At 44.7% G+C, this 57,671-nt stretch carries 52 protein-coding genes (2 of these 52 only partly in view); 25 read left to right on the top strand and 27 right to left on the bottom strand.

The annotated features are described in order from the left end of the window. Positions 1-430: the 5' end (the start) of an arginine--tRNA ligase gene (gene argS / locus MUCPA_RS31910; RefSeq protein ID WP_008512283.1), read on the bottom strand. 1,340 nt of this gene lie to the left of the window's left edge; the window shows 430 of its 1,770 coding nt (coding positions 1-430); it begins with the start codon at positions 428-430; its stop codon lies beyond the left edge, outside the window. 83 nt (positions 431-513) lie between these two features. On the opposite strand from argS, the gene MUCPA_RS31905 reads away from it, so the two are divergent. Next, positions 514-1,962, top strand: a complete 1,449-nt coding sequence (locus MUCPA_RS31905) for an arginine deiminase family protein (RefSeq protein WP_008512281.1) — start codon at positions 514-516, stop codon at positions 1,960-1,962. A 107-nt stretch (positions 1,963-2,069) separates the two neighbouring features. Then, on the top strand, positions 2,070-3,362 hold the full coding sequence (locus tag MUCPA_RS31900) for a DEAD/DEAH box helicase (RefSeq protein WP_008512279.1): 1,293 nt from the start codon (positions 2,070-2,072) through the stop codon (positions 3,360-3,362). A 73-nt stretch (positions 3,363-3,435) separates the two neighbouring features. On the opposite strand, the gene MUCPA_RS31895 is transcribed toward MUCPA_RS31900, so the two are convergent. The 4 genes from MUCPA_RS31895 to MUCPA_RS31880 form a co-directional block, all read right to left on the bottom strand. Then, entirely contained in the window at positions 3,436-4,362 is a 927-nt protein-coding gene (locus MUCPA_RS31895; protein WP_008512277.1) for a bestrophin family protein, read from the bottom strand. 17 nt (positions 4,363-4,379) lie between these two features. After that, positions 4,380-4,889, bottom strand: coding sequence for a hypothetical protein (locus tag MUCPA_RS31890; protein WP_008512275.1), 510 nt, complete (start codon positions 4,887-4,889; stop codon positions 4,380-4,382). Between the two features lie 107 nt (positions 4,890-4,996). Beyond that, positions 4,997-6,346 carry a HAMP domain-containing sensor histidine kinase gene (locus MUCPA_RS31885; protein WP_008512273.1) on the bottom strand — a complete coding sequence of 450 codons (1,350 nt, stop codon included), beginning with the start codon at positions 6,344-6,346 and terminating at the stop codon, positions 4,997-4,999. Further along, complete coding sequence (locus MUCPA_RS31880; protein WP_008512271.1) at positions 6,347-7,033, bottom strand: response regulator transcription factor; 687 nt, start codon at positions 7,031-7,033, stop codon at positions 6,347-6,349. 206 nt (positions 7,034-7,239) lie between these two features. Here MUCPA_RS31880 and MUCPA_RS31875 point away from each other — a divergent pair, with 206 nt between their 5' ends. Beyond that, complete coding sequence (locus MUCPA_RS31875; protein WP_008512269.1) at positions 7,240-7,503, top strand: hypothetical protein; 264 nt, start codon at positions 7,240-7,242, stop codon at positions 7,501-7,503. 48 nt (positions 7,504-7,551) lie between these two features. Here MUCPA_RS31875 and rlmF read toward each other — a convergent pair whose 3' ends face one another. From rlmF to MUCPA_RS31850, 5 genes are all read right to left on the bottom strand, one after another. Continuing rightward, positions 7,552-8,523: a 23S rRNA (adenine(1618)-N(6))-methyltransferase RlmF gene (rlmF, locus tag MUCPA_RS31870; RefSeq protein ID WP_008512267.1), complete on the bottom strand. Its 972-nt coding sequence runs from the start codon at positions 8,521-8,523 to the stop codon at positions 7,552-7,554. A 104-nt stretch (positions 8,524-8,627) separates the two neighbouring features. Next, complete coding sequence (locus MUCPA_RS31865) at positions 8,628-8,906, bottom strand: HepT-like ribonuclease domain-containing protein (protein ID WP_157544022.1); 279 nt, start codon at positions 8,904-8,906, stop codon at positions 8,628-8,630. Positions 8,907-8,955: 49 nt separating this feature from the next. Continuing rightward, entirely contained in the window at positions 8,956-9,267 is a 312-nt protein-coding gene (locus tag MUCPA_RS31860; protein ID WP_008512264.1) for a nucleotidyltransferase family protein, read from the bottom strand. 64 nt (positions 9,268-9,331) lie between these two features. Continuing rightward, on the bottom strand, positions 9,332-10,024 hold the full coding sequence (locus MUCPA_RS31855; protein ID WP_008512262.1) for a basic secretory protein-like protein: 693 nt from the start codon (positions 10,022-10,024) through the stop codon (positions 9,332-9,334). Positions 10,025-10,159: 135 nt separating this feature from the next. After that, a complete protein-coding gene (locus MUCPA_RS31850) occupies positions 10,160-11,206 on the bottom strand; it encodes a sensor histidine kinase (protein ID WP_040628534.1) in 1,047 nt (348 codons plus the stop codon). Between the two features lie 207 nt (positions 11,207-11,413). Between MUCPA_RS31850 and MUCPA_RS31845 the strand changes: the two genes are divergently transcribed. The 3 genes from MUCPA_RS31845 (at position 11,414) to MUCPA_RS31835 (ending at position 15,832) form a co-directional block, all read left to right on the top strand. Next, complete coding sequence (locus MUCPA_RS31845) at positions 11,414-12,127, top strand: LytR/AlgR family response regulator transcription factor (RefSeq protein WP_233276813.1); 714 nt, start codon at positions 11,414-11,416, stop codon at positions 12,125-12,127. 106 nt (positions 12,128-12,233) lie between these two features. Continuing rightward, positions 12,234-15,032 carry a TonB-dependent receptor gene (locus tag MUCPA_RS31840; protein ID WP_008512256.1) on the top strand — a complete coding sequence of 933 codons (2,799 nt, stop codon included), beginning with the start codon at positions 12,234-12,236 and terminating at the stop codon, positions 15,030-15,032. After that, positions 15,023-15,832 (top strand): DUF4249 family protein, encoded by an 810-nt coding sequence (locus tag MUCPA_RS31835; protein WP_008512254.1) that lies wholly within the window; start codon positions 15,023-15,025, stop codon positions 15,830-15,832. Before MUCPA_RS31840 ends, MUCPA_RS31835 begins: the two co-directional genes overlap by 10 nt. Positions 15,833-15,837: 5 nt before the next feature. Here the strand turns inward: MUCPA_RS31835 and MUCPA_RS31830 are convergent, their stop codons facing one another. The 6 genes from MUCPA_RS31830 to MUCPA_RS31805 form a co-directional block, all read right to left on the bottom strand. After that, the gene (locus MUCPA_RS31830) at positions 15,838-16,611 is read right to left on the bottom strand and encodes an Fpg/Nei family DNA glycosylase (RefSeq protein WP_008512251.1); all 774 of its coding nucleotides are present in this window, start codon (positions 16,609-16,611) and stop codon (positions 15,838-15,840) included. A gap of 79 nt (positions 16,612-16,690) precedes the next feature. Next, entirely contained in the window at positions 16,691-19,255 is a 2,565-nt protein-coding gene (locus tag MUCPA_RS31825; RefSeq protein ID WP_008512249.1) for a family 20 glycosylhydrolase, read from the bottom strand. Between the two features lie 111 nt (positions 19,256-19,366). Next, positions 19,367-20,974: a SusD/RagB family nutrient-binding outer membrane lipoprotein gene (locus tag MUCPA_RS31820; RefSeq protein WP_008512248.1), complete on the bottom strand. Its 1,608-nt coding sequence runs from the start codon at positions 20,972-20,974 to the stop codon at positions 19,367-19,369. Between the two features lie 29 nt (positions 20,975-21,003). After that, positions 21,004-24,348, bottom strand: a complete 3,345-nt coding sequence (locus tag MUCPA_RS31815; protein WP_008512247.1) for a SusC/RagA family TonB-linked outer membrane protein — start codon at positions 24,346-24,348, stop codon at positions 21,004-21,006. Positions 24,349-24,487: 139 nt separating this feature from the next. Then, positions 24,488-25,480: a FecR family protein gene (locus MUCPA_RS31810; RefSeq protein WP_008512245.1), complete on the bottom strand. Its 993-nt coding sequence runs from the start codon at positions 25,478-25,480 to the stop codon at positions 24,488-24,490. A gap of 120 nt (positions 25,481-25,600) precedes the next feature. Continuing rightward, a complete protein-coding gene (locus MUCPA_RS31805; protein ID WP_008512242.1) occupies positions 25,601-26,188 on the bottom strand; it encodes a sigma-70 family RNA polymerase sigma factor in 588 nt (195 codons plus the stop codon). A 310-nt stretch (positions 26,189-26,498) separates the two neighbouring features. On the opposite strand from MUCPA_RS31805, the gene MUCPA_RS31800 reads away from it, so the two are divergent. The 12 genes from MUCPA_RS31800 to MUCPA_RS31745 all read left to right on the top strand — a co-directional run bounded on the left by MUCPA_RS31800 (position 26,499) and on the right by MUCPA_RS31745 (position 38,815). Further along, positions 26,499-27,905, top strand: a complete 1,407-nt coding sequence (locus MUCPA_RS31800; RefSeq protein WP_008512240.1) for an FAD binding domain-containing protein — start codon at positions 26,499-26,501, stop codon at positions 27,903-27,905. A gap of 310 nt (positions 27,906-28,215) precedes the next feature. Beyond that, on the top strand, positions 28,216-30,528 hold the full coding sequence (locus MUCPA_RS31795) for a xanthine dehydrogenase molybdopterin binding subunit (RefSeq protein WP_008512238.1): 2,313 nt from the start codon (positions 28,216-28,218) through the stop codon (positions 30,526-30,528). Next, positions 30,488-31,462 (top strand): XdhC family protein, encoded by a 975-nt coding sequence (locus MUCPA_RS31790; protein WP_008512237.1) that lies wholly within the window; start codon positions 30,488-30,490, stop codon positions 31,460-31,462. The genes MUCPA_RS31795 and MUCPA_RS31790 overlap by 41 nt, the downstream gene beginning before the upstream one ends. Positions 31,463-31,492: 30 nt before the next feature. Then, positions 31,493-31,795, top strand: a complete 303-nt coding sequence (gene ureA / locus MUCPA_RS31785) for an urease subunit gamma (RefSeq protein WP_008512235.1) — start codon at positions 31,493-31,495, stop codon at positions 31,793-31,795. Between the two features lie 916 nt (positions 31,796-32,711). Further along, positions 32,712-33,176 (top strand): IS200/IS605 family transposase, encoded by a 465-nt coding sequence (gene tnpA / locus MUCPA_RS31780; RefSeq protein ID WP_008512231.1) that lies wholly within the window; start codon positions 32,712-32,714, stop codon positions 33,174-33,176. A 9-nt stretch (positions 33,177-33,185) separates the two neighbouring features. Continuing rightward, positions 33,186-33,560, top strand: a complete 375-nt coding sequence (gene ureB / locus MUCPA_RS31775) for an urease subunit beta (protein ID WP_008512230.1) — start codon at positions 33,186-33,188, stop codon at positions 33,558-33,560. After that, complete coding sequence (gene ureC, locus MUCPA_RS31770) at positions 33,557-35,278, top strand: urease subunit alpha (RefSeq protein WP_008512227.1); 1,722 nt, start codon at positions 33,557-33,559, stop codon at positions 35,276-35,278. The genes ureB and ureC overlap by 4 nt, the downstream gene beginning before the upstream one ends. Positions 35,279-35,287: 9 nt before the next feature. Beyond that, complete coding sequence (gene ureE / locus MUCPA_RS31765; RefSeq protein WP_008512226.1) at positions 35,288-35,797, top strand: urease accessory protein UreE; 510 nt, start codon at positions 35,288-35,290, stop codon at positions 35,795-35,797. Then, a complete protein-coding gene (locus MUCPA_RS31760) occupies positions 35,794-36,480 on the top strand; it encodes an urease accessory protein UreF (RefSeq protein WP_008512225.1) in 687 nt (228 codons plus the stop codon). The genes ureE and MUCPA_RS31760 overlap by 4 nt, the downstream gene beginning before the upstream one ends. A gap of 151 nt (positions 36,481-36,631) precedes the next feature. Further along, entirely contained in the window at positions 36,632-37,324 is a 693-nt protein-coding gene (ureG, locus tag MUCPA_RS31755; protein ID WP_008512223.1) for an urease accessory protein UreG, read from the top strand. Next, a complete protein-coding gene (locus MUCPA_RS31750) occupies positions 37,321-38,124 on the top strand; it encodes an urease accessory protein UreD (protein ID WP_008512222.1) in 804 nt (267 codons plus the stop codon). Before ureG ends, MUCPA_RS31750 begins: the two co-directional genes overlap by 4 nt. Next, the gene (locus MUCPA_RS31745; RefSeq protein ID WP_008512219.1) at positions 38,114-38,815 is read left to right on the top strand and encodes a hypothetical protein; all 702 of its coding nucleotides are present in this window, start codon (positions 38,114-38,116) and stop codon (positions 38,813-38,815) included. The genes MUCPA_RS31750 and MUCPA_RS31745 overlap by 11 nt, the downstream gene beginning before the upstream one ends. A gap of 3 nt (positions 38,816-38,818) precedes the next feature. Here MUCPA_RS31745 and MUCPA_RS31740 read toward each other — a convergent pair whose 3' ends face one another. Together MUCPA_RS31740 and pucL are read right to left on the bottom strand one after the other, a co-directional pair. Beyond that, on the bottom strand, positions 38,819-39,100 hold the full coding sequence (locus MUCPA_RS31740; protein ID WP_008512217.1) for a DUF6881 domain-containing protein: 282 nt from the start codon (positions 39,098-39,100) through the stop codon (positions 38,819-38,821). A gap of 31 nt (positions 39,101-39,131) precedes the next feature. Next, positions 39,132-39,989, bottom strand: a complete 858-nt coding sequence (gene pucL / locus MUCPA_RS31735) for a factor-independent urate hydroxylase (RefSeq protein WP_008512215.1) — start codon at positions 39,987-39,989, stop codon at positions 39,132-39,134. A gap of 98 nt (positions 39,990-40,087) precedes the next feature. Between pucL and allB the strand changes: the two genes are divergently transcribed. From allB to ade, 7 genes are all read left to right on the top strand, one after another. Beyond that, positions 40,088-41,425, top strand: coding sequence for an allantoinase AllB (gene allB, locus MUCPA_RS31730; RefSeq protein ID WP_008512213.1), 1,338 nt, complete (start codon positions 40,088-40,090; stop codon positions 41,423-41,425). After that, positions 41,418-42,662: an allantoate amidohydrolase gene (locus tag MUCPA_RS31725; protein ID WP_008512211.1), complete on the top strand. Its 1,245-nt coding sequence runs from the start codon at positions 41,418-41,420 to the stop codon at positions 42,660-42,662. Before allB ends, MUCPA_RS31725 begins: the two co-directional genes overlap by 8 nt. 93 nt (positions 42,663-42,755) lie before the next feature. Continuing rightward, positions 42,756-43,502 carry a (S)-ureidoglycine aminohydrolase gene (allE, locus tag MUCPA_RS31720; RefSeq protein WP_008512209.1) on the top strand — a complete coding sequence of 249 codons (747 nt, stop codon included), beginning with the start codon at positions 42,756-42,758 and terminating at the stop codon, positions 43,500-43,502. A 7-nt stretch (positions 43,503-43,509) separates the two neighbouring features. Beyond that, complete coding sequence (gene uraD, locus MUCPA_RS31715; RefSeq protein WP_008512207.1) at positions 43,510-44,013, top strand: 2-oxo-4-hydroxy-4-carboxy-5-ureidoimidazoline decarboxylase; 504 nt, start codon at positions 43,510-43,512, stop codon at positions 44,011-44,013. Continuing rightward, positions 44,010-44,348, top strand: a complete 339-nt coding sequence (gene uraH, locus MUCPA_RS31710; RefSeq protein WP_008512206.1) for a hydroxyisourate hydrolase — start codon at positions 44,010-44,012, stop codon at positions 44,346-44,348. Before uraD ends, uraH begins: the two co-directional genes overlap by 4 nt. Positions 44,349-44,375: 27 nt before the next feature. After that, the gene (locus tag MUCPA_RS31705; RefSeq protein WP_008512205.1) at positions 44,376-45,803 is read left to right on the top strand and encodes a DUF6986 family protein; all 1,428 of its coding nucleotides are present in this window, start codon (positions 44,376-44,378) and stop codon (positions 45,801-45,803) included. 79 nt (positions 45,804-45,882) lie between these two features. Continuing rightward, positions 45,883-47,508, top strand: a complete 1,626-nt coding sequence (gene ade / locus MUCPA_RS31700; RefSeq protein WP_008512204.1) for an adenine deaminase — start codon at positions 45,883-45,885, stop codon at positions 47,506-47,508. A gap of 101 nt (positions 47,509-47,609) precedes the next feature. Here ade and MUCPA_RS31695 read toward each other — a convergent pair whose 3' ends face one another. The 9 genes from MUCPA_RS31695 to MUCPA_RS31655 all read right to left on the bottom strand — a co-directional run. Continuing rightward, the gene (locus MUCPA_RS31695) at positions 47,610-48,473 is read right to left on the bottom strand and encodes an AMP nucleosidase (protein WP_008512203.1); all 864 of its coding nucleotides are present in this window, start codon (positions 48,471-48,473) and stop codon (positions 47,610-47,612) included. 76 nt (positions 48,474-48,549) lie between these two features. Next, complete coding sequence (locus MUCPA_RS31690; RefSeq protein ID WP_008512202.1) at positions 48,550-49,251, bottom strand: LOG family protein; 702 nt, start codon at positions 49,249-49,251, stop codon at positions 48,550-48,552. A 417-nt stretch (positions 49,252-49,668) separates the two neighbouring features. Next, the gene (locus MUCPA_RS31685) at positions 49,669-50,001 is read right to left on the bottom strand and encodes a hypothetical protein (RefSeq protein WP_008512201.1); all 333 of its coding nucleotides are present in this window, start codon (positions 49,999-50,001) and stop codon (positions 49,669-49,671) included. A gap of 276 nt (positions 50,002-50,277) precedes the next feature. Continuing rightward, positions 50,278-51,546, bottom strand: a complete 1,269-nt coding sequence (preA, locus tag MUCPA_RS31680; protein ID WP_008512200.1) for an NAD-dependent dihydropyrimidine dehydrogenase subunit PreA — start codon at positions 51,544-51,546, stop codon at positions 50,278-50,280. Between the two features lie 270 nt (positions 51,547-51,816). Next, the gene (locus MUCPA_RS31675; RefSeq protein ID WP_008512199.1) at positions 51,817-53,160 is read right to left on the bottom strand and encodes an NAD(P)-dependent oxidoreductase; all 1,344 of its coding nucleotides are present in this window, start codon (positions 53,158-53,160) and stop codon (positions 51,817-51,819) included. Positions 53,161-53,178: 18 nt separating this feature from the next. Next, the gene (locus tag MUCPA_RS31670) at positions 53,179-54,045 is read right to left on the bottom strand and encodes a nitrilase-related carbon-nitrogen hydrolase (RefSeq protein ID WP_008512197.1); all 867 of its coding nucleotides are present in this window, start codon (positions 54,043-54,045) and stop codon (positions 53,179-53,181) included. 489 nt (positions 54,046-54,534) lie between these two features. Next, positions 54,535-55,938 carry a dihydropyrimidinase gene (gene hydA, locus MUCPA_RS31665; protein WP_217220354.1) on the bottom strand — a complete coding sequence of 468 codons (1,404 nt, stop codon included), beginning with the start codon at positions 55,936-55,938 and terminating at the stop codon, positions 54,535-54,537. Next, on the bottom strand, positions 55,901-57,424 hold the full coding sequence (locus MUCPA_RS31660; RefSeq protein ID WP_008512194.1) for an NCS1 family nucleobase:cation symporter-1: 1,524 nt from the start codon (positions 57,422-57,424) through the stop codon (positions 55,901-55,903). Before MUCPA_RS31660 ends, hydA begins: the two co-directional genes overlap by 38 nt. Positions 57,425-57,445: 21 nt before the next feature. After that, a protein-coding gene (locus MUCPA_RS31655; RefSeq protein WP_008512192.1) for an aminotransferase class III-fold pyridoxal phosphate-dependent enzyme crosses the window boundary here: on the bottom strand, positions 57,446-57,671 show its 3' end. The gene runs 1,127 nt beyond the window's last position; only the last 226 of its 1,353 coding nucleotides appear in the window; the start codon falls outside the window, past its right edge; it ends in the stop codon at positions 57,446-57,448.

Genomic DNA, 57,671 nt, shown 5'->3' with positions numbered 1-57,671 from the left:
ATATCTCGGCTACCGAGTATCCTAATAAATTATTACGAATGTGCCCCAGGTGTAAAGGTTTATTGGTATTGGGCGAAGAATATTCAACCATTACTTTTTCTCCCTTAGCGGGGAAAGTGCCAAAGCCATCGCCTGCTATTTCGGTATACAGTTGCTTTATCCAATACGCATCGGTAATACTGATATTCAAAAAACCTTTAATCACGTTAAAGCCCGAAACATCGGCTACCTCATTCTCAATAAACTCGCCTATCTCCTTCCCGGTTTGCTCCGGCGATTTACGCGAGAATTTTACAAACGGAAAGGTAACAATGGTAACCTGCCCTTCAAATTCCTTACGGGTTTGTTGTAAGTTTACATCGGCGGCAGCAATATCAGTTTGGTATAATGCCTTTACAGCTTTAAGGGTTGCATCAACTATGAAATCCATTCGTCAAAATTAATCAAATTGACCTAACCTACCAGAATTAATGTGGTTAAATTCTGATAGCTTTGCGTCCACCTATAAATTCTATGATACTGAAATCGGAAAATTTTAAAATCAACAACCGTTCTGAAATCGGCGACCTGCGCTGCTTATTAATCCACAGCCCCGATGGGGGCCTCGGCAAGGTTGTGCCCAACAAGGCGCAAGACTGGCTTTTTGAAGATATTGTGCACCTGGACACCATCCGCGGAAAAGAATACGACTACTACGTTAAAGTGCTGCTTTATTTTCTGGATCCAGATAAAATTAAGGGCAAACTTGATGCCATTAGCAGCGCTGCCGCTCAACGGTCTTTCTTTAAACCTGACAACGCCGGGTTCCATAATTCTAATAAAGTAATTGAATTTCAAACCCTCTTAGCCGACATCTTAACCGATCAACAAACTAAAGAGAAGCTGGTAGCGGCAGTTTGCGCTATGGAAAACGGAACTTATGGCCTGCAGAAAAACCTGGTTGATACCGATCCGGTTGAATTAGCCAAAGTGTTTCTTTCCGGCTTTATTGGCAATCAGCTCATATTTGCCCCGGTGCCTAATTTTATTTTTTCGAGAGATGTGGGCGTGGCTATCAATAATTATATACTGATTAGCAAACCGGCTAAGCGTGCCCGCCTGCGCGAAACACTACTGGTAAGATACATCTTTTTTAATCACCCCTTGTTTTCCGCTTATCGCGATAAGCTGATCGAGATTCCCGAAAGCATGGAGCAGTTTCTGCAAACGGCTGACGAAAGCTGCGAGAAAACCACATTGGAGTGTGGCGACGTGATGGTGGTGAGTGATAACCATGTTTTGATAGGTTGCAGCGAGCGCACATCAACCCTGGGCGCAAACGCGGCTATCAAATTGCTGTTTCAAAACAATGTGGTGGAAAAGGTAACCATCATCAAAATACCGCAGAAACGAAACTTCATGCACCTGGACACCGTTTTTACCCAGGTAAAACGTAATGTATGGGTATTGTTGAAATCGTTATTTGATGAGGAAGCCGTTAACCCGGAAAACCCGATAAGCCACTTTGGCGACCTTAAGCCGAAAGATAAACCCGAGATTATCCAGTTTACTAAAGGCAAAACAGATATACCACGCCGGTTTGATAATTTAGAGCAGTTGCTGGATGACATCAGCCGCAATGATCTGCATAGTACGGAAGCAACACAATTTATTTACTCGGGCCATAACCAGTTCCCCTACGATTCGCGTGAGCAATGGACCGACTCCTGCAACCTGCTGGCCTTAAAAGAAGGTGTAGTTTTAGCCTACGACCGGAACGATAAAACCGTTGAAGCATTTGAACAACATGGCTTTGAAATAATTAAGGTGGCAGACCTGCTCAAAAAACTGGAAAGCGGCGAATTATCAACTGAAACGATAAAAGATACTTTAATATTGATGCCGTCGGCAGAGCTATCAAGAGCCCGGGGCGGTTTCCATTGCATGAGTATGCCCATCTATCGTGATGCAATCACGGGTTAATGGATAGGCATTAATGGTTCTCTTATTGGCTTAGCTTAACTACCTGATTTACGGCCCCGATAAATAACCAATAACTCAATAGCTAACTTTCTGTACCTTTGCAAATAATGTGGTCAGATAAATTAAAGTTAAATAAACAATTGGTACGCTCCGTAACGGATGCAGGATACTTAACACCTAAAGAGATACAAGCCAAATCATTGTCGCGTATTATTGGCGGACAAGACATGATAGGCATAGGCCCCGAAGGTTGCGGCAAAACAACTACTTATATTTTAGGGGTGTTAATGCGTTTAAAATATGGTGTTGAAGAAGCGCCGAGGGCTTTGATATTGGTGCCTGATAAGGAACGTGTTTTGGCTGTAACCGAGCAGTTTGAGCTTTTAAATAAAAATGATACCATCCGGGTGGTTAGCTTATACGCCGCCCCCGGTATTGAGGCGCAGATGAATGCACTGGCAGATGGTGCCGATATTGTAGTGGCTACTCCCGACAGGGCGCGTGCCATTTACCTGAAGCTGGGCCTCAACCTTAACAAGATCATCATTTTTATTGTTGACGATGCCGATGCCATTGTTAAGCAAGGCTTACAACTACCGGTTAACGAGCTGGCCAATAGCATTACCAAATGCCAGCACCTGGTATTTACAGAAGTGCTGCATGGCAAACTGGAACACATGATTGATCCTTTTATGAATGCACCTGCCATTATTGAGATTGACGACCTGGGAGAGGCGAAGGCCGAAATATTGGATCAGGTGTTATACCATGTGCCTAACTTCCGCACAAAAATCAACCTGCTTAATTTGTTAATGCAGGACGAAGAAGTATTTACACAGACCCTGGTATTTGTAAATACGAGGCTGACGGCTGAGAAAATACTGAATAGCTTTACGCACAGCTTAAAAAAACAAGCTGCTATATTAAACCCTTTGTTTTTTGAGTCGCCCGGATTTGAGAACATCACAGACTTTAAGGAGCAAACCGATAAACGGATATTGATTATAGCTAACGAATTGCAGGGCTTTTTGGATGTAAGCGATGTTCCGTTTATGATTCACCTGGAACTGCCTGATGAAAAAGAAACTTTTATTGAGCGCATTATTAAAAGGCAGGATGAGCAGGAAACCATAGCCATTACCTTTGCCACAGATATTGAACTTGGAACCGTTAAAAAGATAGAACATTCCATAGGGCATAAAATACCAGTAGACGAATTACCCGAAAACCTGGTTGTTGCCAATGAGGAAAAGGAAACGGCAAAGAAAAAAGTTACGCCAAAGCCCGATACGGAAATGCGAGGAGAGGCTTTCCACGAGAAAAAGGAAAGCAATAAAAAGGATTATAATTTTAGCGCAGGCACCAAGGCTAAAATGAATAAGAAAAAGAAACACGGCTAAGGCCCAGCCAGTACAGCCAATAAAAAAAGCCCTGCGTTTTTGCGCAGGGCCCAGGTTTAAAACGGGGTATCAATTATAAAATATAGTATATGGTGCTTTTATCTACGGGTCTGTTTGGTTCGCTTTCTTTTGGCGACTCATCACGAAGCAACTGTTTTAAATCCTGCTCTATTTTATAGCTTATAGCCGTGGTTGGGGTATCGGTAGGCTTGTTTTCAAATGGATCTTGCAGGTGGATGGCCATTTTTTCGATCAAAAAGAACGAAGATGAGATGGCAACTACCAGCGGAACTTGAAATACGCCGAATAACTCAATTAAGCTAAAAGGCAGCATCAGCACAAACAGCAATACTAAAATATGAACGTAAAAGCTATAGGTTACCGGGAAAACCGTATTCTTGATGCGTTCGCAACCACCCATGGCGTTTGAAAAACGGGTTAACGTTTCGTCCATAGCTACTTGCTGGTATTCGTTAATCCAGCCCATGCGCATTAACAACCTCAAATCATTCCCGTGCTGGTCCATCAGCGCCAGCGGTACATGGTTCATGTTATCTATACTTTGCTTTTCCTCCTCGGTAATATATTTACTAACGCAGTAGTGCGCGTTTTGGCCACGCAAATGGCAGCTTAAACTATAGCACCAGGCCATTTGCCTTTTTATCATCCTTTCTTTTAATACACGCTTGTCTTCGTCGTCGTAGGAGTTATCAACGAAGGTTAATACCTGCCTTGCAAACGATCTCGAATCGTTTACGATGGCTCCCCACAGCGTGCGGGCCTCCCACCACCTATCGTAAGCCTGGTTTGACCTAAAAGCCAGCAGCAACGATATAATGGTACCCAAAATACTTGGTATGGCTATAGGGATAGATACTCCCGGAAAGTTGAGGTAGGTGTGGGCAACATAAACCGCCACGGAATAAATAGCCAACAAAGCAATCTCTAACTTAATTTTGCCGAAAACATAACTGATCGGGATATTCTTTTTTAGTAACATAAGCCTTTTTTTTACAATTAATAACTATTACTCTCAATCAGAACAGGGGCCGGTGTTGTAACGGCTTGCTTTAATTTAGGCAATGTATATTTAATAACCGGGTTCCAATCCAGGTGAATTACATGCGCCTTGCTCCGGTTAACCAGCAATAGCGGATCGATACCATCCTCGGTAAGCATATCGTAATGGTAATCGTTTAGTAACACCACAGAATCTACCTGGTTAGCTTCTAAAAAGTTTTTAAATACCGCTACTGTGCTGCCAAAGAAAAACTCTATGTTAACACGGTCCAGCCTATCGGCATAATTGGCTTTAATTTGGGCTAAAGCTTTATAAAACTCAGGCGAAATATGTTTATATTCTGTTGAGCGCCTGGATAGCATCAGCAACTCCTGTATAGAATCGGTAATATCCAGCATGTGTACAAGGATGATGTTCAACTTTTCTGGGTAAACTCTTTTAAACAAGTCGGAAATACAGTTAAGCGACTCTACTTTAAAATCTGTTGGAATGAGGATCGTTTTCATAGCTAATTAATTATTTGAGTGTGTGATCTATTATTGTTTGATACAATAGTAGTCGCCAATAATTAATAAGCTCTAAGAGACTTATTAGAATTTGATTAGAATGTTAATTATACCATTGAAGGCAAAAATAGCTGGATCTCGGTACCAACGTTCACTTCAGACCGTATGCCTATCGAACCTTTATGCAAACGGATAATATTAAGCGCAAGCGGCAAGCCTACGCCATGCCCATTATAGTCGTGCGTGTTTGAGGCCCTAAAAAACGGCTCAAAAATATGTTGTAATTCGGTGGCCGGTATGCCAATACCTTTATCGGTAACCGCTATGATAATTTTTTTACTTTGCACGCTTAGTTTAATAACTACCAGCTTGTTTTGCGAATATTTACACGAATTATTGATGATATTGGTAATGGCCAGGTTTAATAAATTGCCGTTGCCAAGGGTATTTAAAGCTTCCTCGTTATCTGGCAGTGCCGAAAAATCAACCTGGATATTACTTTCAGGATGAATTTTTTTTACCGATTCAACCGCCTGCCATATCAATTCATCAATGCGTATTTTTTGCCAGCTTTGCTTTTTACCATCGTAACCGGATTGCGCCAGCAATAAAAGGCTGTTTAATATCTGCGTAAGCTTATCGCTTTCGGCATGTATGGTGTTTAACAACGCGAGCTGGCTTGGGCTGTTATCGCCACGCCTTAAGGCAATTTCAAGCTCGCTGTTGATAATGGTTAGCGGGGTACGCAATTCGTGCGATGCATTGCTCACAAAATTATTCTGCGTTTCAAAAGCGGTTTCCAGCCGGTTAAGCATATCATTAAATGTATTGGCCAATTCGGCGAGTTCATCCGTGCCCGCCGGCTCCAAACGCAAGTGCAGGTTGTTTGATGTAATGCTTTGCATTTTATCGTTCAGCTGGCGCACCGGGATAAAGGTATAATACGAGAACAGCTTCCCTGCAAAAAAAATAACGATAAGCGAGCCAAAAAAACCAATCAGCAATATCCTCTTCAGCTCCTGTATCTCCTGCAAACCGTATGGGTTTGAAGCCGAAACCACAACCATGTACTTCTCGGCTCCCCGCGTAAAAACCCTTCCGGCAAAAAACTGATTGTCATCTTTATAGATATCGCTGCCAACAGCTATCAGGTTGTCAAAAAAATCAGCAGGCAAGCCGGCGTTCACAAATTTGCCCGATGTATCTGCCTTTAATATCTGCTCCTTTTCGGCATCCAGCTTTTCAAGATATTTATTACGTATTTCCTGGTAGGTTTTGCTCTTTTCGCTGTCAAGCAACCGGATTTGGGCCGTTAGGTTAACACGGGCTTCTAAGCGCTTATAAAAGTCTTTATAATTAAACTGGTATTCAAAATACAAAATAAATGCGTTAAGCAATAACAATATCGCTACCGAAAAGGCTAAAAAAAGCAGGGTTATTTTAGTTTGTATCTTCATTTAATCGCTCTCTTTCATCATATAGCCCATCCCAAAAACGGTTTGAATATACTTGGCCGGATTTTTACTATCCAGTTTTTTACGCAGATAGTTAATATATACATCAACCACGTTGGTACCCAAATTAAAATCGATATCCCAAACACTCTCCAATAATTGTATCCGCGATAAAACTTTGCGCTGGTTTTTTATAAAATGTTCCAGCAAACGGTACTCAGTAGCAGTAAGGTTTAAGGGTACTTGCTTCACCGAGGCAATTTTGGCATCGGCATCTAATTCAAGGTCGGCTATACGGTAAATATTTTTCGGCTGTTGTATGCTATTCCCGCCGGCCCGCCTCAGCAGCGTTTTTAAGCGCGTGGCTAATTCAATCATTTTAAAGGGTTTAACCATATAATCATCGGCCCCGCTGTTTAAGCCCGTCACAATATTCTCGGTCGAGTCGAGCGCGGTAAGCATCAGTATGGGTATATTTTCGTCGCGTTCGCGGATGTGTTTACATAGCTGTATACCATCCATCGATGGCAACATCACGTCCAGTATCACCAGGTCAAACTGATGGTCTATAGTCATCTGCAAAGCCGTTAACCCATCGGTGGCAACGCTTATCTCAAAACCAAAATCGGCAAGGCCCCGTTTTATAACAGATACAATATTGGGTTCATCTTCAACTAATAGTACAGCCATCAAATAATTTATAAAACAAAGTGCATATAACACGCAGCTTTTCAAATATGCATGTTACGAAACACTTAAAAAGCATATGCAGGTAAAAATGTTTTAAGCACCAACGGCTTTATAATTACTTCGATAGGTTTTTGCCGTAATTTGCCGGGCTTTTGTTTACTTTGCGGCTTACAAAAACAGCTAAGGTTATTAAAACAAATTAAACGATGATAGAACCTTTTGATATTGAGATAGGCGAAATTACGTATGCCGTATTTCCGGAAGAGGATAATATATATACCATTTTTAAGGATGGACTTGAATTTGCCAAAATTCAGAAAGACACCGACGACGTGTGGCTAAAACTGGATACCGAAACCGAAATGCCCTTGTTTAACAACGATGAGGAAATTAACAACATAGGCAAAGGTATTGTGCTTTACCAGGAAAATGGTGGCGCCGATGAGGAAGATGAGGACGAGGAAGAGTAATTGATGAAAGGCTATACCGGCTCATTAAAATATTGAACCGGTGTAGCTTTAGGATAACTTCCAACGTTTTAATGCCCAGTCGTGCTGTTGCTGTTCGTTAAAAAAAGTCCAGCTTACAATGCGGCTTACCTTTTGCCCCTGGGCCATATTGATGGTGCGCACATCAAATGCTCCAACTCTTTTTAATACCCGGTATATAGCCGGCAAATTATCTTTTTTTGAAATTAACGTGGTATACCACAAGCATTGCCGCGGCATTTGAGCGCTTTGTTCAACCATCCGCCTAACAAAAGCCTCCTCGCCACCCGGATACCACAACTCGGCATTCTGGCCTCCAAAATTGAGTACCGGTTTTTGAGATGCAGGCTTGCCCAGGTTATTTAATTTGCGCCGGGTACCCTGCGCCGCTTCCTGCAACGAGGTATGGAACGGAGGATTACAAATGGTAACGTCAAAAATTTCGCCGGGTTTAATGATGCCGGTGTATATATCGGCGGCGTTTGTTTGTAGCCTGAGTTCAATCTTTTCGGCCAGGTGGGCATTGGCTGTTAATATTTTTTTCGCCGAGCGGATAGCTACCGGATCAACATCGGCGCCAACAAAGCTCCAACCATACTCGCGATGGCCGATAAGCGGATATACACAATTGGCGCCAACACCGATATCAAGCGCTTTAATTTTATTACCTATAGGAATAACATTATTGTTGCATGATGCCAATAAGTCGGCCAGGTAATGGATGTAATCTGCCCGGCCGGGTATGGGCGGGCAAAGGTAACCTGCAGGAATATCCCAGTTAACAATATGATAGTAATGAGTAAGCAGAGCCCTGTTGAGCATTTTAACAGCATCCGGATCACTAAAATCAATGGATAGATCCTGATATTGGTTGGGCGAAACGTAACGCGCCAGGCCAACGCAACTTTGAATCAGTTGTTCAAAATCATAACGGAACCGGTGTTTGTTGCGAGGATGTAAGCCACTTTTTTCGTCGGGCCGGGCTTTGTATTGATCAGGCAATAGAGGAAACTTTTTAATGAGTTAAAAAATTAGTCTGTGCAAAAATAGCCTATTCCTGTATAACATAGGTAAAATTGACAGGATAGAATTTTATTGAAAAGTATTTAGCTATGCTCAGAAATTATTCCATCTATATAGACTTTCAGAATTGGCAATTTATCAGTGATGATATTCCATACGATATCATAATCAACACCAAAATAATCATGAATTAGCCGGTGGCGGGTATTGGTAATTTTGCGCCATTCCACGTGAGGATACATGGCTTTAAATTCAGGGTTCAATTTACTACTGGCTTCCCCAATGATTTCCAAACTTCTGATAACGGCTCTGGATAATATAGGATCAGTTACGATTTCATTCTGTTCTTTTCCGGTTGTCACCCCAAGCACGAAAACCAATTCGTCATGGATATGCCTGATTAACTATACGTTAGATGGTAACATGCTCTGCCTGATTTAAAATATGCGGACCGATATATCTATTTAAGGATTGAGGGGTTACCAATTCTACCCTTCTGCCAAATAATTCCTCCAAAAAAAAAGACAATTCCATAAAATTATCGTAGGTCTTCTTTCCTGCCTCAAATTCTATCAGCAAATCCACATCGCTGTCAGGTCTAAAATTACCAGTTGAAAAAGATCCAAAAAGGCTTAATTTTGCTACTCCATAATTCTTTATCTTCTGGCTATTCTCCTGAAGCAACCTGATTAAACCTTGTTTATTTTGAACTGTAGTATGCATAACTAAAATTAATCAATATTTATCAATCGAAACCTTTCTTGTTATGAAAATATAGACCGGGCAATCACGCCCCCATCTTATCATCATACTCTTTCCAAAGCTCATCTACATTTTTTCCGGTAAGTTTTTGCCATAGGGCCGGAGTATACGTACCTGACCGCATCGCTTCATTCAACTCATTTACGATGGTTGGTCTTTTATTTTTCTCGAGCCAAACTAAAAAGCGGGCCGTTATTTGGTAGGCATCTGTATATTTTTGCCCCTGCTGATAATCGGGTAATTTCCAACCCGATCTTTTATTGTTAACGCCAAATTTATAACGGCCATAGTCGGCAATGCCTTCTGTTAGCCAACCCGGCACCTTATTATCGCCATAATTTTGTACAATGTGCATTACCTCGTGTGTAACAACGTCAATATCTTCGGGGTGCTGGCGAAACCAGGCAGGATTAAACCGTACCGTAGCATTTGATGTTTCCGCTACGCCTTTGTAAGCTGTATCAATTTGGAATACAACCTTCATGGGCGCACTAACATTAAAGCGCTTCATTTCGCGCGGGTAAACCTCAAAAAAGGCGTCCTGTAGTTTTTTCTTGATCAACGGACTAAAATCCGTATCGTTGCTGAAAAAAATGAGACTCAAACCGTCTTCATTTTTCCTCGTCTCCTCGGGCACCATCGGGGAAGTATGATTGGCCTGAGCCAGGCTTTTTAAGGCTGGTGATAACAATAACAACAGCAGTATTATTTTTTTCATTTTTTTTTGACGATAAGCGGTGCAGTAAAAGTAAGCGATTTATGACTTAAATCTGTTTTCTCTGTGGTTTTTATTGAACATAAAAGCCCCTGCCCACTCTATCAAATAAAAAAGTCATAAAAAAACTGCGTATAATCAGGATAGCTGTATCGTCAATTCGATAATAAAAGAACTATCTCTTTTAAATATCCTCAACTCGTGTTTTTCAGGATATAAAATAGCTAACCTGCGTTGAACGTTAGCCAGGCCAATGCCCGATCCTTTATCTTTCGATCCATCCAATAGGTTTACCGAATTAAGGGCCCTAAATTGTATCGCAGTATCGCTTATGTCTAAAGAAATCAAAATAACGGGTTCTTCCAGGAGCCCGGTACCATGCTTAAACGCGTTTTCTACAAAGGGGATCAGCAGCATCGGCTCAATAGTGATTAAACCCGGATCACCATTAATATTCATGGTCACCTTAACCGAATCGCTAAAGCGGAGCCGCTGTAATTCGATATAGTTTTTAAGGTATTCAATCTCGCGGGTAAGTGGCACCAGGTTATCATCACTTTCGTATAACATATAGCGCATTAACTGCGAGAGGTTCATAATGGCAGGTTCCAGGGCATCGGATTTTTTACGGGCCAGCGCTACCAGGTTATTCAACACATTGAACATAAAATGTGGGCTGATCTGCGATCTCAAAAAATTAAGCTCCGTACGTAGATGGATGGTTTCGCGTTCCCTGATCATTTCCTCGCGCGATGCGTTGTCGATAATTACCCTATAACAAAAACTGCAAAGTATAGCGATGAGCGGAGACAGCACGGCCATAAAGCTATGCGGCCCGCCACCTGGGCCTCTGTTACCGCCTTTATCAAAATGATGGCCGCGGAAGGCCTCGTGAGGCGGCGGAGCGGGTGAAAAAAATGCCCAGTACAGCCAGTAAACAGCCAACAGCGCAACCAATACCAGAAAGTACCGAACCAATCCCTTGTTTTTGAATAGCGGATACGCCCAATAGGTGTGTATATAAAAGATACACAGCAATAAGATATTTGAGATAAAAATGTTGATCAGAAAAATCTGGTGCACATCATGAGGGATATTGGAAGGACTGGATAAAAAAGGCAATACCAAAAGCAGCAGCCATATTATAGCAGGAATAGTTTTATATAACCAGGGCTTTATAATCATTTTTATCGTTGTAAAATACAAAGTAACGTACAAATTACCCGAGTTTACAGCGCTTGAGATGAAAGCCTCTAATAAAGCGACCATCGCTACAAATACGACTTTATAACGGGCTTTTTAACTTAATTTTAACAATCGCAATGTAATAAACCAACTTGTTTAGGGTTAAAGTATCATGCCTCAACACTACAACAATATCACCGTTAAACTATGATGCGCTGCCTGATTATTGACGACGAGCCTTTAGCGCTCGAATTACTGGAAGATAACATCAATAAAGTTGGTAATATGCGGCTGGTTGGCCGCTGCCGCACCGTTACGCAAGCCATGCAGGTTTTGCACGATCAAACGGTCGACTTGATATTTTGTGATATCCAGATGCCAGGTATCAATGGATTGCAATTTGTAAGGAGCCTTACAAAAAAACCGTTGATCATATTTGTTACGGCATACCAGGAATTTGCAGTTGACGGATTTGACCTGGATGTTGTTGACTACCTGCTTAAACCGGTAGCATTCGATCGTTTTTTAAAAGCCTGCAACAAAGCCTCGGGTTTATTTGAGTTACTTAAAATGCGAACAGAAACCGCACCCGAACGGTCAAAAAAATATCTCTTCCTTCATTCCGATTATAACCTGATTAAGATCAGTAATCAGGAAATAACTTATATAGAAGGATTGAAAGATTACGTTAAGGTCCATTTGGCAGGGTCGGCCAAGCCCGTTATTTCGCGCATCACCATCAAGGCGCTCGAGGAACAATTGCCCGTTAATGACTTTTTCAGGATACATAAATCATACATGGTTAACCTGGAGCATGTACATTCCATCCGTAAGGGACGGATTAAGGTTGCGGATTCTGAAATCCCGTTCAGCGATAATTTTAAAGATGTAATTACCCTGATGACTGGAAAGCTGCATTGACATTTCGGCACAACAGTACCTTTGGTCTACGAGTTAACGCAGTTCATCTCATTTATTTTTTAAGTTAAGCACCATAGTGCAACTTTGGTTTACCCAAAGTTGATTGATGAAAAAAAATATACGTTTCCTGCTGTTATTCGTTTTTGTTTCGTGCTCGTCCGCTTATGCGCAACGCTCTAAACAGATTTTAAAAAAAACCGTTATCGATCATTTTTTCACGTGCCCGCTTGATGAGATGTTTGATACGCTTGCGGTTAAATACAAACTGCCCATTTATTTTGAAAGAGAACCTTTACACAAAATGGACGTGGCCAATCATTTTTTTAACGAAACGTTACAAGAAGTGCTCGAATACGTGTGCAGGGCTAACAACCTGCAATACTGGATGGAAAAAGACGGCACCATTTACATTTTGCAACAACCCGATGACTTGCCCCACCTGCGCCAGCTAAACAAGATGAGGAAGGATCTTTCTTTATTTAAGCCCGTGCCATTGGAAGAGCCGAAGGCACCGCCTCAACACTTTAAATTTTCTGTCACCGGCAGAATTACAGACCATAATACCGGCGAATCCCTGCCCGGCGCCAGTGTAAAAATCAGGCATACATCAATAAGCACCCTAACCAACATCAATGGTAACTTCACACTGCTGAATGTGCCGTCAGACACGGTAGCTATCGATGTATCTTTTGTTGGCTACCAAACAGACAGTTTCCGGTTAACCAGCAAAATGGTTGACAGCACCTTATCGCTATCCCTTTTCCCTACCATGAATGCACTTAACGAAGTGGATATTGAAGGTAAAAAGATGGGGGTACTCAATACCGACAGCAAAAAGGTGAGTGTTTTGCAACTCACGCCGGCGGCTCTGGACAAATTGCCCAATATTGGCGAGCGCGATGTAATGCGTGCTTTCCAACTGATGCCTGGTGTGGCAGCTACCAACGAATCATCGTCGGGCGCTTATGTAAGAGGCGGCACGCCTGACCAAAACCTGGTTACCTTTGACGGATTCACGGTTTACCAGGTAGATCACTTGTACGGTTTCTTTAGTGCCTTTAACAGCAACGCCGTGCGGGATGTGCAGTTGTACAAGGGCGGCTTTTCTTCTAAATATGGCGGCCGGCTTTCGAGCGTAACCGAAATACAGGGTAAGGATGGTAACCGCAATGAAAGCAATATCGGTGGCGATCTGAGTTTATTGAGTACCAATATTTATGCTGAAACACCCGTGGGCGATAAATCATCCGCATTAGTTGCATTCCGCAGATCGTACCAGGGCCCTTTATATAATAAAATTTTTGGTCAATTTAACACGGCTACCGCCAATACCGGCGGGGGGGCTCCTGGCGGCGGACGGGGCTTTGGTGGTGGCGGCGGTCCGGGTGGAAACAGACTGCAAATCACTCCTTCATCTTATTTTTACGATTTTGATTTCAAATATGTTTACGCCCCTTCTAAATCCAATACCTTCTCGCTGAGCTTTTATAATGGTACCGACCATACAGATAATAGCCGCCAAATGAATTTGCCCTCGTTTACCAGCACCAGCAGCAGTACCGATATAACTATCAATGATAACTCGCAGTCGGGCAATACCGGTGCCAGCTTAAAATGGACAAGCACGGTTGGAAAAAAACTTTTTGCCAATACGGTTTTGAGTTACTCGGGCTTTTTTAGCGACCGTAACCGGGGCACCACCGGCAGCGTTGTAGACAGCGGCATCACCAAATCAATCAACAATGGCATGGTTGAGCATAACCAACTCCGTGATTTTAGCTTCAAAACCGACTGGGAGATGCAGGCTACATCAAAAGTTAAATTGCTTTATGGCGCTTATGGTTCATCATTGCATATCCAGTATCAATACACACAAAACGACACCAGCCGACTGATTAATCAGGATAGCCGCGGCCAAATTGGAGGTGCTTATACCGAACTGGAGATTGACCCAAGCAGCAGGCTTCATTTGCAACCAGGCGTACGCGCCACCTACTTTAGTCCCACTGGCAAGGTATATACAGAGCCAAGGTTTAATATAACTTACCACTTAACCGACAGATTTAATTTAAAGGCTGCCACAGGCCGTTTCTATCAATTTACCAACCAGGTAACCAGGGAAGATATTGTTGGTGGCGACCGTAACTTTTGGGTTTTATCCAATAATTCCAACATTCCGGTTAGCTCGGCAGAACACTATATCGCCGGTTTTAATTACGAAACCGATGAGTTGCTCTTTGACGTAGAGGGCTATTATAAAAGTCTGCATAACCTGACTGAGTACTCCATCAGGCAGGATAACAGCGGCGGCGGTGGCGGCTTGTTTAGCTCGGGCTCCACCTCAACCTTAACCCAGGATTTTTATACTGGATCTGGATATGCAAAGGGTATTGAATTTTTAGTACAGAAAAAGGCAGGCTCATATACCGGTTGGATAAGTTATACCCTGGCACAGGCCAAGAGCAAATTTCCGGCTTATGGAGAGGGCTATTTCTCATCAAACCAGGATATTACGCACGAATTTAAATCCATCAATATGTACCACCTACAGCGCTGGAGCTTTTCGGCTGTATTTATTTTCAGCACCGGGCACCCTTTTACCGCCCCCCTGGGCAGTTACACGGTTAACACGCTGGATGGAAACAAAACCACCTACCTAACTATTAGTCAGAAAAATGGAGAGCGCCTGCCAGACTATCACCGTCTGGATATGTCGGCCACTTACGATTTTTTAAGGATCGACGGTAAAAAGGTTGGCAGCATCGGCTTTTCGTTCTTCAACGTATACAATCACGTAAATACCTGGTATAATGAATATTACATCCAAAACAACCAGGTGATAACTACCACCGTTAAATACTTAGGTTTTACACCCAACATCACATTAAGTTTAAAATGGAAATAACAATCAAAAAAATATCTTTCTTACTTTTCATCGTCGCGGCCTGTGTTATTTCATCTTGCAAAAAGGAGTCGACCGGCACTGCGATTGAAGATCAGCCTGTTGTTGTGGGTTACCTTATTCCTGGTCAGCCCATCAGTGTTAAGATATATCAGCAAAAAGGCTTAGCCGATACCGCCAACTATGGCAGCCCGATTACCGGCTTAAAGTTAAACATATCCGATGGCAGCAAGACTATCCAGCTAACCGAAACAGCTACGGGCACTTATACCTATAGCGACCTTAGCTTTTTAACAACCGGAAAAACATACACCTTGCAGTTTAACTACCAAAACACATCGGTAACTGCCCAGACACTCATGCCTGCCAAACCGGAAAACTACACCGCGTCAACAACATTGATTAACTTACCCCTCGCTACAAACATCACCCCGGGAGTAAGCAGCGGCGTGGCTCTTACTTTAAAATGGAGCAATCCCGATTCATTGTATCATGTACTGGTATTTAAAAACGATGATGCCAGCCCGTTTAATATCCACCCCAACCGAAACAGCCAGGTAAACTTTACATTTAACGCTAAACAGGCTGCCTACTATGATGTACATTTTGATTCTTTTAATTACCTCGGCATTTACCGGATAATACTTTACAGTGTAAATAAGGAGTATATCGACATTTTAACCAGCAATGCCAATTCATCATCGCAAAAACTCACTAACCCGCCAACCAATGTTACCAATGGGTTTGGCATTTTTACCGCCATGCAGGCCGATACCATTACGCTTACTTTAACACAATACTGATACAATTAGCTGAATAACTGTTGCTCGTCTGTATAATAAGTTTTACGCGACCCAACCGGCTTTTGATGAATAGTTTCGCCGGTCGAGGTTTGCTTCTTTTTTGAACTGTGCACTTGCATAAAATCCCTCACCTCGCCACTGATAATGTCGGGGTGGGTTTTTATAATTTGCTTTTCGGCATCTTCCAATACATGCTTAATGGATTTGGCCAGCACCTTAATTTGAGCATCCGGTATTTTGTTTGAAGCCGAGAATGGCGACAATTTGGCATCCCATAAAATTTCGTCGGCATAAGCATTGCCAATACCGCGCAGCACATGCTGATCGAGCAATACTGTTTTGATAGCGGTACGGGTTGCTGCCAGTTTCTCTTTTAAATAATCCAGATCAAAATCCAGCGCATCGGGCACTCCCGGATCCTGGGGATCAAGCGTAGGCGTGGCCGCCGCCTGAAAATCACTCAGCGTGAGGCCGGTATCATCGTCAAAAAGCAATTCAATAATTGTGTATTTCTGCTCGCTATGCTTATTAAAAAGTGATAATTGCCCGTGCAGCATCAAATGCAGCCCTAACACATGTCCGTTTTTAAACTCCAGGTGCAGCTCCTTGCCAACCCGTTTAACCTCGGTTAGTATTTGCCCTTCAATGGCTTCCTGAAGTTCTTTAACCGGAACATTCAATTTTTTATGATTAAGCACATGTACTTTAGCCAGGGTCTTTCCTTTGAGTGCTTTGGTTAAATTGCGGCTAAATACTTGCAGGTCGGGTAATTCGGGCATAAGGATGATGATTAGAGTTGATACGCTTTAATTGACGAACAAATATAACGCATCCTGGTTTCGGCAATATTGAATAACACTATTGATTATTCAACACTACCACCCGGCCATGCCTGTTTAACTGATTAAATAAAGCCATCTTAACAGGTAAGCTTAGCGTTATGGGTTTTGTGTAAAGATGGCTGTGCGTTGTTGGGCTACTGCCATCCGTAGTATAATAAATTTTAAAGCCAGGGAATTGCGAATTGATCACCATAGTTTGATTTACCACCGCTGCACCCGGCTCGGGGATACGGTAATTAAATCCACCGGCATAATAATCCAACCGGGGCAACTCACGTTTACCCAATATATTTACAAATTTACACCAGGCCTGCTGGTATAATTCACCAGCCTTTGCCCAATCTGCACGGGTTGCCCAATCCGGGTCAGCCGCCCAAGCCCTTTCAGCAAGTCCCAGCAGTTTGGGTAGCAACATGTACTCCAACTTTTGCGGTCCTTTAACCGTTTCGCTCCATAAAGCGCCTTGTAGACCAATAATATTGGCTCTACCGATTTCGGTAACTTGCTCTTTGGTATTGAGGTAGCTTTTATTTAAGGGGTTCCCCATCTTGTCATCAATGGTGTTTTTAAAATAGTTGTAGGGTATAAATTTAAATAGCTTATCCACATCAACATAACCACCCCAGTAGTAACCGGGCTCGTGGAAAGATTTTTCGGATGCCATATCAAAATACAGGTTGGATACACAGGATAATATCACCTTATAACCAGCATTGGCCTGTTTATAAGCCAGGTCCTCTGCCCCCCATCCCAATACGTTATTCCAAACTTCTAAATGGACATTGCGATTTAGCAAACCGGCATTGAGCACGTTAACTTTTTTTCCATTTTGCATCGCTTTGATCAGCCCGGTTTCCTCCCATGCTGTTAGATACAACTGATGCGATTTTAAAATCCTATCTACCCGGTTATAATAGTAGAGCCATAAATCATCCGTAGAGTGGATAGCCGTATCAGCCGCCATCAATTGCCGGAATGAAGGCGAGCCCTGCCACGCCCCTGCCGGCACTTCATCACCACCAAAATGAATAGTTTGGAGCGGCGCCTTGGCTTCGCGGTACATCTGGGTTAACGCATCGGTAATGGTATTGATAAAGTTATAGGTTGACGGCATAGCCACATCCATCACGTTATCATTCCAGTATTGTACCGAAATATAATGCGAGGTATCAGCCAGATCATGCAATAAGTATTTTCGGGCTTCATCTATGCGCCCAAGCTTTTTAAAACGGGTGTATCTTGCGTCCATCGCTTTAATGGCCGCCCTGGCGTGGCCGGGGCTCTCAATTTCAGGAACAATACGAATATGCCTTTCGGTAGCGTATTTTAATATTTCAATAAAATCGGCTTTGCTATAATAGCCGCTGCCATAGGCGTTGCTGATATTCGGCCCAGAGCCTAATGCCGGTTGTAAACAGGCTTGATTAGTAAGCGTATGCCCGCGCTTGCTGCCAACAGAAGTTAACTCGGGCAATGCAGGTATTTCAAGCCGCCAGCCCTCATCGTCCGTCAGGTGAAAATGAAGCACGTTCATCTTATAAAGCGACATCACATCCAACAATTTCAGGATCTCCTTTTTCGACTGAAAATTGCGGGCCACATCCAGCATCAGCGCGCGATAACCAAACCTTGGCTTATCGTAAACAACAACATTTTTGATAGCGATGTTTTGCTGCCTATGCCGGTATGCCCCGGGAGGTATTAATGTTTTTAAGGATTGGATACCATAAAAAATACCTGCGCCGGTTGAGGCAGCTATACTAATTTGGTTATGATTTACGGTAAGCCGGTAAGCCTCCCCGGTAGGCATTGATTGATACTGCAATTTTATAAACTGCCCCTGCCCATTGACGGCAGTACCCTTAGTCAGCAGGCCCGCCAGAGTTTGCCGAAGGTAGCTTTCCTCGGTTTTAAAGCGCAAGGGCGATTGAATTTTTATGCCTCCCATGAGTATAAAATCACCTCCCGTTTGCTGGTACGACACCGGGCTGGGAAAAACCCTGGTCAGGCTGTCGGCAGGTATATCGGTAGTATTTTTATTTTGTGCAAAAATGGCTGCCGTTGTAGCGGTATCAACTTTGTCTAAAGGCGAGCGCATGTATTGCTGTGGCCTTACCGAAGGTTTAAATGATACCTTATCGATAATATAAGTTTGTTGGGGCGCATCATCATACACCAGGTAAAACCCCGCCGGTGCATCGGTAACATTCACCAACCACTCTGTTGATGTAAACTCCACAGCTAAGGTATCGCCGGACGCGACGCCCTTAAATTGCGGGGAAGGCGACAGGCAGAAAAAATCGCCGTTTAAATGCCGGATCTGCAAATTGCCACTAAACGAAGCCGGGATGATCTGCCGGGCAAAGTTGAAGTAAATTTTCCAACCCTTTACTGGGAGCTGACGGCTATTGGCAACCGTAAAAAACAGCGACGAGCGCGACTGGGGCTTGTTTTGGTAATTATTGGTGATGACGTTGAAGGTAATGCCAAGTCCGTCTGCTTTATTGTAGGGCATACCCTGCCCCGCTGCTGTACCGTAACCAAGGGAAAACAAGAGCGCTATTATAAAAATCCGGATCATGACTGTTTTAACTTAGATGCTGGCATATTAACGTTATTATGATTGAAAGCATATTTCAGGTAAAAAAAATCCCCGCCTAAAGCGGGGATTTAACTCAATCAACTAATCAAACTACTTATCCCACCAAACACGCGAGGTAAGCAAATCCCCTCCGGGCACAGCATTATGCGCCGCGTTATAGTTTGCAGTATTAGTACCCGCCTCGATAACCGGGTACGGAAACCGGCGCGGTATGGTGCCGTTAGTATTATTACCCGGGTAAACAACCGGCACCAAAACCGGGAAACCGGTTCTTCTCCAGTTGGCCCACGATTCGTAAAAATCAAGCATGGTGTTGGTTAACACCCAATATTGTGTGTTAATCATATTTAAACCGTTAGCTGCATTGTACGGGTTAGCCGTTAAATAAGCTTCGGCTGCCGCATCACTAATGGTTGCGGCGGCATCGTACTGGCTCAAATAGGTAATGGCTGCCTTTACCCCATCGTGGTAATGCTGTGCCGCGCTGCCCCCAATACCAAAACGTTGTGCTGCATCGGCTAATAACAGTTCAGATTCGGCATAAGTTAATACAAACGTAGGTCCGTTCCTTTTGATTAGTGCCGGACTTGGCGACGAATAATCGGTAAAGCCCGTAAAACTTGGATCGGAATAGATAGCCTGCCCTGCAATAGCGCTTAAATCCTTACCGTTCGGCATCCCCTTTTGTACCGCAGCACTCGAATTTGCTGCCGGGTTTTGATCTTTAGTGCCATCGGTAACGTATAAATTAGTTACAGCAACAGCGCTTAAACGTGGGTCGTTGGTGTTTTTAAGCTGATCGATAAAGGTTTTAGACCACCGGGTATAATAATTTTCCTGGCCGCCATCACCAAGTAAAATCTGGCTGTTCCGGTTCACGGTGTTACGACCGCCAGATGCATCACCCAATAGGTAAGCGTTATCCGCGTTGCTGGTCATGGTATTGCCAATGGCTTTTTGTACATAGGTTTGAGCCGTAGCCGGATCCACTTTACTCAAGCGCATAGCTATCCTCAATAATAAAGTATTGCCAAAACGTTTCCATTTGGCAATATCGCCGTTGTAATAACTATCGCCGGTTACCTTATCTGCCGCCGGGTCTAAATGGCTGGTGGCGTCACTTACCTCTTTAAGCAGGTCGGTATAAATATCTTGTTGCTTATCATACACCGGGAAGTACGTTTTCTCATAATATCCCAAACCGGCCTGCGAATACGGAACATCGCCATATAAATCTGTAATGCGCTCAAATATCAGCGCTTTCATAATCCGGGCAACCTGGTGGATATTGTTGTACCCCGCTTTGCCCGTAGTTGATTGAACCACATCAACTATCGGCCTTACCTGCTCAGGGTATGCACCATCTCCGCCGGTAGCCGTGGTGCCCGAAAAGCCCCAGTAAGCGGCGGTATAACCGGCATTTAAAATGTATTTATCGCCCGCCCAGTAGCTGATTACCGTAGACAAACCCTGCATCATGGTGGAGCAGTATATTAAGTTTGCCCGCCAAGTATCGTAACTAAAATCGGCACTACCCGAGTAACCCAATTGTGCGCTGGTTAGCAAATAATTAGGGTTAAAATTGGTTGGGTTGTATGTTGATGGGTCGGTATTGATCTTTTCGAAATCTTTCCGGCAACCTGTTGATAAAACCAGGCACGCGGATATGATTGCAGTATATTTAAATATATTTTTCATCTTGATTACGCTTAGTAGTTAAAATTGATTTATAATTTCACACTCAGGTTTAACCCAAAGGTTCGGCTTGGCGGCACACCGCCTAACTCCAAACCCTGTGCATTATAACTGTAATCCGATTCCGGGTCAATGTTATCTGTCTTCTTCATCAGGAAAAACAGGTTTCGCCCTACCAAGCTTAATGTAGCACCCTGTATCACGTTATTAAACATTTTAGCAGGGAAACTGTATCCAAGTGTGATTTGGCGGAATTTGATAAAACTGGCATTCTGCACAAACAAACTCGATACGTTGTTGGCCAGGGTGCTATAATAGGTTGAGGCATTGGTGCCCAGGGCATCGCGGTTAACCAGTGTAGCCTGGTGTAAACCCAATACATAAGCGTAATAATCTGTGGCCGAGAATATCTTACCGCCAATTTTAGTATCAATTAAAAACGACAGGCTAAAGTGCTTATAAGCAAACTCATTATTCCAGCCACCTACATATTTTGCATAAGCAGAGCCATAAGGTTTCAGGTCGCCTTGTACGGGGATGCCGTTGCCATCAACCACAACTTTACCGGCGGCATCGTACTTATAGTCAAAAGCCATTACCTGGAAAGCTGGTAAGCCCACTATATTTTGTGTAAAGCCATTGCCTGAGCGCGAGGTTGCGCCCGGTAACGAAGTTTGGCCTGCAGCTAATGCCACCACTTTATTATTGTTGATTGAACCGTTTAAAGTACTTGTCCAACGAAAATCGTTCATCTTTAATGGAATGCCCGATATTAAAGCTTCAATACCACGATTTTGCAGCTGACCGATATTTAAAACAGCGCCGCCATAGCCCGACGTAACAGAAGCCGGGGCATACACAATTTCGTCTTTGGAGTTTTTATTATACCAGGTTAAATCAATGCTCAACCGGTCTTTTAAAAAGCGCATCTCGGTACCAATTTCAAACTCGGTGGCGCTTGATGCTATTAAACTGCTATTTGGGATATTGGCATTGGCAATTACGCCGAGTTGCTTGCCATTTAAAGCGCCGTTAAAATTATAGGCTAACTGGGTTTGATAGGGATCGGTAGCCTGCCCAACCTGCGCAAAACCAGCGCGAAGCTTACCGAAGCTCAGCCAATCCTGCTGCGCCAGTTCCGAAAACACAAACGAACCGTTTACAGATGGATATAAACTATTTAAGGCGTTGGTGGTGCCCGGAGTGGCCAGGGATGAAAACCAGTCGTTACGGAGCGAACCGCTTAAATACAAATAGTTTTTGTAGCTCAACTCCAATGTACCGTATATGGATTCTACCTCGTTATCGCTTGGCGTATACTTCGGTGGCGATTGGATACTGGCGTTGGTTAGCACATACACAAACGGCACCGCAAAGTTGCTCCCATTCAGATCAAACTTCTCTGACTTTGTACGACGATAGCTGCCTCCAACATTCGGGGTGATAGTAAAATCGCTTACTTTAAAAGCTTTGCCTAATAAAACATCGGTGTTCAGATCAGAAAACTTGTTGGTTACTTCATTGATGGATCCCAAAGGGCGATAAGCCGTTCCGGTGGGCACAACTGAAGTATAGCGATCGTTATAAGAATCCCTACCGGCACGGCCCTGGATAAAGTAGCCGCTGTTAAAATTATAACGCAAGCTTACCGACGATATAAGGCGCTCGCGCCTGGTATTGTTAATAAACTTCTCGGCGGCAAACCAGGGGTTGGTTGCAAAAGCATTGCCAGAATAGCCATACTCGCTGCCATCGGCATTTACTGCCTTGCTTAAAGTTTTTACATCAACACTGGTAGGTAACAGGGTAACGTTGTAATTGGAGTTACCGGGACCATCACTTAAAAATGGCCTGTTATTGGCCTGTTCAAGAATATAATTGGTGCGGGCATCAACGGTTAAGTGTTTGCTGATATTGTAATTACCGTTGAGGTTAAACGACTGCCGGTTTAAGCCCGAGTTGGGTGTAATAGCGGTATTGGCCAAGTCACTGGCCGAAAAACGAACAGAACCGCCGTCAAAGCTTTTGTTGAAGGCCACCGTGTTAGTTGCCGTAACACCCGTACGATAAAAATTTTTGATGTTGTTGGATTGCGCGGTATAAGGACGGGCAACACCATCAAATTGTACCACACTTGATCCGTCTAACCTGGCGCCCCAGCTTGATTGCCCGGTTTGGAAAGCCGAGGTTCCGTCGGCGGGTTTTAAACCATTTGCTCCCTGGCCATACACGTATTGCCAATGTGTTGGATCAATCACCTGCTCCATCACGTAGTTGGAGTTAAGCTCTATACTGTTGCCCTTTCCGCTTTTGGTGGTGATCAGTATCACACCGGCCTTACCGCGCGACCCATATAAGGCCGAAGCGGCAGCACCTTTTAAAACCGAAATAGTTTCGATATCATCCGGATTGATGTTGCCAATGGCATCGCCCAGATCGGGCACATTATCATACTGGTTGCCCAAAGCGCTATTGGGTTTATTTTCCATCGGCATGCCATTAACTACATATAGCGGCTGGCTGCTCTGCGAGATACTGGAAATACCGCGAATAATGACGTTTGACGATGCACCCACCCCACCGGCTATCGAGTTGACATTTAAACCGGCAACTTTACCCACCAGCGAGTTCATCACGTTATTTTCGCGGGCCTGGGTTAACTCGTCACCTTTAATTTCGGTTACCGAATAGCCAAGGGCCTTTCGCTCTTTTTTTATACCCAAAGCGGTTACAACCACTTCGCCAAGTTGCTTAGAGTCTTCATCCAACAAAATATTGAGCTGAGCTGGGGTAGTTATGGTAACTTCTTTACGCTGATAACCAATAAAGGTAAACACCAGCACATCGCCAATATTGGCATTGATATTAAACTGGCCGTTGTTATTGGTTTGCCCCCCCTGCGTTGTACCCTTCAGCATAACACTCACGCCAGGTATGGGCTGCCCGCTGGCATCACGCACAATACCTGATATTTTTATGGGGATGCTATTTTGCTGTGCAACAGGCCCCAATGCAGGCATAGTGGCTATATTTTCTGCTACGCCTATATAGTTTCCTACCATTTTAAATTGTAATAACGTACAGTTTTGCAGCTGATCTAAAACTTGGGCGAGTGGTTTGTTTTTAATATGCAGGGTAAGAGCCGGTATGGTATTTAAAACCTGTTCATCATACACAAAGGTTACCTTTGCCTGCTGTTCAATTTTTTTAAAAACCTGTTTAACACTCAGCTTTACTACATCTAAGGTCATATCCTGTGCGCGGCTACTTTTTGCCATCAGGATGGAGGTACAACATATTTGTATGCCAATAATTATTGTAGAAATGCGCATGCATTTTCGGAGTATGGGCAATACTTTGCCGTAAAAATTTATCATATTTGTGTGGTTTAATATCTCGTTAAACTAAAGCCAGCTGTATATGGGTCTCAAGCATATATGCAGTGGCTGTCTCATTTCCGGGGGCATTAGTCGTGTTCCCGGTTTTTTTGCGCTTAGCTGCTAAGGCAAAATATCTTTACTTTATAATCACTGTACTGTCATTGGCCATTTGGTAGTTAAAATGTTTGGTAAAACTTAATATTTGCATAATGGTATCTAAATGCTGGTTATTCAGCTTGATAGATATCTTTTCGTTCAGCAATTTGCTGTCAGCTACGGTTATCCTTGTATTATATTCTTTCTCAAGTGCCTTAAACACATTACCCAAACTCTCCTGTTCAAACACAAAATTACTTTTACACCACTCGTTTATTTTAGGCTCATGTGTAATTTGCTTCACCATTTGGTTGGTTATATTGCTCAAAACAATTTGTTCGGCAGGCAACAGCATAATTGCCTTGTGGTTTATAGCGTTTGGCAGGGTTATACCAACCTTACCGCTTACAACGGTTACCTGGGTTTTACCTTCTTTTTGATAACTGCGCACATCAAATGATGTACCGAGTACAGTAATATTCAAATTTTTAGCTTTTACGATAAAAGGGTGGTCCTTTTGGTGTTTGATATCAAAAAACGCCCTTCCTTCAACCAACTCCACGGTACGGTTTTTCCCGCTGAATTTTTTAGGATACCTGAATACCGAACCCGCGTTGAGCCATACTTTGGAGCTATCCGGCAAAGTAAGGTGCATTACCCTGTTCAGCGGAACCAGGACAACCTGCCTGTCGGCCAAATATACCTGAGTATGATTTTGATAGGCAGACCATCCGAAAAAGGCCAGCGCCAATACAGCCGCCACAGAACCTATCCAAATGGCCATGCGTTTAATTAAGGCTGCGGGATTTTTTGCGGATTGTTGTTGTTCTGGTTTTACAAATAATTGTTGATTTAAGTTATCAAACATCCGTTGCTTTACATCGGCCTCTGTTTCAGCTTTTTTTAGCTCAACCATCTCGTCTGTGCCCGAGTACGCAGTACTATACCATTGGTCAAGCAGCTGCTTCTCTTCGGGAGTGGCAGTACCTTCCAGGTATTTTTGCGCTATAATGCGCAGTTCATTTTTGTCCATCTTGACTTGTATAACCCCTTTTATGGTATAGAGTAAAACCAGGGAAGAATACCCTTAGTCAAAAACAAAAATATTTGATGATAAATGGAAGAAGCCCTTTTAAGGTTATCGTTAAAAGGCTTAACGTTTTAATAGGAAGAGTATCGTAATCAGGAAAAAATCATGAGAGGTATTACCCATATTAGTGCGGATAATGCGCAAGGCTTTAGTTAAGTGCGCCTCCGCCGTTTTCTGCGACATATTTAATTGCTCGGCAACATCGGCCAGCGCCTGGTCCTGCAATTTATTATATTGAAATACCAGGCGGCATTTTTCGGGCAATTTATTAGATAAGCCCGCAATCATTTCCAACAATATCTTATTATCTACATCCAATTCGGTTATGGCCGAGGCATTGATCTGGGCAAGGCTATTCTCTTTTATTTTAAATTTTTTCTCTTTCGATAGGTGCCGGTATACCGCGTAACGCGTCATGGCAGCCAGGTATTGATTGATGTTTTGAATATTCAGCGAATCCTTCTTCTTCCACAAAGTCAAAAAAACTTCCTGTACAATCTCTTCAGCTGCATCGGTATCCCTCAATAATTTATGGGCTATATAATAAAGCTTATCCCAGTAATGGTTATAGATATGGGTGAATGCCTGCTCATCTCCTTTTTGAAGAAGTTGTGTTAACTCGTCATCACAAAGTAAATGAATAGTGTTCACTCCAGTTATATTATTTAAAACGAATTTAACATAAAATTATTAATAACAAACAGGGATATAGTAACCTGGCTATTAAATAATGGTGATAGATAAAAATATCGCCTAAAACGATTATGATGAGAAAGTTTTGCTATCTATTGCTATACTATATGGGCAATGTACTGAACAAAAGCTGATTACTAACCACTAAAGTTAAACATGCTTGGATTATGAATAAAAAACACTACCCTACTCAGCTTTTTTTAACTTTCTTGAAATTTTTCAATATTTCTGCTAACTTTATCGTAAACACGCAGCAAAAAAAACAATTTTGATTAATTTCATTCTAAATAATACAGAAATTACTACAAGCATGCCACCGGGTATGCTATTGCTCGACTATATCCGCTATGAGCGAAACCTGAAAGGCACTAAAATTGGCTGTCGCGAGGGAGATTGTGGGGCTTGTACAGTTTTAATTGGCAATCTTAAAAACGATCAGCTTACCTATGCCTCAGCTACATCCTGCTTAACGGCATTAGGCAATATCCAGCACAAACATGTGGTTACCGTTGAAGGTGTTAATATGGATAACCTGAACCCGATACAACAGGCCATGTGCGATGAAGCTGGCACGCAGTGCGGTTTCTGCACCCCTGGGTTTATTGTATCCATGGCCGGCTTTTGTTTAAACCATCAGCAGCCCACTTATAAAAACGCCATTGCAGCTGTTGATGGTAATATTTGCCGCTGCACGGGATATAAATCCATCGAAAGGGCTTTAACACATATTACCGCGATGATGCAGGAAAGGGATAAGCAGGACCCAATATCATTTGTTACGTCCAAAGCCATCCTGCCCGCTTATTTTACGGGTATCAAAGAGAGGCTGAAATTACTTGCATCGCAACCTAACGGGCACGCCGGCAAACAAGGGAGCCGCTTCGTTGGCGGTGGAACCGACCTATACGTGCAGCAGCATGATCAAATGGTTTATGCCGATATTAACTTTCTAACAAATAATCAATCCTTAAAAGGCATCGTTCAACAAGGCGATCAATGCATTATAGGCGGCGCGGCAACAGTGAGCGACCTGATTGCCTCTCCCTTGATACAACAATATTTCCCCAAGATCAGCGAATTTGCCAAAATGGTGTCATCTACCCCCATCCGCAATATCGCAACGCTGGCGGGTAATTTTGTAAACGGCTCGCCTATTGGCGATTTTTCGATATTCTTTTTGGCGCTAAACGCCATCCTTACCTTAACTAATAGCGAGCATAGCCGCGAAGTACCCTTGGATCAGTTTTACAAAGGTTATAAAACCCTTGATAAACAAAGCGACGAATATGTATCTGCGTTCCGGTTTAAACTGCCCGATCAAAATACCCAGTTCAATTTCGAAAAAGTAAGTAAACGTACGCATCTGGATATCGCCAGCGTCAATTCGGCCCTACAGTTGGTAATGGATGGTAACATCATTACCTATGCCCGCTTATCCGCCGGAGGCGTGGCTCCCTTCCCCCTTTTATTAGCTAAAACATCAGCTTTTTTAACCGGGAAAGAGTTAACCGAAGAACTGGTAAGCGATGCCGCAGAACTATTACAAACCGAGATAGCGCCCATCAGCGATGCACGCGGCACAGAGGAATACAAACGGTTATTGCTATCGCAACTGATTAAAGCCCATTTTATTAAATTATTCCCTTTGCTGGAAGTTGATCAATTACTGGCCTAATTATAAGTAATGGACCCGGCCAACCGAAAAAAAACAGGGATGACGTTCGGAACTTCGTGATCTACTCTAACGCACAGAAAAAAGTGCGCAAAGGCCCCGACTGCACGCCGGGCCGGGAGTTGGCCTGCGGGCGGAAGGATCGGGCAGTCTTGACTTTTTGGTTCTTTTTTGTCAAGAAAAAAGAACAAAGCCCTTCCCGCGGCGATTGAGCGGGCCGATGCTGTAAATCAAGAATACTGATTATCGTAGCAAAAAACATTGACAATCAATAACTTAAGAAGACGTTATTATAATTTTCAAGAGATTCAAGATGAAGAATATAGATTCCAGGACACACACGCGGGGCGAATCCATTTATTTAGATGATATACCATTAATTCAAGGCACCTTATTTGGAGCTTCGTTCGGTTCGCCGGTTGCAAACGGGGTGATCAAAAAGCTGGATCTTTCCGAAGCGGAAAAAGCTCCCGGCGTAGTAAAGATACTAACCTATAAAGATATTACCGGCGCAAACCAGATAGGCGGAATTGTACCCGATGAACCTTTACTGGCCGATCATCATGTTGATTTTTGCGGGATGCCCATCGCTTTTGTAGTGGCCGAAAGTACCGAAGCCGCACACGCGGCGGTGAAGAAGATCAAGGTTGAGATTGATCCGCTGCCCGTAATTACCGATCCGCGCGAAGCGCAAGCCCTGGGGCAATTGATCGTTCCGCCACGTACACACAGGCTGGGTGATACTCAAAGTGCCTGGCAACACTGCCAATATATTTTTGATGGCGTAGCCGAAACCAACGGGCAGGAACATCTGTATATCGAAACCCAGGGCGCTTATGCCATCCCACAGGAAAACAACGCGTTAAAAATCTACTCGTCAACACAGAGCCCGCGTGCCACGCAACAGGCCTCGTGTAAGGTATTGGGCCTGCCAATGCACCAGGTAGAGGTTGATGTGATTCGCCTCGGCGGAGGTTTTGGCGGCAAAGAAGATCAGGCCAATGCCTGGGCCGCCTTATGCGCGCTGGCGGCGCACCTACTGAAAAAGCCGGTGAAGTATGCTTTGGACCGGATGGAAGATATGGCCATGACGGGCAAAAGGCACCCCTATTCATCCGACTTTAAGATTGGCTTAGACAAGGATTTCAAGATACTGGCCTACGAGGTTACCTTTTATCAAAATGCCGGCGCGGCGGCCGATCTGTCGCCAGCGGTACTTGAGCGCACCTTATTCCATTGCACCAATACTTACTTTATACCCAACGTACAGGCCGTAGCGTACAGCTGCAAAACAAACCTGCCGCCCAATACGGCCTTTCGCGGTTTCGGTGGCCCGCAGGGGATGTTTGTAATAGAGGCTGCCATTGTAAAAGCAGCCGAAAACCTGGGTGTTGATGCATCGGTTATCCAGCAAATCAACCTCAATAAAACCGGCGACGAATTTCCTTATGGGCAATTGGCCGTAAGTGAAGCCCGCGCCTGCTGGGATAAGGCGGAGAGCAAATTTGATATCAGCCGTATCAAAGTAGAAACCGAAGATTTCAATAAAAACAACCGCCTTTATAAAAAAGGCCTTGCCATGATGCCCATCTGCTTTGGCATATCGTTCACCAATACCATGATGAACCAGGGCCGGGCGCTGGTTCACGTTTATACCGATGGCAGCGTAAGCGTAAGCACCGGCGCTGTAGAGATGGGGCAAGGGGTAAATACCAAAATGCTGCAAGTGGCGGCCTTTGTTTTTGGTATTGATAGCGATAAGGTAAAGCTGCAATCAACCAGTACCAGCCGGGTAGCCAACACTTCGCCGTCCGCAGCAAGCGCCACCGCCGATTTAAACGGAAAAGCTGTTTTTATGGCGTGCAGCCAGATTGCCGACCGCTTAAAACAGGTTATTGCTGAAGAAATGCATGTGGCTGCAGAGAGCGTTACCCTGAAGGACAATCACGTTTATATCAATAACGAAAAACAGGATTACACCTGGGAGCGCTTAATTATGGCGGCATTTTTTAAACGCGTCAGCCTGTCGGAACATGCGCATTATGCCACCCCCGAGATCCATTATGACAAGCTTAAAGAGAAAGGGCACCCTTTTGCATATCACGTTTATGGCACAGCTATCACGCAGGTAAGCATAGACTGCCTGCGCGGAACTTATGAGATTGACGCCGTTAAGGTGGTACACGATTTTGGCGTAAGCATGAACCCGCTGATTGACCGCGGGCAAATTGAGGGTGGAATTGTTCAGGGTATTGGCTGGATGACGATGGAAGAGCTAATTTATGATAAAAACGGCAAGCTCAAATCCAACGCCTTATCAACTTATAAAGTGCCTGATATTTATTCGGTGCCCAAGGTATTGGATATCGATTTTTTAGACAGCAGTTACGATAACTTAGCCATCTTCCGCTCCAAGGCCGTTGGCGAGCCGCCTTTAATGTACGGTATAGGCGCCTATTTTGCATTGCGCAATGCCATCAAGGCGTTTAACCCGTCGGCCCATATCCCCCTTTCGGCCCCGATGACGCCCGAGAAAACTTTGATGGCCTTATACTCCAAACCGCTAAAACCAGACCAGGAAAAGAATGAGGAAACAACAAGCAGTTTGGAAGTTAATCAGCAATAGCCTGTCGCTGAATATTCCGGTGATGCTGTTGTATGTTTTGCAGAGTAGTGGCAGCAGTCCGGGACGGCAGGGTTTTGCCATGGCAGTAAATAAGCAGGGCGCGATGGAAGGCTCCATAGGTGGCGGCGTTATGGAGCACAAATTTGTAGAGCTGGCAAAAGAGCAATTGCGCCGTGACGAGTATACGGTTACCTTAAAGCAGCAGTTTCACGATAAAAAGGCGGCCAAAAATCAAAGCGGGATGATCTGCTCCGGCGAGCAAACCATTTTGATCTATACAGTTAAGCCTGATGAAAAAGCTGATATCGACCGGTTGATCAACAGCTTGGATCATGATCAAAACGGGTTATTAAGGCTATCGCCAAAAGGGATCGAATTTAGCGATATAACGACAGATCAGGATTTTGTTTTCAGGCTAAAAACTGAAACCGACTGGCTGTATGAAGAAAAAACCGGGTATAAAAATCACCTGTATATTATAGGTGGGGGGCACTGCTCGCTGGCACTTTCAAGGCTGATGAACACCATGGATTTTTATATCCGCATTTACGATAACCGGCCCGAACTTAATACGCTGGCGGATAACGATTATGTGCAGGAGAAGCATTTGATTAACGATTACAGCGAGTTAAAAGATCTGGTCTGTTCGGGCAAAAGCCATTATGTGGTGATCATGACGTTTGGCTACCGTACCGACGACGCAGCATTGAGGGCCTTATTAGGTAAGGAATTTAAGTATGTGGGCCTGTTGGGCAGCAAAACCAAGATCGGCGAAATGTTTAACTCGTACATTTCATCAGGGTTGGCAACTGCAGAGCATTTAAACAAAATCCACTCGCCGGTAGGCATCCAGATCAAGAGCCAGACGCCGGAAGAGATAGCGGTAAGCATTGCAGCCGAGATTATTAAGGTAAAAAACCAACATTTAAATTGATTTTATTTATATTGAGAATTATTTAAAAACATGCACTTAACACCCAGGGAATCGGAAAAACTTTTATTATTTCTGGCCGGTGAATTAGCCGAAAAGCGGCGGGCACGCGGGTTAAAATTAAACTACCCGGAAGCCATCGCCCTCATCAGCAGTCACCTGCAGGAAGCCGCCCGCGACGGCAAATCGGTAGCCGAATTGATGCAATACGGCGCCACAATTTTAACCCGCGACGATGTGATGGAAGGCATCGCCGAAATGATCCACGAGATCCAGATCGAAGCCACGTTTCCGGATGGGACGAAGTTGGTGACGGTGCACGATCCGATAAGGTAAAAGCCTTATTAGGGACGCAGTTTTCCTACGCTAACCGGGAAAGCGTAATTGGGAGGCACCTTATATGTTTGTTTTATAAAAAACATCAATTTTGATGATAAGGAGGTTCGCACCTACGGAGCCAGGAATAACAAATAGGGTCTTTTCTATAAACAGGATACTCCTCCGGAGTAAAGAAGAAAATGGAGTTTAGACGAATTATGACGACAAGTAGCTCGGGAGGTGCATAATCAGACAAGATCAACATACGTGATTATTAGGGACGCATAGCTTTTTTTCCGAACTACCCGAAAAAGCGTAATGAGGAGGCTCCTACGGAGCCTGGAATAATAAATACGGGCTGCTATAAACAGGCTACTCCTCCGGAGTTAAATACAAAATTGAGTTTAGAGTTAGGACATTAGCAAAGCTCCGGTAGGAGCTCCCTGTTTATAGAACATCAAAATAAAAGGAGTTGGCTCCGTAGGTGTCCCCTCTCTACAACATTAAATAATAGATTACGCATTATGGCGAACACGTTTTCTCAAATATATCTACAATTTGTTTTTGCGGTTAAGCACCGCGAAAATCTGGTTGCTAAACAATACAAGTTTGCTATAAACAGGGTACTCCTACTGTTAAGTCAACAGTACTTAGTCTTGAGTCAAAATTCGGAATTCCTGGTTAAGTATTAATGACTTTGACTAAACCATAACCGACATTTTATGGTTGACACGAAACTACGGAGTAAAATAAAATCGAGTTACATAATTTACGACAATAATACTCTTTGGAGTAAAAAAGTATTGAGGAATAGATAAATTACTGCAACAAGAAAGCTCCGGTAGGAGCTCCCTGTTTATAGAAACATCAAAATAAAAGGGGTTGGCTCCGTAGGTGCCCCCTCTCTACAACATTAAATAATAGATTACGCATTATGGCGAACACGTTTTCTCAAATATATCTACAATTTGTTTTTGCGGTTAAGAACCGTGAAAATCTGATTGCTAAACAATACAAGGAGGAACTGCATAAATACATTACTGGTTTGGTTACAAATCGTAAAGCGAAATTGTTGGCGGTTAATTGCATGCCAGATCATTTACATTTATTTGTTGGATTTAAACCGGTAATATCAATTTCTGACTTTGTAAAAGAGATTAAAGTTGAAAGTAATGAATTTATCAATGACAAAAAATGGGTTAAAGGTAAATTTGGTTGGCAAGAAGGTTATGGTGTTTTCTCCTACTCCCATTCTCAAATTGATAACGTCGTTCAGTATGTGATGAATCAAGAAATCCATCATCAAAAGAAAACATTCAGACAGGAATATACCGCGATGTTGCAAAAGTTTGAAATACAATACGATGAAAAATATTCATTTGAGTTTATAGATCTCTAAACATTACTTATGATACCAGGAGAATACATTTTAAAAAACGAACCTATTGAATGCAACGTTGGCCGCGAAACCATCAGTATTGTGGTAACCAATACCGGCGACAGGCCAGTACAGGTAGGCTCGCACTATCATTTTTTTGAGGCCAACAAACAATTGGAGATGGACCGCGAAAAAGCCTTTGGCATGCGGTTAAATATTGCTGCGGGTACAGCGGTAAGGTTTGAGCCCGGCGAAGAAAAGGAAGTAACATTGGTGACTTTTGGCGGCAGGCGGCATATTTACGGCTTCAATAACCTGGTTAACGGTGATACCACATCTGCCGGGGTAAAAGCCAAAGCGATGGAAAAAATTTCGGCACTCAACTTTAAACATAAACCAGCATGAGCCTGAGCATCAACCGCATCAAATACGCTAATATGTTTGGCCCTACCACCGGCGATAAGGTTCGCCTGGGTGATACGGATCTCATTATCGAAATAGAGAAAGACTATACCGTTTACGGCGACGAAGGCAAATTTGGCGGAGGCAAAACCATCCGGGATGGCATGGCGCAGTCGGCTACCCATGTGCGTTCGGCAAATGTGCTCGATTTTGTGATCACCAGCGTGATGATTATCGACCATTGGGGGATTGTAAAGGCTGATATCGGCATCAAAGACGGGAAAATAGTGGGCATCGGTAAGGCAGGCAATCCGGATACGATGGACGGTGTTACCCCTAACATGATCATCGGCGCGGCTACCGAGGTGCATGGCGGCGCAGGCATGATAGCCACCGCAGGCGGCATTGATACCCATATCCATTTTATTTGTCCGCAGCAAATCGATCACGCCCTATATAGTGGCGTAACTACCATGATAGGCGGCGGCACCGGCCCTGCTGACGGCACCAACGCCACCACCGTTACACCGGGAGCCTGGAATATCGAAAAAATGCTCCAGTCTGCCGAGGCCTTCCCCATGAACCTCGGTTTCTTTGGCAAAGGCAATTGCGCCGAACTGGCCCCGCTGGAAGAGCAGATAGCAGCCGGAGCCTTAGGATTAAAAATTCATGAGGACTGGGGCTCCACTCCTGCCGTTATCGACGCATCGTTACAGGTGGCCGACAAGTATGATGTGCAGGTGGCCATCCATACCGATACTTTAAATGAGGCCGGTTTTCTGGAAGATACCATGAACGCTATCAATGGCCGGGTGATCCACACCTTCCATACCGAGGGCGCTGGCGGCGGGCATGCGCCGGATATTATTAAAGCGGCCATGTATCCCAATATCCTGCCCTCATCCACCAACCCTACGCGGCCATATACGGTTAACACCATCGACGAGCACCTGGATATGCTGATGGTATGCCACCATCTGGATAAATCGGTGCCCGAGGATGTGGCTTTCGCCGATTCGCGGATCAGGCCCGAGACTATCGCCGCCGAGGATATTTTGCATGATATGGGCGTATTCAGTATGATGAGCTCCGACTCGCAGGCTATGGGCCGTGTGGGCGAGGTAGTAACCCGTACCTGGCAAACGGCAGATAAAATGAAGAAGCAACGGGGCTTTTTAGCAGAAGATGAAGCAAACAACAACGATAATTATCGCGTAAAGCGCTACATTTCCAAATACACTATTAACCCGGCCATATCACATGGCATATCGGCTTATGTGGGTTCGCTGGAAGCCGGTAAACTGGCCGACCTGGTACTCTGGAAACCGGCGCTGTTTGGTGCCAAGCCCGAAATGATTATTAAAGGAGGCATGATCATCGCCGCCAAAATGGGCGACCCTAATGCTTCTATCCCAACGCCGCAACCGGTGGTTTACCGCCACATGTTTGGCGCTTACGGCAAGGCGCTGTTTAAAACCTGTGCCACTTTTGTTTCGCAGCTTTCGCTGGATAAGAATGTGGTACAGGGTTATGGTTTGGAGAAGATGTTATTGCCGGTTAAAAACTGCCGTAACATTAGCAAGAAGGACCTGATCCATAACGACGGCACACCGCAGATTGACGTAAATCCGGAAAACTACGAAGTAAAGGTTGACGGCGAACATATTACCTGCCAGCCGGTTTCGGTATTACCACTGGCGCAACGGTATTTTCTGTTTTAGTGATTTGATATGCTTGTTAAAGAGAAAATTGGCAACCTCAGTACCATCGATACCGGCAATAAAACCATCGACTGGCTCAACCTGGAATGGTATGAGACCGGCAAGCGCATTATGCACAAGCGCAGCCAATCGGGTGTTGAGGTGATCATGAAATTTTTGAATGAGAACCAGAATTTAACGCAGGGCGATGTGCTTTACCAGGATTCAGAGTCGGTAATCGCCATTAACATTCAGCCTTGCGAGGTATTGATCATCCGTCCCCAAAACATGTACCAGATGGCCTGCATCTGTTATGAGATAGGCAATAAGCACCTGCCCCTATTTTATGAGGATGAGGAAGTGCTGGTAGCATACGATGCGCCTTTGTTCCGGTTAATCGCGTCATCGGGTTACCAGGTAGAAAAGGGAGAACGCAAGCTCATCAGTCCCTTAAAAACCACCGTAGCGGCACACGGCCATAGCGGCAATGGCGAAACCCTGTTCTCTAAAATTATGCGGCTTACAAACCCACAGGAATGAGCGCCGAATTACTCCACTTGCTACAACTGGCCGACCCGACCTTACCCATCGGCGGATTTTCGCATTCGTCGGGCCTGGAAACTTATGTACAGGCAGGCATAGTAAATGATGCCGCTTCGGCAAAAAGCTTTGTAGTAGAAATGCTTACCCAAAACCTGCAATATACCGATGCGGCTTTAATGTCCTTAGCTTACAACGCTGCTATAAACAACGATATAGAGCAACTTCTACTGTTGGATGCGGAATGCACGGCTGTAAAACTGCCCCAGGAAATGCGGCAGGCCAGCCAGAAACTGGGTACGCGCCTGTTAAAAATATTTCAGCCTTTTTGCGGGAGCGGGATGATTAACCAATACAAAACCGCTATTGATACCAAACAGACCAATGGCAACTACTGCATCAGCTTCGGCCTGATAGCAGCAACATTACAGATCCCGAAACAGGAAGCCTTAACCGGCTTTTATTATAACGCGGCCATGGGCATGATCACCAATTGTGTCAAATTGATCCCCTTGGGCCAGCAAGACGGGCAGCAGCTGTTATTCGCCATCAAGCCCTTACTAACCAGCTTAACAGCGCTATCCATGCATCCCGACAGGGATTTAATTGGCCTTTGCTGCCCAGGTTTTGATGTACGGTGCATGCAACACGAGGACTTGTACTCAAGGCTATACATGAGTTAGAGGCCCCCCGGCCCCCTGAAGGGGGAGGAATTATTGATGAGATAAATACTGCAAGATAAAATGACATGATAAACGAAAACAACTATACAAATCAAACCCACCTTTCAGGGAGCTTGATTTGTAATAAAATAAACATTGCTAATAGAATGCTATGATAAACGAACATAACTATACAGATAAAGCTCCCCCTTCAGGGGGCGGGGGGGGCTCGGGTCGCTCCTACATCAAAATAGGTGTGGCAGGCCCCGTAGGATCTGGCAAAACGGCTTTAATAGAAAGGCTATCGCGCCGCATGGCTGGCGATTATAGCCTGGCGGTAATTACCAATGATATTTATACCAAAGAAGATGCGGAGTTTTTAACCCAAAACAGCTTGCTTGCCCCCGAACGCATCATTGGCGTGGAAACGGGAGGCTGCCCGCATACGGCTATCCGCGAAGATGCCAGCATGAATTTGGAAGCAGTTGACGAGATGGCGGCGAGGATTCCGGATGTGCAGATCATTTTTATTGAAAGCGGCGGCGATAATTTATCGGCTACCTTTAGCCCCGACCTGGCCGATATTACCATTTTTGTGATTGATGTGGCCGAGGGCGATAAAATACCCCGCAAGGGTGGCCCAGGCATTACACGAAGCGATTTACTGGTGATCAATAAAATTGACCTGGCCCCGTATGTGAATGCCGACCTGAAGGTAATGGAGCGCGATGCCCGCTTAATGCGCAAGGGTGCCCCCTTTGTATTCACGAATTTAATGAGCCTGGAAGGTTTGGATACCGTAATAGGCTGGATACAAAAATATGGCTTGCTTGAAGAAAATGCCGAACCTGCTTTGTGGAGATGATTGCCAACCTGCATATAGAAACCAAATTGCGCGATGGTATTACCTACCTCAAAAAAGTGTATTATACCCCTCCGTTTAAAATAGCCGACATCCGCGAGGATAAAAAAAGCCCCACCTTGCAACTGATGCTCATGAGCTCGTCGCCGGGAGTACTGGATGGCGACGAATACCGGATGCGGGTTGAACTGGACGCGGGTTGCTCTCTCCGGCTGTCAACCCAATCCTATCAACGCCTGTTCAGCATGAAGGGAAATGCCTCGCAGCAGCTGGAAATTGTAATGGATCAGGGATCGTCGTTTTGTTACCTGCCCCATCCCACTGTTCCGCATGAAAGCTCAGACTTTGTATCCAAAAACAAAATATTTCTTTCGGATGATTGCAGCCTGATATGGGGCGAGGTATTAACCTGCGGCAGAAAAATGAACGGCGAAGTTTTTCTGTTTTCAAAGTACCATAACCTGACGGAGATCTACCTGCACGGCAAGCTCATCATCAAAGAAAACCTGATGATCAAGCCTGCGCAAATCAATATCAATGCCATTGGTCAGTTAGAAAACTATACCCACCAGGCCAGCTTAATTTACCTGGATGGGGGCGCTGATGTTAAAGCCTTAAAACAAAGCGTAAATGAATTTTTAAGTACCCAAACTAACCTAACTTATGCAGTAACTACAACGCCTAAAAACGGATTTTTGGTTAGAATATTGGGTTATCAAGGCGAGCAGTTACATCATTGCCTCCATAAAATTGCAGAAATAAAAACTTCAACAAAAGCAACATTAAAGGCTTATGCACAGTGAATTAAGCTTACTGATATTTAGTGCTATAACTATTAGTTGCCTGCATACCTTTAGCGGGCCCGATCATTATCTCCCCTTTGTCGCGCTGTCAAAATCAAGAGGTTGGTCGGTTGGCCGCACCGTGTTATGGACTATGGTTTGCGGCATAGGCCACGTAGGGAGCTCGGTAATTTTAGGCCTGGTTGGCATTGCCGTAGGCTGGTCCCTATCCCGCCTAAGCTGGCTCGAAAATATCCGTGGCGGTTACGCTGCATGGGCCTTACTTTTATTTGGATTAGGTTATACCATCTGGGGTTTTTACCATGCCAAACTCAATCGCCCGCACAAACATTTTGATATGAATGATGATGGTTCCATGTATGTATTTGAGCACAAAAACGGCGAAACGGTATCACCCAAAGATCGATACCCGGTTACACCCTGGGTCATGTTTTTCATCTTCGCGATGGGTCCAAGCGAACCCATGATCCCGCTGCTCTCCTATCCGGCAGCAAAAAATTCGGTATTCGCTATCACGGCGTTGGTTATAGCCTACGTCATCGCCACGGTTTTAACTATGGTAGCTATGGTTGTTTTAAGCCTGTATGGTATCTCGTATTTTAAAACAAGCAAAATTGAACGTTATGTACATGCCCTGGGGGGACTCACCATTTTGATATGCGGCTGCGGAATGGTATTTTTAGGATGGTAAAATTTAGCTTAACTGCACATAATTATTCCAAATACTTTGAAACTCTTCTGCAGAAATCTCACCTCCAACAAATTCTGGATTTTGGTTAATTTCTTCCACTGATAAAAATTCCTGATCGGATAATTCGATATCGCCCGTTTGCATATTTTTCGAAACAATTTCCACAGTCCCATTTTTATAGATCATTAGTTTTCTGGTTTCAAAACCATCTTCCCCGATTTCATGATACCACCAATCGGGCTCATCTTCAAAATTGTGAATCCATTGTACCTTGATATATTTCATAAGCTACCCTGCTTAATTAAATGTTATTAGTTTAAACAGAATCCTGCTCCCTCACAACCGTACCAGTAATATAACCAAACGGCTCATCAGTCGCAATAAAAATCTCATTCGTATTATCTAACCCAAACGGTTCCATGTTATAGGGGATATGGTGCTTGTTCGGCATAACCAAACTGATCTCTTCAACTTCAGGGTAAACCTGCAAAACCGCTTCCCCCATAGCATACAGCGTTTGCTGTACCGAAAGGCTTTTATGAAAAGCGAAAGTTTTTAAAAGCGTGTTGCGGATCTGCTCAAAGATGGCGGTAAAGTCGATATTTACAGAGTTATAGGTCCAGGTCGCCTCGCATTTGGTGGCGAGTATCCTGTCGGTAGTTTCTTTCAATATCGTATAAGGCTCCTGGATATATCCTGTAAAGGCCGAATCAGTGGTTTTCAGTATCAACAGATCCTTGATACCCGCGGTAATAGTCACGCTATCCTTATCCTGAACAATGGTGGTTGTATGTTTCTCGTTCCCGCTGCTTACGTAGGCATGCGGGTGAACGGTGCCATCAAATGCCATACGGGCGTACAAATGTTCTTCAATACCGATATTAACTTTAGATACCTGCGGATTATTACTTAAAAAAAAGTTGGATAAATACAGGCCAAAATCCTCAATCCCTTTATTAAAATGCTCCCTGGCTAAAATGTAAACGGTATTTTTCTGAGTATCTGTAGCTAAAATTTTGGAGTTATCGCCCATCGTATGCGCGGTTTCAAAATCGCCTTCCAGGGCCGAGCTTACCGAAATCTGCCTGAATTCGTGGTGATCGGCGTGGCGGATAATTTTAGATAAGTTTACCGCCCTTTTTCCGTAGGCGTTTTTTCCTAATTTGATATTCATTGCAATTAGTTTTGATTATTGTTAAAAGATTCCCAATTTAGAAAATTCTAAACTATTTTTGCAGTAAAACACATAATTTAAAACCTTTTTTACAGAAAATGAGCTTATTCGCAATCAAATCTACAAACATCATACTGCCTGATGGTATAGCTAAAGGGCTGATTTTGATTGAGAATGGACTCATCATTGACGTACTCCCTTTCAACGCCATAGTTAACTGCACGGTAGAAGACGTTGGCGATAAAATAGTAATGGCCGGCGTGGTCGATCCGCACATCCACATCAACGAACCCGGCCGCACCGACTGGGAAGGATTTAATACCGCCACCAAAGCGGCCATTGCCGGAGGTTTGACTACCCTGGTAGACATGCCGCTCAACTCGGCACCGGTTACCACCAGCGTATCGGCCTTTAAAGCAAAATTGGCCGCCACTAAAGGGCAGCTACATACCAACTGCGGTTTCTGGGGAGGCGTAGTGCCCGGCAATACCAACGAAATAGAACCACTGATTAAAATGGGTGTATTGGGTTTCAAAGCTTTTTTAACCCATTCGGGGATAGATGATTTTCCGAACGCTACCGAGGCCGACCTCCGTAAGGCTATGCCCATCATCGCCAAATATAATTTACCACTCCTGGTTCATTGCGAGTTAACGGATGATTTTAAGGTAAAGGATCAGGATCCCGTATCCTACGCCCACTACCTGGCATCCCGCCCAAAATACTGGGAAGACCAGGCTATCAGCTTAATGATTGCCCTGTGTGAAGAATATCGCTGCCGGGTACATATCGTACACTTATCGTCAGCTAACTCCATCGATCAGATCGCGCAAGCCAAACAAAAAGGTTTACCGCTCACCGTTGAAACCGGCCAGCATTACCTCTATTTTAATGCCGAAGATATTCAGAACGGGCAAACTCAATTTAAGTGCGCGCCGCCCATCCGCGAGCAAGCCAATAACAATTTACTTTGGGAGGCGCTAAAAAGCGGCATCATCGACTTTGTAGCTACCGACCATTCTCCGGCCCCGCCCGACTTAAAACAACTACAGAGCGGCGATTTCACCAAAGCCTGGGGAGGCATATCGTCCCTCCAATTTGCCCTGCCGGTATTATGGACGGCAGCCAAAGCGCGAAACTGCACCGTTACCGACATGGCCAAATGGCTTGCTAAAGAACCAGCAAAATTAATTGGCAAAAGCGGAACCAAAGGTAAAATAGCCAAAGGTTATGATGCCGACCTGATTGTATGGGATGCTGAAGAAACCTTTATATTAACCGAAGCCATGATACAGCACAAACACAAAGTAAGCCCTTATTTGGGCCAGCAACTATACGGCAAGATAGAACAAACGTATATTGCGGGCACTCTTGTTTTTAATGGCGGCAATTTTATTGCACTTAACCAGGGTAAGGTAATTTTAGGCAATGGATAATTATTTGAAAAGAGCGGATCAAGTTTTTGCCAGGATAAACCAGTTAGCGGCTATCAGTGAGCATGAACAAGGTATCACCCGGACATTTGGCACCGAAGCTTTTTTGCAGGGAAGCAGGCAGGTATTTTTATGGATGCAGCAAGCTGGCCTGGACACCCGCATTGATAACATCGGTAACGTACGCGGACGCATCATAAGCTCAAACCCCGATGCTAAAACCTTCGTTATCGCATCACATATCGATACGGTTGTTAACGCCGGTAAGTTTGATGGGCCTTTAGGTGTTTTGATGGGCCTTGATCTGTTGGAGCAATTGGTAGAAAACAGAGTTAGCCTACCTTTCCATATCGAGCTGATCGCTTTCAGCGACGAAGAAGGCGTGCGCTTCCATACCACCTATTTGGGCAGTAAAGTGGTTACCGGCGCTTTTGATACCAGCTTACTCAACAAAACAGACCACGCAGGCAATACCTTAAGTTCGGTAATTACCGGCATGGGGGGAGCTATTAATTTATTAAGCCATGATGCCATAGCGCCGCAAAATTGGCTGGGCTATTACGAGATCCATATTGAGCAGGGGCCGGTGCTGTATGAGCGCAATATCCCGGTAGCCATAGTTACCGCCATAGCCGGGCAAAAGCGGGTTGAAATAACCTTTACCGGAATGGCCGGGCATGCCGGAACAGTACCGATGGATATGCGCAAAGATGCGCTATGTGCAGCGGCCGAATTTGTGCTGATGGTGCAGCAATATGCCCTGGCAAATAAAACCAATATGGTAGCCACAGTTGGTAAACTGGAGGTGATTAATTCGGCCAGTAATGTAATTCCGGGGAAGGTGGTTTGCAGCCTGGATTTGCGCAGCGCAGATGGATCCATGCTCGAAAAAGCCTACCAGTATATCAATAAGTTTGCGGAAGAAATCGCTAAAAAGCATGACACAGTGACAGTATTCAATTTAATACAACATTCAAATTCAAGTACTTGCGATGACAACCTAAACAATAACTTAAGAAATTCAATTTTAAATTCCGGGATTGAATTGGTAGAGCTGGTGAGCGGCGCCGGGCATGATGCCGTACCCATATCGCAGGTTTCGCCGGTGAGTATGTTGTTTGTGCGATGCTATAAAGGCATCAGCCACAACCCGCTCGAAGATGCCGAAATTCAGGATGTTGCCGCCGCGATACAGGTATCAGAAAAGTTTATCAAAACATTAATAGATCAATATCATTAGCAATATAGTATGGCCGAGCTATTAACATAAAAAATCAAAGCTCAAATCAATCAATCAATCAATCAATCAATCAATCAATCAGTGGTCAATAGAATGGAAATATCAGCATTAACCCGGTCGGTGGTAAAACGCAACCACGCCGTTATCGCTCCCGATGGATATATTAACAGCAACGTTCCGGGTTGGGAAAACTGCACCGTAAACGTCATCATCAATGAGCAAATGGGCGCAAACCTTTGCCAAACTTTAATTACAGCGGCTGCCGACTGTAAGCTTAAAGGAGTAACTACCGCTTCGCAAATATTTTTTTACGTTGTTGAGGGGAGCTGCAAGGCCAACATAGGCACACTGAGCAAAACCTTAACCAAAGGGCAGTTTGTTTATATCCCTATCGGTAAAGAATACGCTTTTGATGAGATAAGCGAAGGTACCCAGCTGCTCACCTTTCATAAGGTTTATCAAAAGCTCGAGGGCTACGATGTTCCGCCTGTTTATTTTGGCGATGCCGCCGATATTGAAGGCCCCATTTACATGAATGATGAGGCACTGCGGATCCAGGTATTACTTCCGGCCGACCTGGGTTTCGATATGGCAGTTAACATCTTCACCTACCAAACCGGCGGCAACCTGCCTATGGTTGAAACTCATATCATGGAGCACGGACTGCTGTATTTACAAGGACAAGGCATTTACATGCTCGACCACGAATGGTACCCGATTAAAAAAGGCGACTCGATATGGATGGCGCCCTATTGCCAGCAATGGTTTACCGCCATGGGTAAAGAACCTGCAGTATACATTTACTACAAAAACGTAAACCGCTTTCCAACAACCATTTAAGCAAACCATGACCATTGCAAATTTTAACCAGCTGAACGACGCGGAGAAGCATGAAGCTCTATTTAAATGCTGCGGTTCAACTACCTGGGTCAACTTAATGATGACTACCCTCCCGGTAAAAGGCCTGGTTGAGCTACTGGCATACGCCGACGAAAAATGGCAGCAGTGTACCGAAAAAGATTGGCTGGAGGCATTTACCCATCACCCTAAAATTGGCGATGTAAACGCTTTAAAAGAAAAATTTGCCAGTACAGCCAGCTGGGCATCAAACGAGCAATCGGGTGTAAACGCGGCTCCGGATGATGTGCTTGTAGCGTTGGCCAAAGGAAATGCCGAATACGAACAAAAATTCGGCTATATTTTTATTGTTTGCGCCACTGGAAAATCAGCCGCACAAATGCTGGATTTGTTAGACGCACGCTTGCCTAATGATCCCGCCAGGGAAATCAAAATTGCCGCAGGCGAACAAGCCAAAATAACCCGGATCCGATTAGAAAAATTATTTGCATGAGCCAGATCACCACGCATATTTTAGATACCACCCTTGGCAAACCCGCACAAGGCGTAGCCATATCGTTGCACCAGCAGCATGGCGCAGAATGGATCAAACTGGCAGAAGGCACAACCAACGCCGATGGCCGCATAGCTAACCTGTTGGATAAAGAAACAGTATTGCCCATTGGCATTTATAAAATGCACTTTGAGGTTCATCCTTACTTTGAAACACTCGGCATAACTGCCTTTTACCCTTGGGTAGACATTGTTTTTAACATCAGTACTAACGAGCACTACCATGTACCATTATTGTTAAACCCATTTGGGTATTCAACTTACAGAGGTTCCTGAAGGGAGCCTGAACTCAATTCAGATCAAATGAAATTCAGCATCAACGACACTGAAAAAAACGACTTATTAAACCAATTGGGGACTGCCAACATCGCATTCCAAAAAAAGTATCCGGGTGATAAACCCGACCGGCAAGCGGTACATACCGTTTACGGCGGGGCCAACCTTTTCAAATCGGATACCACAGTGAGGATGGGCGAAATTGCCCTGAAGAACCTGCAAACTTATGCGCCCAACTTTGTAGTATTGGCCAGGGTATTGCAATTAGACGGACACAAGCACCTGCCCCACCTGGAAAGTGATATCGCCAGGCTCACACATCAACTGGACAGCATGACCGAGGCCGAAAGAAAAGAAGAAAGCGCCTGGCTGGCTTATTCGGTTTACAACAAAATTGTAAAAAAACTACAAACCGAAGCAGTTGAGGATTTCAGGATAGATTTTGAAGATGGCTTTGGCAACCGCCCCGACGATGAGGAAGATGCTACTGCGGTAAATGCCGCCCATGAGCTGGCTTTGGGTATGCAAAACGGCACCATATCGCCCTTTATCGGCATCCGCATCAAACCATTTACCGAAGATTTAAAAGCTCGTGGCGTACGTACACTCGACATTTTTTTGTCTACCCTGTTTGAGCAAACGCAAGGCAAACTGCCCGAAAACTTTGTGGTGATGCTGCCTAAGGTTACCATCCCCGAGCAGGTGATCACTTTGGTGAATTTGTTTGAGATCATCGAGAAGGCGAATAACCTGCCTGCCGGATACCTCAAAATGGAAACCATGGTTGAGGCCACCCAGATTGTAATGGACGACGAAGGCCGTAACCCTTTATTCCGGATTATTAAAGCCAGCGAGGGCCGCTGCATAGCTGCTCATTTTGGCACTTACGACTATACTGCCTCTTGCGGAATTACCGCAAAGTATCAAACCATGGCGCATTCCGTTTGCGATTTCGCCCACCACATGACCAAGGTAGCCCTCGGAGGGACAGGCATATTTTTATCCGACGGCGCAACCAATGTGATCCCCATAGGCCCGCACCGGGGCGACGATCTGAGCTTTGAGCAACTGAAAGAAAACCGCGAGGCCGTACACCATGCCTGGAAAATTGGCTTTACACATACTACGCACTCGCTGATCAATGGCATGTACCAGGGCTGGGACCTGAACCCGGCGCAACTGCCGATGCGTTACGCGGCTACCTATAACTTCTTTTTAAGTAGCTACGAAGATGCCGTTTACCGCCTGAAAACCTTTGTAGAAAGAGCGGCCATATCAACCCTCACGGGAGATATTTTTGACGATGCCGCAACCGGGCAGGGGCTGCTCAACTTCTTTTTAAAGGCCATGAACTGCGGTGCCATTACCGAAGAAGAAGCGCTGGCAACAGGCCTTACTCTGGACGAGATACGAAGCCGGTCGTTCTTCAGAATTTTGGAAGGCAGAAGGAAATAGCCCCACCCAAACCCTCCCCGGAAGGGAGGGCTTAAAAAAATTGCAAACAAAGAATCAACCTTTTTACCTTTACCCCATCATGCAGATAACCGCGAAGCTCGTCGATATTAAAAACAGGGATATTTATCCCGCTACGGTCGCCATTGCCGATGGAAAGATAGTATCTGTAGTAAAGGTTGAAGTAGATAACGAAAACTCGCTGGCATACATGATGCCGGGCTTTATAGACGCGCATGTGCACATTGAAAGCTCGATGCTGATACCTGCAGAATTTGCGCGCCTGGCCGTTGTGCATGGTACCGTAGGCACCGTGAGCGACCCGCATGAGATTGCCAACGTGTGCGGACTGGCGGGTGTAGAGTATATGATTGAGAACGGCAAAACCGTACCCTTCAAATTTAATTTCGGCGCGCCGAGTTGCGTGCCGGCTACAACTTTTGAAACTGCCGGGGCAAACATCAGTGCCGGTGATGTAGCAGCACTTTTAAAGCGCGACGAGATTAAATACCTTACGGAGATGATGAATTTTCCGGGCGTGTTAAATAATGACCCGGAGGTAATGGCCAAAATTAAAAGCGCTCTGGACGCAGGGAAACCTGTTGACGGCCATGCGCCGGGTTTACGAGGCGAACAGGCCAGGCAATACATTGAGGCAGGCATCAGTACCGACCACGAATGTTTTACCCAAGAGGAGGCTTTGGATAAATTAAGCCACGGCATGAAAATATTGATCCGCGAAGGGAGCGCAGCCAAAAACTTCGATGCCCTGGCCGACCTTTTACACGATCATTCAGAGCATATCATGTTCTGTAGCGACGACAAGCACCCCGACAGCCTCGTAGCAAGTCATATAAACGAACTTTGCAGTCGAGCCTCACATAGAGGCATTGATGTATTTAAAATCCTCCAGGCGGCCTGTATTAACCCCGTAGAGCATTACAAATTAAACATAGGACTATTGCAGGTTGGAGATGACGCCGATTTTATTTTGGTGAAGAACCTGAGCCGCTTTGAAGTACTCCAAACCTATATCAACGGCGTACTGGTAGCCGATGAAGGCCAATCAAAAATCAGCGGGGCATCCGCCGGAATGAACAACAATTTTGATTGTATCGAAAAAATTCCGGAAGATTTTATTTATTTCCACGAGGATAAATTTGATGGACTAACTCCTGTAATTGAAGCGATTGACGGGCAATTGATCACCAATAAATTGATGGTTGCACTCAAGCCCGAAGATGGAATACTAAAACCGGATTTAAAGGATGACATCCTGAAGATTGCCGTTGTAAACCGTTATCATCATGCGCCCATCGCTAAAGCGTTCATCAAAAATTTCGGCTTAACCGAAGGCGCAATCGCTTCATCCGTAGCGCACGACAGCCATAACATCGTAGTTGTGGGCGTTGACGATGAAAGTATTTGCAGAGCGGTAAATTTGATTATCAAAGCCCGTGGCGGCATCAGCTGTGTAAGCAAAAACGAAGAAACTATTCTGCCCCTGCCTGTTGCAGGCTTAATGAGCGATCAGGACGGTTACGAGGTTGCCAAAGCTTATACCGATATCGATGCCAAAGCCAAAAAACTCGGCTCAGCGCTCTCCGCTCCCTTCATGACGTTATCCTTCATGGCCCTGCTGGTGATCCCTCATTTAAAATTGAGCGATAAAGGCCTCTTTGATGGTAACGAGTTTAAGCTAATTTGATTACGTTAACGAATTAAGATTAACAATCTTCTTATCAGGTAAATCGTAAGTCCTAATTCAAAATTCGTAAATTTTCGTTCCCCCTTCAGGGGGCTAGGGCTCTAAAACTTCAAGTGCTTTACCGTAAGACCATTATTAATCAATTGCTTAAGCGATTCTATCCCCACCCTTAAATGAGTTTCCACATACCGCTCGGTAACCTTTGAGTCGCTTTCGGCAGTCTTCACCCCTTCGGGGATCATCGGCTGATCTGACACGAGCAACAATGCCCCGGTGGGGATTTTATTGGCAAAGCCGGTGGTAAAAATAGTGGCCGTTTCCATATCGATGGCCATAGCCCGGAGGGATTTCAAATACTTTTTAAACTTTTTATCATGCTCCCAAACCCGGCGGTTGGTGGTGTAGCAGGTGCCGGTCCAGTAGTCGCGGTCATGCTCGCGGATGGTGGTTGATATCGCCTTTTGCAAAGCAAAGGAAGGCAACGCTGGAACTTCGGGCGGCATATAGTCGTTTGAAGCCCCCTCGCCGCGTATCGCCGCTATGGGCAGTATAAGGTCGCCAACATTATTATTCTTCTTTAAACCGCCGCATTTGCCCAAAAAAACAACGGCTTTAGGGTGTATAGCCGTCAGCAGATCCATAACGGTGGCTGCCAGCGCACTGCCCATACCAAAATTGATAATGGTAATACCGTTGGCGGATACGCTTTGCATCGGTTTATCCAGGCCAATAATGGGTGCATCATCATGCCATTTGGAAAACAGCTGTAAATATCCCGAAAAATTGGTCAGGATGATGTAGGGTGTAAAATCATCCAGCGGCCTGCCGGTGTAGCGCGGCAGCCAGTTCACCACAATGGCGTCTTTGGTTTTCAGGCCCGCCCTGATGGGGCTTTGTACCTCTTTAATTTTTTTTGAACGCTCAACAATGGCAGGATCTTTCTTAACATCCTTTTCCTCGTTCATGTTTTCTCTGTTTAATAAATCCATAATTTATCCGCTGCCTAAAAAGCAACGCCTCCTTTCTAAATAATTTTTCCGATCAAAAATTCGGCTTAATAACATACTTCTCATAAAATTTAACAATATGATTAACAGCATCTTCGGCAGTATCAACTAAACGAAACAAGTTTAAATCTTCTGCTTTGATATTGCCTCCCGACAGCATTTTATCCTTTGCCCATTCAATCAAACCGCTCCAATAATCCGACCCAACCAACACAATCGGGAACCGAGCAATTTTACCGGTTTGGATCAGCGTAACCGCTTCAAAAAACTCGTCGAGCGTACCAAAACCACCCGGCATTACAATGAAACCTTGTGCATACTTCATAAACATTACCTTGCGCACAAAAAAGTATTTAAACTCCAGTAGCTTGTCGCGGTCGATGTATTTATTGTCAAAGGCTTCAAAGGGGAGTTCAATCCCCAGGCCTACCGATTTTCCGCCGGCTTCAAACGCGCCTTTATTTGCAGCTTCCATAATACCCGGCCCTCCGCCCGATATCACGCCGTAGCCCTGTTTGGTTAATAATGCAGCTACCTGTTCTGTTAATACATAGTACCGGTGCTCCCTTGCTGTACGCGCCGAACCAAAAATGGAAACACAGGGCCCTATTTTAGCTAATTTTTCAAATCCGTCTACAAACTCAGCCATAATCTTGAAAATCTGCCATGAGTCGGTAACCTTAATCTGATGCCAATTTTTGTTTTCAAATGCACTGCGTATCTTATCTTCTTTCATTCCTTCGTTTTGGTACAAACAGCATAGTACTCTGTAAGCTGTTGTGTAATGGTATACTTTATTGTTGAAACTATTGTTCCGTTTATGTTAATTGTTTGTCTCGATTTACCGGGTTAAACCTGGTATGAAAACCATGAAAAACTTGATCGCGACCAATACCTCACCACTCGTCATTGCGAGGTACGAAGCAATCTCTACATAGGCAGAGTGGCTCTGCAGATTCGCCCTGTATAGCATGAGATTGCTTCGTACCTCGCAATGACGACGGTTTTTAGCCTGCGTTTAATGTAGCGGTTACTGCTAATTCTAATAGGCGTAGCTGCTCTATAATTTCGCCCTGTAAGCATAGAGATTGCTTCGTTCCTTATAATAACGATCTTATATAATGTTGCCCTTGATCTTACTCATCCCCCCACCCTACGCGCTAAACTTAATGGCGTTTAAATAATGCGAAAGGATGTACGAATACTCTTCGTAAAACACGCTGCCGCAGTCCAGCTTTTCCTGCCCCTTAAAAAGAATGTAAACTATCCGCCCCTCGTTATTAGCCTGCATGTGGAATTGCCAATCGGCAATGGTTAAATAGATACTCAAACCACCCGTCCACGTTTTATTTAACATGTTGGTTTGGTATAAACCTTTTTTGGTGATGTGGTTAATCAGCTTCTCGGCATTATGCTGAGCAAGTTCATTGGGCTCCAGGTAACCTTCTACTGGAAATTTAATTACGGCTTCAACTTCAGGATGCATAGTACTAACAGTAAAATTTAAAAAAATTCAGGGCTTTTATAATGAGCTCTCGTTAATTAACTCTGAAACTATTTGGAAGACGGTTTAACCGGATCTTTTACGCAGTTTTTTTATACACAACCCTTAAATTTAGAACTTTACTTTCACAAAACCAAGAAGATGAATTAATTTATTTACAATTATTTAACATAAAAAGGATATTTTTGCTTTTTTACATAAAATTACCAATAAAAAATACTTTATAAGGCCTAAAAAAGTTAAATTTTGCTTTTTAAATCAATGATCGTTGAGCGGTAACCCAAGGCGCTGATAATCTTTCCAGTTGATATACTCATCACCTTTTCGGTGCTCTACCATGGTTATACAATCGTCAACAGGGCAAACCAGGTTACATAAATTGCAGCCTACGCACTCCTCTTCTTTAATGGTGTACTTGTTATAGGGCTTACCATAATCGAGGGCGATGGATTGATGTGATGTATCCTCGCAGGCGATATAGCATAAACCGCAATGCACACATTTATCCTGGTTAATATTGGCTATTACATGGTAATTGATATCCAGATCTTCCCAGTTAGACATGGCCGGTATAGACTTACCTATAAAATCGTTCAGCGTGTTGAAACCTTTATCGTCCATCCAGTAACTCAAACCCTCGCACAGATCCTCAATAATGCGGAAACCGTGCTTCATAACGGCAGTGCACACCTGCACGTTGGATGCGCCGAGCAACATAAATTCAACGGCATCTTTCCAGGTGCTGATGCCACCTATGCCGGATACGGGTACCCGCCGGGTAATTTCGTTCTGACTAATGGTAGTCAGCATCTTCAAAGCGATAGGCTTTACTGCCGGTCCGCAATATCCACCGAATGCCGATTTCCCCCCCACATTAGGGTTGGGAATTAAGGTATCCAGATCGATACCGGTTACGGATTGTATCGTATTGATCAGCGAAAGCGCATTGGTGCCACCCAATACCGAAGCTAAACCCGTTGGCACCACCGAGTGAACGTTAGGCGTTAACTTGGTAATTACCGGGATCTGGGCAACTTCCATTACCCACTCTACCACCATGCGGGCAATTTCCGGGTCCTGGCCAACTGCCGCTCCCATGCCCCGCTCCGTCATTCCATGCGGGCAGCCAAAGTTGAGCTCAAGGCCATGAGCGCCTGTATCCTGTACCTGTTTAATTAATTCGTGCCAACTTTCGCGGGTGTTATCAGCCATTAAGGATACGACCATGGCCCTATCCGGAAACTCTTTGAGTACTTCTTTAATTTCCGTCAGATTGATGGCCAGGGGCCTGTCGGATATCAGTTCAATATTATTGAACCCCATCACCCTGCTGCCATGATAATCAACCGCCGAATATCTCGACGATACGTTTTTTACCTGCGTACCCAGTGTTTTCCATACCACACCGCCCCATCCGGCTTCAAAAGCGCGTAACACGTTGATCTTTTTATCCGTTGGGGGGGCACTCGCCAACCAAAACGGGTTTGGCGATTTAATTCCTAAAAAATCTGATGATATATCTGCCATGTTGTTGGTTATTCGTTATTGGGTTATTGGTTAATGGGTTAGTAGTGGTTATTTAGTTATTTGGTGGTGGGATTGGTAAGTCATTTGTTATTGAGTTACTGGTTATTCAGTTATTGATTAACCAATAGTTGATAAGTTATTGGTTACCTGTGTTTATTAATCTATTTTGTTAAGTTAGCAACCCGCGTAATTCACTAACTTAACAAAATAACTCAGTAACCTAATAACCCAATAACCACTAACTTCATAACCCAATAACCAAAATAACCACTAACTAACCGACAAAAAATTCAAAATCCCTGCCGCGCCGTCTTTTCCGGCTTGTACGGCATCTACTACTTCTCGTCCTCCGTTTACGCAATCGCCACCGGCAAAAACACCGGCTATGCTGGTTACGCCGTTCGCGGCGGTTACTATTTTTCCGTATTGGTTTTGGAGGTTGATGCCTGATACTAAAGCCTCGAAAGGCATTTGCCCGGCGGCTTTAATCACCATGTCCACATCAAGGATGGTTGTTTCGCCGGTTTCAACCGGTGATCGCCTTCCACTTGCATCGGGTTCACCCAAAACCATATTACTGCAAACCAGCTGGGTCACTTTACCATCCTCACCTATAATTTGTTGTGGGGCAGCCAGCCAAATAATGTTACAGCCGTCCAGTTTGGCAATATCCAGCTCAACTTGTGTACATGGCATCTCGGCCTGGGTACGCCTGTATACCATGGTTACCTGTTTGGCCCCCAAACGCTTAGCCTGGGTTGCGGCATCAATAGCGGTCATACCCATGCCTATTACGGCAACGTTCTCACCTACCCTAACCTCGCTGAAATCCTTGCTACGGATGTCGTAAATAAAGCTGATGGCATCAACCACGCCTTCCAGTTCTTCGCCCGGAATACCAAGCTGACGGGCCAGCCCAACACCGATACCGATATATACGGCATCGTATTGGTTTTGCAAATCGGCAAGGTGAATATCTCTACCCAATTCCTGGTTATATTTAATTTCGATACCTCCTAAGGATAAAACATAGTTCACCTCGTCTTCACAAAACTGGTCGGTAACTTTATAGGCAGCTATGCCATAAGTCATTAATCCGCCGCCTTTGGCTTCTTTTTCGTAGATGGTCACATCGATACCCTCACGGGATAAAACATGGGCACAGGATAGCCCGGCAGGACCAGCTCCAATAACCGCTACCCTTTTGCCGTTAGAAGGTTTGCGGGTGAATAAAGGCCATTTTTCCTGGATAGCCTTCTCGGTCGAGAAGCGTTGCAGGCGGGCTATCTGGATGGGTTCTTCTTCCATCAGGTTATATACACAGGCGCCTTCGCATAATTTTTCAACCGGGCAAACTTTGGAGCAGCCACCTCCCATAATATTTGAGGAGAAGATAGTATGGGCTGAGCCTTTGATGTTTTCAGTTGCAATTTGTTTGATAAACTTGGGCACGTCGATGCTGGTTGGGCACGATTTCATGCAAGGCGCATCGTAACAAAATATACAACGGTTAGCCTCAACCAATGCGGCTGTAAGGTTTTCAAAGGGCGGATGGATATCCGCGAAGTTTTCTTCGTACTGACCGGTAGTTAACCTGAAATTTGTAATTGCCATATTTTAAAATCAGGAGGTTTAAAGTGCTACAATTTGACCATAAGTTTCAGGCCGGCGATCACGGAAAAACTGCCAGGTGCTGCGCACCTCATCAATCATATCCAGGTCAAATTCCGATATCAGTAGTTCATCCTCATTTTCAGAGGCCTCGGCGATGATTTGCCCGCGTGGGTCAACAAAGTAGGATGATCCGTAAAAACGGCCCAGGTTCCAGGGCTTTTCTTCGCCCACACGGTTAATGCAGCCCATAAAATAACCGTTAGCCACCGCGTGCGCAGGCTGCTCAAGCTTCCACAAATATTGCGAAAGCCCGGCCACCGTTGCTGAGGGGTTATAAACTATTTCGGCACCATTAAGTCCGAGGCAGCGCGCCCCATCGGGGAAATGCCTGTCGTAACAAATATAAACGCCAACCTTTGCGTATTTGGTTTGGAAAACCGGGTACCCCATATTGCCAGGTTTAAAAAAGAATTTCTCCCAAAAACCATTGGTATGAGGAATATGGTTTTTACGGTATTTGCCCAAATAGGTGCCATCGGCATCAATTACAGCGGCTGTGTTATATAAAACACCGGGCTGTTCCTTTTCGTAAATGGGGACAATGATCACCATGTTATATTTTTTGGCATACCCGGCCATCAGATCTGTAGTTGGCCCCGGAACGGATTCTGCCGAGGCATACCATTTGGCATCCTGCCCGGGGCAAAAGTAAGGGGTAGAAAATATCTCCTGCAGGCACAGGATCTGTACTCCCTGCCTACCGGCTTCCTCAATATAAGGAATGTGCTTTTGCACCATAGCATCCATAATTTGGCTGATGGTGCCCTCGCCCTCCGTTTTGGGCAAACTCATCTGTATCAGGCCCGATTTAATAATTCTTGGCATGTATGTATTTTTATTTTGATAACGTTTTTTTAACTCCGGGCCAGGCTATGTTGTGGCAGGGGGGTGTTCTACGGGCGACTAATTTGTATTTATTTGATACCTGTCGCTTGATGAAACACACCCCTCCGTCGCGCTGGCCGCCGCTTTTTTCCTAACTCCCCTCTTGAGAGGGGGCGGGCCGGGCGGTGTTGTGGCTGGGGTGTGTTCTACGGGCGACAAATTTGCATCTACTTGATACCTGTCGCTTGATGAGACACACCCCTCCGCCCCTCTCGAGAGGGGAATCGCACGCTGGCCGCAGCTTTTTTTTTTAACTCCCCTCTTGAGAGGGGGCGGGCCGGGCGGTGTTGTGGCAGGGGGTGTGTTCTACGGGCGACGAATTTGCATCTACTTTAGGCTTGTCGCTTCACGAAACACACCCCTCCGCCCCTCTCGAGAGGGAAATCGCACGTGGGCCCCGCTTTTTCTTTAACCCTGGTTCTTAAAGCATCACACTATATTGGATACCTTGCTCCGCTTGATGAACTGGCCGTTGCCTTTTTCTACAAGGCATTCGTCACCATCAATGGCAACCTTGCCCCTCAGCAACACGGTTTTAACCTTGCCGCTCACCTCCCAGCCTTCATAGCCCGAATAATCAACATTCATGTGATGGGTAGCGGCTGATAGGGTGTGTTTACCATTCGGATCAAATATCACGATGTCGGCATCGCTACCTACCGCTATTGTTCCTTTGCGCGGAAACATTCCGAATATTTTTGCGGCGTTGGTGCTCGAAACCTCTACAAACTTATTCAGGCTGATCTTCCCTTTGGCCACACCTTCCGAGTATAACAGTTCGATGCGGTTCTCGATGGCCGGGTGGCCATTGGGTATTTTAGAAAAATCGTTTTTGCCCATCAGTTTTTGCTCCCACATAAAAGGGCAATGGTCGGTAGCTACAATCTGCAACAAACCCTGATTAATACCAGCCCACAGCGCAGCCTGATCCTTCTTCTCCCGCAAGGGCGGACTCATCACCCATTTGGCACCTTCAAAATCATTTTCATATAGGGAAGCATCCAAAATAAGGTATTGGATACAGGTTTCGGCAAAAACCTGGTAGTTTCTCCGGCCTGCATCACGCACCGCATTTAAAGCCCCCTCGCAGGTTAAATGCACAATGTACGCAGGGCAACCGGTATAACCAGCCATTTGTGCGAAACGGTTGGAGGCTTCGGCCTCGGTAACTTCGGGTTGCGAAAGGTAGTGATACAGGGGGGATAGCTTGCCCTCCGCACGATGCTTAGCTACCAGGAAATCTATTACATCTCCGTTAGTGGCATGTGTGGTCACCATCCCTCCCTGCTTTTTCACTTCACTCATTAAACCAAACATCTGACGGTCATCAATCATCAGTGCACCTTTATAAGCCATAAATGTTTTGAAGGATGATATCCCCTCCTCTTCAATCATTTGTTTGATCTCGGCCTTTGTATTTTCGTTAAAATCGGTAACGGCCATGTGGAAGCTATAATCGCCAACGGCGGTTCCTGTGGCACGTGATTGCCAGTCGGTTAAAGCGGCTTTCAGGCTATCTCCCTGGGTTTGCAGCACAAAATCAATCACGGTTGTTGTGCCGCCGTATAAGGCCGCCCTGGTACCGGTTTCATAATCATCGCTGGAGAAAGTACCCATAAACGGCATAGCCAGGTGTACATGCGGATCAATACCTCCCGGAAAAACCAGCATACCTGCGGCGTCAATTTCCTTTTCGGCCTTTACCTGTAAATTTTGGCCTATGGCTTTAATCACTTCGCCTTCAATATAAATATCCGCTATACAATCGTTACCGGCAGTAATTACCCTGCCGTTTTTAATTAATACCGACATGGTATCCTCCTTCCTCAACATTCATGTATTCGTTCACTGTAATTTTTTGTTTTTGCATCATAACAAGGTACGATAATCCTGAAATAAAGAAACCCACAAACCAGGCATAGTTGTATAAATAAACCAGCCATGGCCAAACTGCACCTTGCGCTATAACCCCTATGGTGGTTAAAAAGCCGGGAACATTGGGCAATATACCTAATATAAGCGCTATAATAGCTGCATTATTAAACCCGTTGCCAAAGGTGTAACGGCCTTTAAAGCTATAAAGCTCATTTAACTGGAGTTGCTGCCTGCGGATAAAATAGTAATCGGCTATCATGATGCCGCCTATTGGGCCAAGCAAGCCGGAGTAACCTACGAGCCAGGTAAAAATATAGCCAGACGGATCGGCAATCAGCTTCCAGGGGAAGATGAGTATACCGATAAGCCCTGTAATATAGCCACCGGTTTTAAAATTGATTTTTTGTGGTGAAAGATTGGCAAAATCGTTAGCGGGGCTTACAATGTTAGCGGCGATATTGGTAGCCAATGTTGACAGCGCTACCGCTATCATGGCTATGCTTACCAATACTTTGCTATCAAACCTTCCCGCCAAGGCCACCGGATCCCAAATGGTTTTGCCGTAGATGATAAAGGTTGCCGAGGTTACTACCACACCGATGAACGAGAACAGCGTCATGGAGGTAGGTAAGCCAATGGCCTGGCCCATTACCTGCGCGCGCTGGCTTATAGCGTACCGTGTAAAATCGGGAATGTTGAGCGACAGCGTAGCCCAGAAGCCTACCATCCCCGTAAGGGAAGGAAAAAAGAACGCCCAAAACTGCGAAACCGATTTAAATTTGGATGGCTGCGCCAATATAGGGCCTAAACCATGCCCTGCCGAAATAGCCCAGAATAAAAGCGCCAGGGCCGCCGCCGGTAAAAAGAAAGCCTTGAATACCAGCAGCTTTTTAATGCTATCAACACCTAAATAAACCACATACATATTTAACAACCAGAACAACAGAAACAAAATAGCGGGGCCGGTTTGTAACGACCATGATGCGGGGAACACTTGCGGAAGCGCATCTACCGAAGGAACCCACAATTTAACCATCTGGTACAAGGCATAGCCCCCTATCCAGGTTTGGATGCCAAACCAGCCACAGGCTATAATGGCTCTTAACATGGCCGGGATGTTGGCCCCCGTTACGCCAAAGCTCGCCCTGGCAAATACCGGGAAAGGGATACCATATTTAGCTCCGGCGCGGCCATTCAAAATCATGGGGATCAATACGATGGTATTACCAAGCAGGATAGTTAAAATGGATTGCCACCAGTTCATCCCCCCTTCTATCAGCGAGCTGGCCAGCATATACGTAGGGATACATAAACTCATACTGATCCACAAGGCGGCATAGTTCCACGTACCCCAGGTACGCTGGTTTAATGGTATAGCCGCAAGGTCATCGCTAAATAATTGCGAATCTCTGGCATCGGTAGGCGTGGTAGATGTATCCTGCATATTTAAATTTAGCTAAAAAATTCAATATACAAATTCATCGGCAATAGAAATGGCTTGCGAAATGATAGCCAGCCCTTCGTCAACCTGTTCTTTGGTGATGGAAAGCGGCGGCGCAATAAAAATATAGTTCCAGCGCACAAAAGCGTACATGCCCAGTTCCTTAATTTTAGCGGCTACCTTATTCATCACCACCATTTCGTCAGGTTTGGCATTGTACGGTGCCATGGGCTCCTTGGTATTTCTGTTT

This window comes from Mucilaginibacter paludis DSM 18603 (assembly GCF_000166195.2).
Taxonomy (GTDB): Bacteria; Bacteroidota; Bacteroidia; order Sphingobacteriales; family Sphingobacteriaceae; genus Mucilaginibacter; species Mucilaginibacter paludis.
This window is presented reverse-complemented; position numbering and strand designations above follow the sequence as displayed.

What these genes read in the sequence shown, in the direction of transcription:
- MUCPA_RS31905 (WP_008512281.1), top strand. Translation starts at nt 514, where the DNA reads ATGATACTGAAATCGGAAAATTTTAAAATCAACAACCGTTCTGAAATC.
- MUCPA_RS31900 (WP_008512279.1), top strand. Translation starts at nt 2,070, where the DNA reads ATGTGGTCAGATAAATTAAAGTTAAATAAACAATTGGTACGCTCCGTA.
- MUCPA_RS31895 (WP_008512277.1), bottom strand. Translation starts at nt 4,362, where the DNA reads ATGTTACTAAAAAAGAATATCCCGATCAGTTATGTTTTCGGCAAAATT.
- MUCPA_RS31890 (WP_008512275.1), bottom strand. Translation starts at nt 4,889, where the DNA reads ATGAAAACGATCCTCATTCCAACAGATTTTAAAGTAGAGTCGCTTAAC.
- MUCPA_RS31885 (WP_008512273.1), bottom strand. Translation starts at nt 6,346, where the DNA reads ATGAAGATACAAACTAAAATAACCCTGCTTTTTTTAGCCTTTTCGGTA.
- MUCPA_RS31880 (WP_008512271.1), bottom strand. Translation starts at nt 7,033, where the DNA reads ATGGCTGTACTATTAGTTGAAGATGAACCCAATATTGTATCTGTTATA.
- MUCPA_RS31875 (WP_008512269.1), top strand. Translation starts at nt 7,240, where the DNA reads ATGATAGAACCTTTTGATATTGAGATAGGCGAAATTACGTATGCCGTA.
- MUCPA_RS31860 (WP_008512264.1), bottom strand. Translation starts at nt 9,267, where the DNA reads ATGCATACTACAGTTCAAAATAAACAAGGTTTAATCAGGTTGCTTCAG.
- MUCPA_RS31855 (WP_008512262.1), bottom strand. Translation starts at nt 10,024, where the DNA reads ATGAAAAAAATAATACTGCTGTTGTTATTGTTATCACCAGCCTTAAAA.
- MUCPA_RS31850 (WP_040628534.1), bottom strand. Translation starts at nt 11,206, where the DNA reads ATGATTATAAAGCCCTGGTTATATAAAACTATTCCTGCTATAATATGG.
- MUCPA_RS31845 (WP_233276813.1), top strand. Translation starts at nt 11,414, where the DNA reads ATGATGCGCTGCCTGATTATTGACGACGAGCCTTTAGCGCTCGAATTA.
- MUCPA_RS31840 (WP_008512256.1), top strand. Translation starts at nt 12,234, where the DNA reads ATGAAAAAAAATATACGTTTCCTGCTGTTATTCGTTTTTGTTTCGTGC.
- MUCPA_RS31835 (WP_008512254.1), top strand. Translation starts at nt 15,023, where the DNA reads ATGGAAATAACAATCAAAAAAATATCTTTCTTACTTTTCATCGTCGCG.
- MUCPA_RS31830 (WP_008512251.1), bottom strand. Translation starts at nt 16,611, where the DNA reads ATGCCCGAATTACCCGACCTGCAAGTATTTAGCCGCAATTTAACCAAA.
- MUCPA_RS31825 (WP_008512249.1), bottom strand. Translation starts at nt 19,255, where the DNA reads ATGATCCGGATTTTTATAATAGCGCTCTTGTTTTCCCTTGGTTACGGT.
- MUCPA_RS31820 (WP_008512248.1), bottom strand. Translation starts at nt 20,974, where the DNA reads ATGAAAAATATATTTAAATATACTGCAATCATATCCGCGTGCCTGGTT.
- MUCPA_RS31815 (WP_008512247.1), bottom strand. Translation starts at nt 24,348, where the DNA reads ATGATAAATTTTTACGGCAAAGTATTGCCCATACTCCGAAAATGCATG.
- MUCPA_RS31810 (WP_008512245.1), bottom strand. Translation starts at nt 25,480, where the DNA reads ATGGACAAAAATGAACTGCGCATTATAGCGCAAAAATACCTGGAAGGT.
- MUCPA_RS31795 (WP_008512238.1), top strand. Translation starts at nt 28,216, where the DNA reads ATGAAGAATATAGATTCCAGGACACACACGCGGGGCGAATCCATTTAT.
- MUCPA_RS31790 (WP_008512237.1), top strand. Translation starts at nt 30,488, where the DNA reads ATGAGGAAACAACAAGCAGTTTGGAAGTTAATCAGCAATAGCCTGTCG.
- ureA (WP_008512235.1), top strand. Translation starts at nt 31,493, where the DNA reads ATGCACTTAACACCCAGGGAATCGGAAAAACTTTTATTATTTCTGGCC.
- tnpA (WP_008512231.1), top strand. Translation starts at nt 32,712, where the DNA reads ATGGCGAACACGTTTTCTCAAATATATCTACAATTTGTTTTTGCGGTT.
- ureB (WP_008512230.1), top strand. Translation starts at nt 33,186, where the DNA reads ATGATACCAGGAGAATACATTTTAAAAAACGAACCTATTGAATGCAAC.
- ureC (WP_008512227.1), top strand. Translation starts at nt 33,557, where the DNA reads ATGAGCCTGAGCATCAACCGCATCAAATACGCTAATATGTTTGGCCCT.
- ureE (WP_008512226.1), top strand. Translation starts at nt 35,288, where the DNA reads ATGCTTGTTAAAGAGAAAATTGGCAACCTCAGTACCATCGATACCGGC.
- MUCPA_RS31760 (WP_008512225.1), top strand. Translation starts at nt 35,794, where the DNA reads ATGAGCGCCGAATTACTCCACTTGCTACAACTGGCCGACCCGACCTTA.
- ureG (WP_008512223.1), top strand. Translation starts at nt 36,632, where the DNA reads ATGATAAACGAACATAACTATACAGATAAAGCTCCCCCTTCAGGGGGC.
- MUCPA_RS31750 (WP_008512222.1), top strand. Translation starts at nt 37,321, where the DNA reads ATGATTGCCAACCTGCATATAGAAACCAAATTGCGCGATGGTATTACC.
- MUCPA_RS31745 (WP_008512219.1), top strand. Translation starts at nt 38,114, where the DNA reads ATGCACAGTGAATTAAGCTTACTGATATTTAGTGCTATAACTATTAGT.
- MUCPA_RS31740 (WP_008512217.1), bottom strand. Translation starts at nt 39,100, where the DNA reads ATGAAATATATCAAGGTACAATGGATTCACAATTTTGAAGATGAGCCC.
- pucL (WP_008512215.1), bottom strand. Translation starts at nt 39,989, where the DNA reads ATGAATATCAAATTAGGAAAAAACGCCTACGGAAAAAGGGCGGTAAAC.
- allB (WP_008512213.1), top strand. Translation starts at nt 40,088, where the DNA reads ATGAGCTTATTCGCAATCAAATCTACAAACATCATACTGCCTGATGGT.
- MUCPA_RS31725 (WP_008512211.1), top strand. Translation starts at nt 41,418, where the DNA reads ATGGATAATTATTTGAAAAGAGCGGATCAAGTTTTTGCCAGGATAAAC.
- allE (WP_008512209.1), top strand. Translation starts at nt 42,756, where the DNA reads ATGGAAATATCAGCATTAACCCGGTCGGTGGTAAAACGCAACCACGCC.
- uraD (WP_008512207.1), top strand. Translation starts at nt 43,510, where the DNA reads ATGACCATTGCAAATTTTAACCAGCTGAACGACGCGGAGAAGCATGAA.
- uraH (WP_008512206.1), top strand. Translation starts at nt 44,010, where the DNA reads ATGAGCCAGATCACCACGCATATTTTAGATACCACCCTTGGCAAACCC.
- MUCPA_RS31705 (WP_008512205.1), top strand. Translation starts at nt 44,376, where the DNA reads ATGAAATTCAGCATCAACGACACTGAAAAAAACGACTTATTAAACCAA.
- ade (WP_008512204.1), top strand. Translation starts at nt 45,883, where the DNA reads ATGCAGATAACCGCGAAGCTCGTCGATATTAAAAACAGGGATATTTAT.
- MUCPA_RS31695 (WP_008512203.1), bottom strand. Translation starts at nt 48,473, where the DNA reads ATGAACGAGGAAAAGGATGTTAAGAAAGATCCTGCCATTGTTGAGCGT.
- MUCPA_RS31690 (WP_008512202.1), bottom strand. Translation starts at nt 49,251, where the DNA reads ATGAAAGAAGATAAGATACGCAGTGCATTTGAAAACAAAAATTGGCAT.
- MUCPA_RS31685 (WP_008512201.1), bottom strand. Translation starts at nt 50,001, where the DNA reads ATGCATCCTGAAGTTGAAGCCGTAATTAAATTTCCAGTAGAAGGTTAC.
- preA (WP_008512200.1), bottom strand. Translation starts at nt 51,546, where the DNA reads ATGGCAGATATATCATCAGATTTTTTAGGAATTAAATCGCCAAACCCG.
- MUCPA_RS31675 (WP_008512199.1), bottom strand. Translation starts at nt 53,160, where the DNA reads ATGGCAATTACAAATTTCAGGTTAACTACCGGTCAGTACGAAGAAAAC.
- MUCPA_RS31670 (WP_008512197.1), bottom strand. Translation starts at nt 54,045, where the DNA reads ATGCCAAGAATTATTAAATCGGGCCTGATACAGATGAGTTTGCCCAAA.
- hydA (WP_217220354.1), bottom strand. Translation starts at nt 55,938, where the DNA reads ATGTTGAGGAAGGAGGATACCATGTCGGTATTAATTAAAAACGGCAGG.
- MUCPA_RS31660 (WP_008512194.1), bottom strand. Translation starts at nt 57,424, where the DNA reads ATGCAGGATACATCTACCACGCCTACCGATGCCAGAGATTCGCAATTA.